Annotated in this window: 53 protein-coding genes (2 of these 53 cut by a window edge); 35 read left to right on the top strand and 18 right to left on the bottom strand. The window is 73.5% G+C overall.

All coding sequences use genetic code 11. The annotated features are described in order from the left end of the window. Both dapE and SNA_RS33250 read left to right on the top strand, forming a co-directional pair. On the top strand, positions 1-1,058 hold the 3' portion of the coding sequence (gene dapE / locus SNA_RS33255) for a succinyl-diaminopimelate desuccinylase (protein ID WP_030065917.1). 34 nt of this gene lie to the left of the window's left edge; only the last 1,058 of its 1,092 coding nucleotides appear in the window; the start codon falls outside the window, past its left edge; the stop codon is at positions 1,056-1,058. Positions 1,059-1,204: 146 nt separating this feature from the next. Further along, on the top strand, positions 1,205-1,954 hold the full coding sequence (locus tag SNA_RS33250; RefSeq protein ID WP_030065918.1) for an LOG family protein: 750 nt from the start codon (positions 1,205-1,207) through the stop codon (positions 1,952-1,954). A 46-nt stretch (positions 1,955-2,000) separates the two neighbouring features. Here SNA_RS33250 and folP read toward each other — a convergent pair whose 3' ends face one another. Continuing rightward, entirely contained in the window at positions 2,001-2,861 is an 861-nt protein-coding gene (gene folP / locus SNA_RS33245) for a dihydropteroate synthase (protein WP_030065919.1), read from the bottom strand. A 92-nt stretch (positions 2,862-2,953) separates the two neighbouring features. On the opposite strand from folP, the gene SNA_RS33240 reads away from it, so the two are divergent. Together SNA_RS33240 and SNA_RS33235 are read left to right on the top strand one after the other, a co-directional pair. Next, positions 2,954-3,454, top strand: a complete 501-nt coding sequence (locus tag SNA_RS33240; protein WP_078970366.1) for a DivIVA domain-containing protein — start codon at positions 2,954-2,956, stop codon at positions 3,452-3,454. After that, positions 3,451-4,059 carry a DNA-3-methyladenine glycosylase I gene (locus SNA_RS33235; RefSeq protein WP_030065920.1) on the top strand — a complete coding sequence of 203 codons (609 nt, stop codon included), beginning with the start codon at positions 3,451-3,453 and terminating at the stop codon, positions 4,057-4,059. Before SNA_RS33240 ends, SNA_RS33235 begins: the two co-directional genes overlap by 4 nt. A 78-nt stretch (positions 4,060-4,137) precedes the next feature. Here SNA_RS33235 and chcB read toward each other — a convergent pair whose 3' ends face one another. Continuing rightward, positions 4,138-4,938, bottom strand: coding sequence for a 2-cyclohexenylcarbonyl CoA isomerase (chcB, locus tag SNA_RS33230; protein WP_044368068.1), 801 nt, complete (start codon positions 4,936-4,938; stop codon positions 4,138-4,140). A 323-nt stretch (positions 4,939-5,261) separates the two neighbouring features. On the opposite strand from chcB, the gene SNA_RS40765 reads away from it, so the two are divergent. Then, positions 5,262-5,429: a DUF3117 domain-containing protein gene (locus tag SNA_RS40765; protein WP_003985072.1), complete on the top strand. Its 168-nt coding sequence runs from the start codon at positions 5,262-5,264 to the stop codon at positions 5,427-5,429. 197 nt (positions 5,430-5,626) lie between these two features. Here the strand turns inward: SNA_RS40765 and SNA_RS33225 are convergent, their stop codons facing one another. Beyond that, on the bottom strand, positions 5,627-6,310 hold the full coding sequence (locus SNA_RS33225; RefSeq protein WP_030065923.1) for an O-methyltransferase: 684 nt from the start codon (positions 6,308-6,310) through the stop codon (positions 5,627-5,629). A gap of 199 nt (positions 6,311-6,509) precedes the next feature. Between SNA_RS33225 and sigE the strand changes: the two genes are divergently transcribed. The 5 genes from sigE (at position 6,510) to SNA_RS33200 (ending at position 11,859) form a co-directional block, all read left to right on the top strand. Continuing rightward, complete coding sequence (gene sigE / locus SNA_RS33220; protein WP_078970364.1) at positions 6,510-7,280, top strand: RNA polymerase sigma factor SigE; 771 nt, start codon at positions 6,510-6,512, stop codon at positions 7,278-7,280. After that, positions 7,277-8,215, top strand: coding sequence for a zf-HC2 domain-containing protein (locus tag SNA_RS33215; RefSeq protein ID WP_030065926.1), 939 nt, complete (start codon positions 7,277-7,279; stop codon positions 8,213-8,215). The genes sigE and SNA_RS33215 overlap by 4 nt, the downstream gene beginning before the upstream one ends. Positions 8,216-8,337: 122 nt before the next feature. Then, on the top strand, positions 8,338-10,482 hold the full coding sequence (locus SNA_RS33210; RefSeq protein ID WP_044368064.1) for a S1C family serine protease: 2,145 nt from the start codon (positions 8,338-8,340) through the stop codon (positions 10,480-10,482). Positions 10,483-10,609: 127 nt separating this feature from the next. Then, on the top strand, positions 10,610-11,095 hold the full coding sequence (locus tag SNA_RS33205; RefSeq protein ID WP_030072147.1) for a sec-independent translocase: 486 nt from the start codon (positions 10,610-10,612) through the stop codon (positions 11,093-11,095). Between the two features lie 116 nt (positions 11,096-11,211). Then, a complete protein-coding gene (locus SNA_RS33200; protein WP_030072149.1) occupies positions 11,212-11,859 on the top strand; it encodes a hypothetical protein in 648 nt (215 codons plus the stop codon). A 103-nt stretch (positions 11,860-11,962) separates the two neighbouring features. Here SNA_RS33200 and SNA_RS33195 read toward each other — a convergent pair whose 3' ends face one another. Genes SNA_RS33195 through SNA_RS33185 form a run of 3 tightly spaced genes read right to left on the bottom strand, consistent with a single transcriptional unit; the run spans position 11,963 to position 15,035 of the window. After that, positions 11,963-13,117 (bottom strand): Mrp/NBP35 family ATP-binding protein, encoded by a 1,155-nt coding sequence (locus SNA_RS33195; protein ID WP_030072151.1) that lies wholly within the window; start codon positions 13,115-13,117, stop codon positions 11,963-11,965. Positions 13,118-13,159: 42 nt separating this feature from the next. Next, complete coding sequence (locus SNA_RS33190; protein ID WP_030072153.1) at positions 13,160-13,738, bottom strand: DUF1003 domain-containing protein; 579 nt, start codon at positions 13,736-13,738, stop codon at positions 13,160-13,162. Continuing rightward, positions 13,728-15,035 (bottom strand): magnesium transporter MgtE N-terminal domain-containing protein, encoded by a 1,308-nt coding sequence (locus tag SNA_RS33185; RefSeq protein WP_030072155.1) that lies wholly within the window; start codon positions 15,033-15,035, stop codon positions 13,728-13,730. Before SNA_RS33185 ends, SNA_RS33190 begins: the two co-directional genes overlap by 11 nt. Before the next feature lie 243 nt (positions 15,036-15,278). Between SNA_RS33185 and SNA_RS33180 the strand changes: the two genes are divergently transcribed. Next, positions 15,279-16,061 carry a hypothetical protein gene (locus SNA_RS33180; protein ID WP_030072157.1) on the top strand — a complete coding sequence of 261 codons (783 nt, stop codon included), beginning with the start codon at positions 15,279-15,281 and terminating at the stop codon, positions 16,059-16,061. A 41-nt stretch (positions 16,062-16,102) separates the two neighbouring features. Here SNA_RS33180 and SNA_RS33175 read toward each other — a convergent pair whose 3' ends face one another. Together SNA_RS33175 and SNA_RS33170 are read right to left on the bottom strand one after the other, a co-directional pair. Next, positions 16,103-16,645 (bottom strand): hypothetical protein, encoded by a 543-nt coding sequence (locus SNA_RS33175; RefSeq protein ID WP_044368061.1) that lies wholly within the window; start codon positions 16,643-16,645, stop codon positions 16,103-16,105. An 86-nt stretch (positions 16,646-16,731) separates the two neighbouring features. Beyond that, a complete protein-coding gene (locus SNA_RS33170) occupies positions 16,732-17,847 on the bottom strand; it encodes a magnesium and cobalt transport protein CorA (RefSeq protein ID WP_030072160.1) in 1,116 nt (371 codons plus the stop codon). Between the two features lie 509 nt (positions 17,848-18,356). Between SNA_RS33170 and SNA_RS33165 the strand changes: the two genes are divergently transcribed. The 4 genes from SNA_RS33165 to SNA_RS33150 all read left to right on the top strand — a co-directional run bounded on the left by SNA_RS33165 (position 18,357) and on the right by SNA_RS33150 (position 21,612). Beyond that, a complete protein-coding gene (locus tag SNA_RS33165) occupies positions 18,357-18,944 on the top strand; it encodes a suppressor of fused domain protein (protein ID WP_030072162.1) in 588 nt (195 codons plus the stop codon). Between the two features lie 299 nt (positions 18,945-19,243). Next, positions 19,244-19,882, top strand: coding sequence for a DUF6758 family protein (locus SNA_RS33160; protein ID WP_030072164.1), 639 nt, complete (start codon positions 19,244-19,246; stop codon positions 19,880-19,882). Between the two features lie 157 nt (positions 19,883-20,039). Beyond that, positions 20,040-20,894 carry a PHP domain-containing protein gene (locus SNA_RS33155; RefSeq protein WP_030072166.1) on the top strand — a complete coding sequence of 285 codons (855 nt, stop codon included), beginning with the start codon at positions 20,040-20,042 and terminating at the stop codon, positions 20,892-20,894. Between the two features lie 112 nt (positions 20,895-21,006). Then, the gene (locus tag SNA_RS33150) at positions 21,007-21,612 is read left to right on the top strand and encodes a MarC family protein (RefSeq protein ID WP_030072168.1); all 606 of its coding nucleotides are present in this window, start codon (positions 21,007-21,009) and stop codon (positions 21,610-21,612) included. Positions 21,613-21,683: 71 nt separating this feature from the next. Here SNA_RS33150 and SNA_RS43480 read toward each other — a convergent pair whose 3' ends face one another. Continuing rightward, positions 21,684-21,836, bottom strand: a complete 153-nt coding sequence (locus SNA_RS43480) for a hypothetical protein (RefSeq protein ID WP_198535172.1) — start codon at positions 21,834-21,836, stop codon at positions 21,684-21,686. Between the two features lie 204 nt (positions 21,837-22,040). On the opposite strand from SNA_RS43480, the gene SNA_RS33145 reads away from it, so the two are divergent. Further along, entirely contained in the window at positions 22,041-22,967 is a 927-nt protein-coding gene (locus SNA_RS33145) for an NYN domain-containing protein (RefSeq protein WP_030072170.1), read from the top strand. Positions 22,968-23,367: 400 nt separating this feature from the next. On the opposite strand, the gene SNA_RS33140 is transcribed toward SNA_RS33145, so the two are convergent. Continuing rightward, positions 23,368-24,210 (bottom strand): alpha/beta fold hydrolase, encoded by an 843-nt coding sequence (locus SNA_RS33140; RefSeq protein WP_044368058.1) that lies wholly within the window; start codon positions 24,208-24,210, stop codon positions 23,368-23,370. 104 nt (positions 24,211-24,314) lie between these two features. Beyond that, on the bottom strand, positions 24,315-26,966 hold the full coding sequence (locus SNA_RS33135; protein WP_044368056.1) for a DEAD/DEAH box helicase: 2,652 nt from the start codon (positions 26,964-26,966) through the stop codon (positions 24,315-24,317). 311 nt (positions 26,967-27,277) lie between these two features. Between SNA_RS33135 and SNA_RS33130 the strand changes: the two genes are divergently transcribed. Continuing rightward, positions 27,278-28,009, top strand: a complete 732-nt coding sequence (locus SNA_RS33130) for a ferritin-like fold-containing protein (RefSeq protein ID WP_030071935.1) — start codon at positions 27,278-27,280, stop codon at positions 28,007-28,009. A gap of 92 nt (positions 28,010-28,101) precedes the next feature. Here the strand turns inward: SNA_RS33130 and SNA_RS33125 are convergent, their stop codons facing one another. From SNA_RS33125 to SNA_RS33110, 4 genes are all read right to left on the bottom strand, one after another. Beyond that, the gene (locus SNA_RS33125; protein ID WP_030071937.1) at positions 28,102-28,398 is read right to left on the bottom strand and encodes a hypothetical protein; all 297 of its coding nucleotides are present in this window, start codon (positions 28,396-28,398) and stop codon (positions 28,102-28,104) included. Between the two features lie 231 nt (positions 28,399-28,629). Further along, on the bottom strand, positions 28,630-28,857 hold the full coding sequence (locus SNA_RS33120; RefSeq protein WP_030071939.1) for a DUF3107 domain-containing protein: 228 nt from the start codon (positions 28,855-28,857) through the stop codon (positions 28,630-28,632). A 162-nt stretch (positions 28,858-29,019) separates the two neighbouring features. Next, a complete protein-coding gene (locus SNA_RS33115) occupies positions 29,020-29,667 on the bottom strand; it encodes a TetR/AcrR family transcriptional regulator (RefSeq protein ID WP_030071941.1) in 648 nt (215 codons plus the stop codon). A 148-nt stretch (positions 29,668-29,815) separates the two neighbouring features. Then, on the bottom strand, positions 29,816-30,034 hold the full coding sequence (locus SNA_RS33110; RefSeq protein ID WP_030071943.1) for a hypothetical protein: 219 nt from the start codon (positions 30,032-30,034) through the stop codon (positions 29,816-29,818). A 136-nt stretch (positions 30,035-30,170) separates the two neighbouring features. On the opposite strand from SNA_RS33110, the gene SNA_RS33105 reads away from it, so the two are divergent. The 8 genes from SNA_RS33105 (at position 30,171) to moeZ (ending at position 39,028) form a co-directional block, all read left to right on the top strand. Further along, positions 30,171-31,169 carry an alpha/beta fold hydrolase gene (locus tag SNA_RS33105; protein ID WP_044368054.1) on the top strand — a complete coding sequence of 333 codons (999 nt, stop codon included), beginning with the start codon at positions 30,171-30,173 and terminating at the stop codon, positions 31,167-31,169. A gap of 8 nt (positions 31,170-31,177) precedes the next feature. After that, on the top strand, positions 31,178-32,545 hold the full coding sequence (locus SNA_RS33100; RefSeq protein WP_104532121.1) for a DUF3152 domain-containing protein: 1,368 nt from the start codon (positions 31,178-31,180) through the stop codon (positions 32,543-32,545). Beyond that, positions 32,542-32,739: a hypothetical protein gene (locus SNA_RS42915; protein ID WP_157880158.1), complete on the top strand. Its 198-nt coding sequence runs from the start codon at positions 32,542-32,544 to the stop codon at positions 32,737-32,739. Before SNA_RS33100 ends, SNA_RS42915 begins: the two co-directional genes overlap by 4 nt. Positions 32,740-32,886: 147 nt before the next feature. Next, positions 32,887-34,641, top strand: coding sequence for a DUF3492 domain-containing protein (locus tag SNA_RS33095; protein WP_030071949.1), 1,755 nt, complete (start codon positions 32,887-32,889; stop codon positions 34,639-34,641). Continuing rightward, on the top strand, positions 34,638-35,774 hold the full coding sequence (locus SNA_RS33090; protein WP_044368051.1) for a hypothetical protein: 1,137 nt from the start codon (positions 34,638-34,640) through the stop codon (positions 35,772-35,774). The genes SNA_RS33095 and SNA_RS33090 overlap by 4 nt, the downstream gene beginning before the upstream one ends. A 243-nt stretch (positions 35,775-36,017) precedes the next feature. Further along, entirely contained in the window at positions 36,018-36,980 is a 963-nt protein-coding gene (locus SNA_RS33085; protein ID WP_044368049.1) for an NAD-dependent epimerase/dehydratase family protein, read from the top strand. Further along, positions 36,968-37,756, top strand: coding sequence for a spherulation-specific family 4 protein (locus SNA_RS33080; RefSeq protein ID WP_030071955.1), 789 nt, complete (start codon positions 36,968-36,970; stop codon positions 37,754-37,756). The genes SNA_RS33085 and SNA_RS33080 overlap by 13 nt, the downstream gene beginning before the upstream one ends. 93 nt (positions 37,757-37,849) lie before the next feature. After that, positions 37,850-39,028: an adenylyltransferase/sulfurtransferase MoeZ gene (gene moeZ, locus SNA_RS33075; RefSeq protein WP_044368047.1), complete on the top strand. Its 1,179-nt coding sequence runs from the start codon at positions 37,850-37,852 to the stop codon at positions 39,026-39,028. A gap of 140 nt (positions 39,029-39,168) precedes the next feature. Here the strand turns inward: moeZ and SNA_RS33070 are convergent, their stop codons facing one another. Then, entirely contained in the window at positions 39,169-42,102 is a 2,934-nt protein-coding gene (locus SNA_RS33070) for a lysylphosphatidylglycerol synthase transmembrane domain-containing protein (protein ID WP_030071959.1), read from the bottom strand. 189 nt (positions 42,103-42,291) lie between these two features. On the opposite strand from SNA_RS33070, the gene SNA_RS33065 reads away from it, so the two are divergent. From SNA_RS33065 to nudC, 5 genes are all read left to right on the top strand, one after another. Next, entirely contained in the window at positions 42,292-42,678 is a 387-nt protein-coding gene (locus SNA_RS33065; RefSeq protein ID WP_241779931.1) for an MGMT family protein, read from the top strand. Positions 42,679-42,761: 83 nt separating this feature from the next. After that, positions 42,762-46,139, top strand: coding sequence for an ATP-dependent helicase (locus SNA_RS33060; protein ID WP_044368045.1), 3,378 nt, complete (start codon positions 42,762-42,764; stop codon positions 46,137-46,139). A gap of 102 nt (positions 46,140-46,241) precedes the next feature. Further along, on the top strand, positions 46,242-49,841 hold the full coding sequence (locus SNA_RS33055) for an ATP-dependent DNA helicase (RefSeq protein WP_241779930.1): 3,600 nt from the start codon (positions 46,242-46,244) through the stop codon (positions 49,839-49,841). A 10-nt stretch (positions 49,842-49,851) separates the two neighbouring features. Then, positions 49,852-51,264, top strand: a complete 1,413-nt coding sequence (locus SNA_RS33050; protein WP_044368041.1) for a dipeptidase — start codon at positions 49,852-49,854, stop codon at positions 51,262-51,264. Between the two features lie 93 nt (positions 51,265-51,357). Further along, positions 51,358-52,296 carry an NAD(+) diphosphatase gene (gene nudC / locus SNA_RS33045; protein ID WP_030071968.1) on the top strand — a complete coding sequence of 313 codons (939 nt, stop codon included), beginning with the start codon at positions 51,358-51,360 and terminating at the stop codon, positions 52,294-52,296. A 71-nt stretch (positions 52,297-52,367) separates the two neighbouring features. Here nudC and SNA_RS33040 read toward each other — a convergent pair whose 3' ends face one another. Next, positions 52,368-52,610, bottom strand: coding sequence for a mycoredoxin (locus tag SNA_RS33040; RefSeq protein ID WP_030071969.1), 243 nt, complete (start codon positions 52,608-52,610; stop codon positions 52,368-52,370). Positions 52,611-52,826: 216 nt separating this feature from the next. Here SNA_RS33040 and SNA_RS33035 point away from each other — a divergent pair, with 216 nt between their 5' ends. The 5 genes from SNA_RS33035 to SNA_RS33015 all read left to right on the top strand — a co-directional run bounded on the left by SNA_RS33035 (position 52,827) and on the right by SNA_RS33015 (position 56,641). Then, positions 52,827-55,052: an ATP-dependent DNA helicase UvrD2 gene (locus tag SNA_RS33035; RefSeq protein WP_044368039.1), complete on the top strand. Its 2,226-nt coding sequence runs from the start codon at positions 52,827-52,829 to the stop codon at positions 55,050-55,052. Positions 55,053-55,197: 145 nt separating this feature from the next. Beyond that, positions 55,198-55,527 carry a hypothetical protein gene (locus SNA_RS33030; RefSeq protein WP_030071975.1) on the top strand — a complete coding sequence of 110 codons (330 nt, stop codon included), beginning with the start codon at positions 55,198-55,200 and terminating at the stop codon, positions 55,525-55,527. Positions 55,528-55,644: 117 nt separating this feature from the next. Then, positions 55,645-55,998: a WhiB family transcriptional regulator gene (locus SNA_RS33025; protein ID WP_030071977.1), complete on the top strand. Its 354-nt coding sequence runs from the start codon at positions 55,645-55,647 to the stop codon at positions 55,996-55,998. Then, the gene (locus SNA_RS33020) at positions 55,995-56,312 is read left to right on the top strand and encodes a hypothetical protein (RefSeq protein ID WP_030071980.1); all 318 of its coding nucleotides are present in this window, start codon (positions 55,995-55,997) and stop codon (positions 56,310-56,312) included. Before SNA_RS33025 ends, SNA_RS33020 begins: the two co-directional genes overlap by 4 nt. A 113-nt stretch (positions 56,313-56,425) precedes the next feature. Continuing rightward, positions 56,426-56,641, top strand: a complete 216-nt coding sequence (locus tag SNA_RS33015; protein ID WP_037793827.1) for a hypothetical protein — start codon at positions 56,426-56,428, stop codon at positions 56,639-56,641. A 31-nt stretch (positions 56,642-56,672) separates the two neighbouring features. Here SNA_RS33015 and SNA_RS33010 read toward each other — a convergent pair whose 3' ends face one another. Next, positions 56,673-57,017: the end of an ABC1 kinase family protein gene (locus SNA_RS33010; RefSeq protein ID WP_030071982.1), read on the bottom strand. The gene runs 1,032 nt beyond the window's last position; only the last 345 of its 1,377 coding nucleotides appear in the window; its start codon lies beyond the right edge, outside the window — the gene reads right to left on this strand; its stop codon occupies positions 56,673-56,675.

The following is a 57,017-nucleotide window of genomic DNA, read 5'->3' as shown; positions in this document are numbered from 1 at the left end:
TGTCGCTCGACGCCGCGCAGCTCACCGCGCAGCTCGTCGACATGCCCTCCGTCAGCGGCACGGAGAAGGACCTGGCCGACGCCGTCGAGCACGCCCTGCGCGCGCTGCCGCACCTGACCGTCGACCGCTACGGCAACAACGTCGTCGCCCGTACGCACCTGGGCCGCGACGAGCGGGTGGTGCTCGCCGGACACCTCGACACCGTCCCCATCGCCGACAACGTCCCCTCCCGGCTGGACGAGGACGGCGTCCTGTGGGGCTGCGGCACCTGCGACATGAAGTCCGGCGTCGCCGTCCAGCTGCGGATGGCCGCCACCGTGCCGGCGCCCAACCGCGACCTGACCTTCGTCTTCTACGACCAGGAAGAGGTCGCCGCCCACCTCAACGGCCTCGGCCGGGTCGCCGAGGCCCACCCCGAATGGCTCGCGGGCGACTTCGCCGTCATCCTGGAGCCCTCCGACGGCCAGGTGGAGGGCGGCTGCCAGGGCACCCTGCGGGTCCTGCTGCGCACCACCGGGGAGCGCGCGCACTCCGCCCGCAGCTGGATGGGCGCCAACGCCATCCACGCCGCCGCCCCGATCCTGGCCAAGCTCGCCGCGTACGCACCGCGCCGCCCCGTCATCGACGGCCTCGAATACCGCGAGGGCCTCAACGCCGTGGCCATCGAGGGCGGCGTCGCCAACAACGTCATCCCCGACGCCTGCACGGTCACCGTCAACTTCCGCTATGCGCCCGACCGCAGCCCCGAGGAGGCGCTGGCGCACGTCAAGGAGGTGTTCGCGGACTGCCCGGTGGACGAGTTCGTCATCGACGACCACTCCCCGGGGGCGCTGCCGGGCCTGTCCCACCCGGCGGCCAAGGCGTTCATGGAGTCGGTCGGCGGCAGCGCGCTGCCCAAGTTCGGCTGGACCGACGTCTCCCGCTTCAGCGCGCTCGGCGTCCCGGCCGTCAACTACGGACCCGGCTACGCCCTGCTCGCGCACAAGAAGGACGAACGGGTCGAGGTCGACCGCATCCTGCACTGCGAGGAGCGGCTGCGCGCCTGGCTGACGAGCTGAGCCCCCTTCGCCGTACCGGTCCCGGGCCCGCCGCAGGGCCCCGGGACCGCCCACCGCCTGCACTTATACCGGCGGAATTCCCCTCCGCGTAACATCGGTGGATCTACGCTGAAGCGGCAACGATCGCCCAGCGGAGGGAGAACGTCATGGCCAACCCTGAGGGAGCACCGGCCCCCGAGGAGCAGCGGCTGGGTCCCGTACTGCGCCGTCACGACCAGGTGCAGCCCGGTACGACGGACCAGCGGCTGCTGGACTCCGAAGGCCCCTCCGAGTGGGTGCACACCGACCCCTGGCGGGTGATGCGCATCCAGTCGGAGTTCGTGGAGGGCTTCGGCGCGCTGGCCGAGCTCGGCCCGGCCGTCAGCGTCTTCGGCTCCGCCCGCACCCCCCGCGAGTCCACCGAGTACGACGCCGCCGTCCGCATCGGCGCGGCCCTGGTCAAGGCCGGTTTCGCGGTGATCACCGGTGGCGGGCCGGGCGCCATGGAGGCGGCCAACAAGGGCGCCGCCGAGGCGGGCGGGATCTCCGTGGGCCTGGGCATCGAGCTGCCCTTCGAGCAGGGCATGAACCCGTACGTGAACCTCGGCGTGGACTTCCGCTACTTCTTCGTCCGCAAGACCTGCTTCGTGAAGTACGCCCGCGGCTTCGTCGTCCTCCCCGGCGGGCTGGGCACCCTCGACGAGCTGTTCGAGGCGCTCACCCTCGTCCAGACCCGCAAGGTCACCCGCTTCCCCATCGTGCTGTTCGGCGCGGCCTACTGGAGCGGCCTGATCGACTGGCTGCGCGGCACCCTCATCGCCCAGGGCAAGGCATCCCCGCACGACCTCGAACTCTTCCACGTCTCCGACGACGTGGAAGAGGCCGTCGCGCTGGTCACCAAGGAGGCCGGGATCTGAGGCCCGTCCGGATGGGGGCGCGGTCCCGCGGGACCGCGCCGCCGTCCTACGCCAGTCCCCGGCGAGCCACCGCCGGTGGCCGGTGGCCGGCGATGGAGGCCACCATGTCCAGCACCTGACGGGTCTCGGCGACCTCGTGGACCCGGTAGACCTGCGCGCCCAGCCAGGCCGAAACGGCGGTGGTCGCCAGGGTGCCCAGCACCCGGTCCTTGACCGGCTTGTCGAGGGTCTCGCCGACGAAGTCCTTGTTGGACAGGGAGACCAGCACCGGCCAGCCCGTCGCGGTCATCTCGCCCAGCCGGCGGGTCGCCTCCAGGCTGTGCCGGGTGTTCTTGCCGAAGTCGTGCCCCGGGTCGATCAGGATCCCGTCGCGCCGTACGCCCAGCTCCACGGCCCGCTCCGCCAGCCCCAGGGTCACCCGCAGGATGTCGGCCATCACGTCCTCGTAGGTCACCCGGTGCGGACGGGTACGCGGTTCGACGCCACCCGCGTGCGTGCACACCAGGCCCACGCCGTGGCGCGCGGCCACCTCGGCGAGCCCCGGGTCCACCCCGCCCCAGGCGTCGTTGAGGAGATCCGCCCCGGCCTCGCAGACCGCCTCGGCGACGTCGTGCCGCCAGGTGTCGACGCTGATCACCACATCGGGGAACCGCCTGCGCACCTCGCCGACGAACCCGACCGTGCGGCGGGCCTCCTCCTCCGCCGTCACCTCCTCGCCGGGACCGGCTTTGACCCCGCCGATGTCGATGATCGCGGCGCCGTCGGCCACCGCCTGCGCCACCCGGGCGAGCGCGGGCTCGTCGTGGAAGGTGGCCCCCTGGTCGTAGAAGGAATCCGGGGTTCTGTTGACGATGGCCATGATCACCGGCTCATGCGCACCGAACTCGCGATTTCCCAGCCGCAGCATTCCCTGACTCCCTCTCCGTGGTCCGGGAGCGACACTAACTGTCAGACCCGCATGGCACGATCGGTGGCAGGCACAAGTCCGGGGAGTTGGTCGTGTTCTGGTTCTTGCTGATCGCGATGGTCGTGGTGGTGGCCGCGGTCGCCCTCGTCGTCGTGGGCGGGGGAGACGGCGTCGTGGGCGGTGGCCTGCGGGACGCCGAGCCGCAGCGGCTGCACGACCCGCTGCCCGCCGACCGTCCGCTCGCCCGCGCGGACGTGGACGCCGTCCGCTTCGCGGTGACCGTCCGCGGCTACCGGATGGACGACGTCGACGACGCCCTGGACCGCCTCGGCGCCGAGCTCGCCGAGCGCGACGCCCGGATCGCCGAGCTGGAAGCGGCGCTGGCCGGGGCGCATGCCGCCGCGATGGGCGGCCAGGAGCTGATACGGGGGACGGGCGCGGGCGCGGGCGCGCGGTCCGCCGCAGCGTCCGCCGGTGCCGATGGCGCGGAGACGGGGCCTGCCGGTGCCGGCGGCGGGGACATCGGGCCCGCCGGTGGCGAGGGCGACGAAGGCGACGACAAGGGCGACGAGAAGAACGGGGGCCGGGCATGAGTGGTGTGGTGACGGCTCCGGACGGGATTCCGCGCTGTCCGTGGGGGATGGAGTCGGAGCAGATGGCCGACTACCGCGCCTACCACGACACCGAATGGGGCCTGCCGGTCCACGGCGACGACGCGCTCTTCGAGCGGATGAGCCTGGAGGCGTTCCAGTCCGGGCTCTCCTGGATCACGATCCTGCGCCGCCGCCCCGGGTTCCGGGCCGCCTTCGCCGGTTTCGAGATCGCCGCGGTGGCGCGGTTCACCGACGAGGACGCCGCGCGGCTGCTCACCGACCCCGGCATCATCCGCAACCGCCTCAAGATCGCCGCGACGATCCACAACGCCAAGCTCGCCGCCGCACTGGCCCCCGGCGAGCTGGACGCCCTGATCTGGTCCTACGCCCCCGACCGGGCCGGCCGCCCCGTGCCGCACACCGTCGGCGATGTGCAGCCGGTGACCCCGGAGTCGACGGCGCTCGCCAAAGACCTCAAAAAGCGCGGCTTCCGCTTCGTCGGACCGACCACCGCCTACGCGATGATGCAGGCATGCGGCCTGGTCAACGACCATCTGGCGGACTGTCATGCACGGGCGACGGCGGAGGCGGCGGCGACCGGCTGAGCCGGGCCGGCGGCAGCGGGACCGGTGGCAGACGGACCGGCGGCCGGGGGACCGATGGCCGAGGGGCCGGGTGCCGGGTCAGCGGCCCAGGAAGACCGGCTTCTCCTTCTTCACGAATGCCTCCACCGCGATGTGGTGGTCCTCCGACGCCCCGGCCCGGACCTGGAGTTCGTCCTCCTTGCCGAGGGTCTCGGCGAGCGAGTGCCCGGCCCCGTAGGCCAGCGATTCCTTGATCGCGGCGTAGGCGGCGGTCGGGCCCTCGGCCAGCCGGCGGGCGACGGCCGCGGCCTCGGCCGCCAGCTCCTCCGCCGGGACGACCTTGTTGGCGATGCCCAGCTCATACGCCTCCTGGGCGCCGATGCTGCGCGGGAAGAGCAGCAGATCGGCGGCCCGGCCGTGGCCGATCAGCCGGGGCAGCGTCCAGGACACCCCGGAGTCGGCGGTCAGCGCCACGCCCGCGAACGAGGTGTTGAACGACGCGGTCTCGGCGACGACCCGGTAGTCGGCGGCCAGTGCAAAGCCCGCCCCCGCGCCCGCCGCGACGCCGTTGACGCCCGCGACCACCGGCTTGGGCATCCCGGCCAGCGCCGTCACGATGGGGTTGTAGTGCTCGCGCACGGTGTGCATGGTGCCGCCCGACCCCGTCGCCCGGTCCTCGGCCAGCAGCCCGATGTGCTCCTTGAGGTCCTGGCCCACGCAGAAGGCGCGCCCGGTGGCGGTCAGCAGTACCGCCCGTACGGCAGTGTCGGCGGCGGCCTCCCGGAGGGTGTCGCGCAGCGCGACCTTCGCCTCGATGTTCATCGCGTTCATCGCGTCGGGGCGGTTGAGCGTGATCGTCGCGAGTCCGTCGGTCACGTCATAGAGCACGGTGTCGGCCATGGTGGGGTCCCCTCCGTCGCGGTTCGCACTGCCCGGCAGTGGCAGCCAGCGCTCAGGATGCCGGAGATCATCGGCGGCCGGCATGTGACGTACGTCAAACAACCGGGGCGCGTCGGATGGCTGCGAGTGGCGAAGTATCGCAGCCCCCTCCCCGAATTGGGTGGTTTTGGCCGAGCGCGTTGCACAAGCGATGCTCCCCGATGTTGGTCATCGGGTCGTTCGATGCGGGATAATGGCCTGGAAGCAATGTGTTCGATGCCGGTGACACGCGCCTATCGAGGCCGTCGGCTGACGATGAGCTGGTTTCAGGAAGGGGAACGAGCATGGCGGCCATGAAGCCGCGGACGGGCGACGGCCCGCTCGAGGTGACCAAGGAGGGGCGGGGCATCGTCATGCGCGTTCCGCTCGAAGGCGGCGGGCGGCTCGTCGTCGAGCTGACCCCGGACGAGGCCAAGGCGCTTGGCGAGGCCCTGGAGAAGGTCACCGTCTGACGAGGGCGGAACCGCTGCGGTGTCCTGGGCCCCGGCCCCGGTACCGTCGGCCCACTACCCCGGCCCCGGCAGGCGGCGCGCTGATGCGGCGCGCCGCCTGCCGGGGCCGTTTTGGTTGCCTTCGGCCGGCCGCGGCCGCACTCCTGTCCCACTGACCGGGCCCGGCTTCTGTTCCCTGCCCGGCCCCGTCGTCCGCCTCAGGCGCGCTTGACCGCGCAGAGCAGCCCGTCGCCCACCGGCAGCAGGGCCGGCGCCAGCGCACTGCTCTCCCGTATGGCCCGCAGCAGTTCCCGCAGCCGCAGGACCTCCGCGGGCTGCACCCCGGAGTCGACGGTGCGGCCGTCCGCGAAGACGCCCGCGAAACACACCAGGCCGCCGGGCCGTAGCAGGCGCAACGATTCAGCGAGATATTCCAGGCACTCCATCAGGTCCCCGTCGCAGAAGACGAGGTCGTATCCGCCGTCCGCGAGCCGGGGCAGCACATCCAGCGCCCGGCCGGGGATGAACCGGGCGCGGTTGCCGGCGAAGCCCGCCTCGCGGAACGCCTGCTTGGCGAAGGTCTGCCGCTCCGGTTCCAGGTCGACGGTGGTCAGCACGCCGTCCGGCCGCATGCCGTGCAGGAGGTAGATGCCCGAAACGCCGGTGCCGGTGCCGATCTCGGCGACCGCCTTGGCGTCGGCGGTGGCGGCGAGCATCCGCAGCGCCGCACCGGTGCCGGTGGTCACCGTACGGATGCCGGTCTGGCGCGCCCGCTCCCGGCACCAGCCGAGGGCGGCCTCGGTCGTCTCGTCGAGGGTCCCGGCGCCGTACGCCTCGGCGAATGCCAAGTTCGTCTGCCGGTTGCCGGTAATGGCCCTCTCCTGTCCCCGTAGTTGACGCAACCGTGACTGTATCCGCTGTGTGCGGGAACCCGCAGATGGGACCGGGCGTTAATAAAGGGCAGGGAGGAAAGCGGCGGAAAAGCGGGGGGATGCGCCGGTGAGGACCACACGGGATGTGCCACAGGACGGCAGGCAAGGGCGGAAGCAGGACCAAATGCAGGTCAAAACTGCTTATCCGGAGCTAACGGGCGAGGTGGATATGGTAGGGGCCCTACTGGACACCACCAGAGCCACCAGGGGAGGTGCGGCTGCGACAGGTGACCGAAAGGTGCGAAGGCGCTGGAAGAGGTCGTCTGCCGAGCCGAAATCCGTGACACACACCGCTGCAGGTCTCCGTACCGCCGATTCCGCACCCACCGCGACTTTCGCCCAGGACAGGGATGCGCAGGCGTGGGCCCCGCCCACCTGGGAGGAGATCGTCAGCACCCACAGCGCACGGGTCTATCGCCTCGCCTACCGCCTCTCGGGCAACCAGCACGACGCCGAGGACATCACCCAGGAGGTGTTCGTCCGCGTCTTCCGCTCGCTGTCGTCGTACACCCCCGGCACCTTCGAGGGCTGGCTGCACCGCATCACCACCAACCTCTTCCTCGACATGGTCCGCCGCCGGCAGCGCATCCGCTTCGACTCGCTCGGCGACGACGCCGACGAGCGGCTGCCGAGCAACGAGCCCGCGCCGCAGCAGCACTTCGACGACACCCACTTCGACGCCGACGTCCAGCACGCGCTGGACACCCTCGCGCCCGAGTTCCGCGCCGCCGTCGTTCTGTGCGACATCGAGGGCCTCTCCTACGAGGAGATCGCCGCGACCCTGGGCGTCAAGCTCGGCACGGTCCGCAGCCGGATCCACCGCGGCCGGTCGCATCTGCGCAAGGCGCTGTCGCACCGCTCCCCGGCGGCGCGTGCCGAAGAGCGCCGGCGGCAGCTGGCGCCGGCCGGGGTCTCCACCGAGGAGGTCGGGATCGCGTGAGCCTCAGTGGCGGTCCGTCCCCCGCCGAGCAGCATCTCGGCGACCGCCTCGCGGCCCTGGTCGACGGCGAGTTGGGGCACGATGCGCGCGAGCGGGTGCTCGCGCATCTTGCGACGTGCGCACAGTGCAAGGCCGAGGCCGACGCCCAGCGCCGGCTGAAGAACGTTTTCGCCCAAGCGGCGCTCCCCGGCCCCTCCGAGGGGCTGCTGGCGCGCCTCCAGGGCTTGCCGGGCGGCGATCATCCGGGCGGCCCCGGAAGCCGGCTCGGCAGCGGGGGCCTCGGGCGCGGTGACGTCGTCCGCGGCGGCGGTTCCTTCGGCTATGTCCCCGCCTCCGGACACGGCCGGGGGGCCGACCGGGCGCTGGCCGGTATCTCCGGGCAGTCGCGGCAGCGCGGCTTCCGGGTCCATGAGCCGGAGCGGCCCGCGCCGCAGCGCCGCCGGTTCGCCTTCGCGGCGGCCGGTGCGGTCTCGCTGGCGGCGTTGGCGCTCGGCGGTGTCCTCCCGCTGGAGGCGGCCGTCGACCTCCCCGGCACCCGCACCGACGGCGGCGGTACGGCCGTCACCCCGTTCAGCGCGACCCCGGTGGCGGGCAGCGGCGATCTGGCGCACAACGGCGCCTTCCTCGCGACGGGGGATTCCGGCGACGGCACCGCCCGGTCCGGCGGCCCCACCGTGGCCCCGGCCCCCAGCGCGATGCGCCTGTACACCCCCGGCACGGCCTTCGCGCATGCCGCGCTCCCGGGCCCTACGGGCGGCTTCGACCCCTCGCCGCTGGTCACCGCGACCGGCCCGGCCGACCCGTACCACCTCGCCCCGGTGGCCTACGGACCCGGCCCGGTGCCCGCCCGCGCCTACCCCCCGCTCACGCCCCTGGAGCCCCGGCACAGCCTGGCCGGCTCCGCCGCTCCCGCGACAACTCCCGACCGGCACTGACCGCACCCTGCGCAGCCTTGCGCGGAACTGGTTGAATCCCTGTTGGCCGGCGCACCCCTGCACGGGGCGCGGGCCGCGAGTGGCGGTGGTCCGCACGCAGGCGGGCGAAAAATGGGGAGAACATGGACGACGGTAAGGCCGCCGGGTCGAAGCTGAAGTGGTGGAGCCGCCCGGGACGCCCGGTCCCGCCGGCATCCGCCCAGGCCGGACCGCAGGCACCGGCCCCCTCCGCCGACCGCACGGCGAAGGCGGCCGGTGACGCCGCGGCGGCCGCGGGGGACGAGGAGTGGACGCTCCCGGCACCGGACCGGGCGCCGGCAGCGCCTGCGGACTCCGGCGCTGCCACGGCCGAGGCGCCGGGCGTCCCCGGACCGGCCGCTACGACGGAAGCGAAAAGCGAAGCCGCAGCGGACGACGCGGCCGCAGCCGCAACGGAAGCCGAAGCCGCGGCCGTAGCGAATGCCGGAGCCGCAGCGAAGGCCGAAGCCGAAACCGCAGCGGCAGCCCCGGCCGAAGCCCCCGCCCCCGAGCCCGCCGCCACCCCCGATGCCGGCACACCCGACACCGCGGCGCCCGGCCGGGAGCGATCCGGGGCCTCGACCGTGACGCTCGGCCGGGTGAGCGCCGACGGGCGGGACGAGACGGCGGCCGCCGCGACGGCCGCGCCGCAGGGTGCGCCGGAGCGCCCGCGCCCGCTGCACGCCGAGGACCCGTACGGCACGCCCCCGTACGGCGGGCCCGGCCCCTGGGCGCCCGCGCCGCCGGTCCAGCGCCCGATGGCGACCCCGCCGCAGGGCACCCCGCTTCCCGCGTACGCGACCGCCGCCCAGACCCCGGCTCCCGGCGCGGCCTACCCCGGCCCGCAGCCACAGCCGCCCGTCCCCCCGGGCCCCGACGGCCCCTCGCTGACGAAGCCCGCGCCCGCCGGCCAGGAGCCCGCGGCGCCCGACGCCGCCGAGACCACCGCCTTCGTCCCGCACCCCGGCGACGGCGGGCCCCGCTCCGCCGCGAGCCGCGCGGCCCTGGCCACCGGCCCCGTCCCGGCCCCCGTTCCCGCGCCCGCCCCGGCCCCCACCGGCGCCTGGCAGCAGTACGACCCCTGGAGCGCGCCCCACCACGGCGGCCCGGCCGCACCGGTGCCGCCCGCCGGCCGCCGCGGCCGCCGGGCGCCGCTGGTGATCGGCGCGGTGGCGCTGGCGCTGCTCGCGGGCGGTGTCGGCGGCGGCGTCGGCGCCTATGTCGAGCGCTACGGCGGCATCAACGACATCAAGCTCCCGCAGGCCGCGGACGACAGCGGCAGCCGTAACCCCGACAGCGTCGCGGGAATCGCCCAGCGGGCGCTGCCCGGGGTCGTCACCCTCCACGTACGGGGCGACGTCGAACAGGGCACCGGCACCGGCTTCGTCCTCGACCACGAGGGCCACATCCTGACCAACAACCACGTCGTCGAGCCGGCCGGGAGCCACGGCGAGATATCGGTGACCTTCAGCGGCGGCCAGACCGCCCGGGCGAAGGTCGTCGGGCAGGACGGCGGCTACGACCTCGCGGTGGTGCAGGTCGAGGGCGTCACGGGACTGCGGCCGCTCACCCTCGGCGACTCCGACTCGGTGCGGGTCGGCGACCCGGTCGTCGCCATCGGTGCCCCGTACGACCTGGCCAACACCGTGACCTCCGGCATCATCAGCGCCAAACAGCGCCCGATCACCGCGGGCGGCCAGAAGGGCGACGGCAGCGATGTCTCCTACGTCGACGCGCTCCAGACCGACGCCCCCATCAACCCCGGCAACTCCGGCGGCCCCCTGGTGGACGCCGAGGCGCACGTCATCGGGATCAACAGCGCCATCCGGGCGGCCGACACCACCGGCGGCCCGGACGCCGGAGCCCAGGGCGGCAGCATCGGGCTGGGCTTCGCCATACCGATCAACCAGGCCAAGCGGGTCGCCGAGGAGCTGATCAACACCGGCCGGGCGACACACCCGGTGATCGGCGTGACGCTGGAGATGGAGTACGCCGGGGACGGCGCGCGGGTCAGCGACCGCAGCAAGGACGGCCGGGCGCCGGTCGTCGCGGGCGGCCCCGGCGCCAAGGCCGGCATCCGGGCGGGCGATGTGATCACCCAGGTGGACGGCATCCCGGTGCACAGCGGCCAGGAGCTGATCGTCAAGGTCCGCAGCCACCGGCCGGGCGACACGCTGACGCTGAGCGTCCAAAGGGGCGGAAAGCAGCGGACCGTTCGGCTGACGCTGGGCTCCTCCAGCGGCAGCTGATCGTTTGCACCGTGTTGGCGCGGGCGACTCCCGTCCGACGCGGCGGGCCAGGTACCGTGATAGTCGGCCCGGCCCCTGTCCGGCCCCGGGCCATCGAAGGCCGCGGATTGACCCAAGGAGCTGCAAGGTGTTCTTCGACATAGGACCCCTCGAGCTGGTGGCGCTCGTGATCCTTGCGGTGCTGATCTTCGGGCCGGACAAGCTGCCCAAGGTCATCCAGGACGTCATGGGGTTCATCCGCAAGGTGCGGGCGTTCTCCGACAGCGCCAAGGAGGACATCCGCAGCGAGCTCGGCCCGGAGTTCAAGGACTTCGAGTTCGAGGACCTCAAGCCGAAGAACTTCGTGCGCAAACACGTCCTGGAGAAGGACGAATACGGGCTGAAGGAGTTGCAGGAGATCCGCAACGGCTTCGACTTCCGGTCGGAGATGGCCGACCTCGGCGACGTCGTGAACGCCCGCGACAGCGCCCCGGATGCCCCGACGCGCCCCTCGAACGGCGCACCCGCCGACCTCACGAAGAAACCGGCCGCCGCCGCCCGTCCCGACCTGGTCAAGAGGACCGGAGCGGCCCCGGCGCAGGAGCGTCCGCCTTTCGACGCCGACGCCACCTAGTATGCCCGTATGCCCGGCTGTGTTGACGCCTATGGCTATGCTCCCGGTGTCCGGGGTGAGGTCGCCTGAGGGGGGCGGGCCGCCCACGACGCAGGGCAACAAGGAGGCGCCGCGCAGTGGAGACGACGAGTCCGACACCGACCGATGAGGTGTCCGCCGACGTCGGCCGGAAGGTCGACGGCTATCTGCTGGCCGCGTTCCCGTGGTACGGCCTCGACGAGGCGTTCACCGGGCCACGCTGGCTGATGCAGGTCGGCGCGGCAGCGGACGGCACCGTCGAGCACGGGGCCACCGGGCACGGCCACGAGCCGACCATAAGGGCGGAGATCGGCAAGGACGAGGACCGGTTCGCGGTCGTCGTGACCGTCGCCAGCCGCCCCGTACGCCGCAGCGCCGACGGCACCGGCACCCTGGAGGCCACCTCGGTCTCCACGGCCGCCTGGCTCGCCGGCTCGGGGCTGCTCGCCCGCACCTGGCCCTCCCAGATGGACCGCGCGCTGCGCCAGGACTGGCTCGACCAGCAGACCATGCTCGCCTGGGAACTGGCCGACGACCTCGACGGCGAGAGCTGGAGCGAACTGACGCTGCCGGTCGACGGCGTGCCGATGCCGTTCCGCTACCGCGAGTCCGAGTACGGCTGGGTCCTGGCCGGCTCCTCGGGCGACGGCCCCGCCGGGGTGCACATCGGCGCGTACGGGCGCGGGATGAGCGCCTACGGCCTGGGCTTCTCCGTCGTCAAGGACATCACGGAGTACGACAGCTGACGGGCGCCGCCGGCCGACCGGGCGGGCGCGCGCCGAAGCGCAAAGGGGCGGACCCGTACAGGCCCGCCCCTTCGGCATCGGGCGGGAAGCCTCCCGCCCGGCCTCAGAACTTGTTGCGCGGGGTGATCCCCAGCGACATCCCCGACAGACCGCGCTGACGGCCGCCCAGCTTGCCCGCGATGGCGCGGATGGCGGAGCCGGCGGGGGAGTCGGGATCGGTCAGCACGACCGGCTTGCCCTCGTCGCCGCCCTCGCGCAGCCGCACGTCGATGGGGATGGCGCCGAGCACCGGCACCTGCGCACCGGTCGTCCGCGTCAGCCCCTCGGCGACCCGCTCGCCGCCGCCGGTGCCGAACACATCGACCATCTCGTCGCAGTGCGGGCAGGGCAGCCCGGACATGTTCTCCACCACGCCGACGATCTTCTGGTGCGTCTGCACCGCGATCGAACCGGCCCGCTCGGCGACCTCGGCGGCGGCCTGCTGCGGGGTGGTGACCACCAGGATCTCGGCGTTCGGTACGAGCTGCGCCACCGAGATGGCGATATCGCCGGTGCCCGGGGGAAGGTCCAGCAGCAGCACGTCCAGATCGCCCCAGTAGACATCGGCGAGGAACTGCTGGAGGGCGCGGTGCAGCATCGGGCCGCGCCAGACCACCGGGGCGTTGCCCGGGGTGAACATGCCGATGGAGATGACCTTCACGCCGTTCGCCGACGGCGGCATGATCATGTTCTCGACCTGGGTGGGCTTGCCGTCGGCGCCCAGCATCCGGGGCACGGAGTGGCCGTAGATGTCGGCGTCCACGACACCGACCTTCAGTCCGTCCGCCGCCATCGCCGCGGCGAGGTTGACCGTCACCGACGACTTGCCGACGCCGCCCTTTCCGGAGGCGACCGCATAGACCCGGGTCAGCGACCCGGGCTGGGCGAACGGCACCTCGCGCTCGGCCGTACCGCCGCGCAGCGACGCAGCCAGCTCCTTGCGCTGCTCGTCGCTCATCACCTCGAGCTCGACACTGACGCCGGTGACGCCCTCGACCCCGGCGACGGCGTCGCGCACGTTGTTGGTGATCGTCTCGCGCATCGGGCAGCCGGAGACGGTGAGGTAGACCACGACGGCCACCGCGCCGTCGGCCGCGATCTCCACCGATTTGACCATCCCCAGGTCGGTGATGGGTCGGTGGATCTCGGGGTCGTTCACCGTCGCGAGCGCGTCGCGGATCGCGTCCTCGCTCGGTGCGCCTGTGGTCTCGGTAGCCATGCCCCGATGGTACGGCGCAGGAGCTCGCCTCCGGTAAGGCCGTCAGCGGTCGCGTTCGTCACTCTCCGCCTCGACCATCTGCCGCAGCTCCAGGTCCCGCAGCAGGTCCTGGAGCTCGTCGCGGATCCAGTCGCGGGTGGCCACCTCGCCCAGGCCCAGCCGCAGCGCCGCGATCTCCCGGGTCAGATATTCCGTGTCGGCGATGGAGCGCTCGTTCTGCTTGCGGTCCTGCTCCTGGGTGATCCGGTCCCGGTCGGCCTGGCGGTTCTGCGCCAGCAGGATCAGCGGCGCCGCGTACGAGGCCTGGAGCGACAGCGCCAGGGTCAGGAAGATGAACGGGTAGTCGTCGAAGCGCAGCTTGCCGGGCACGGCGATGTTCCAGGTGATCCACACGATGATGGCGACGGTCATCCAGACGATGAACCGGCCGGTCCCCAGGAAGCGGGCGATCTTCTCCGACAGCCGCCCGAACGCCTCCGGGTCGTACTCCGGAAGGAACGTCCGGCGCGGTGCGCGCGGCACGTCCAGGCGCACCCGGGAGCGCTCGGCGGTGCCCCGCCGCACCGCCGAGGCGCCGTTCGCCCGCGTACGGTCCCTGGACTCCCGCTCCTCAGCGCCCATCGGCCGCCTTCCCCAGGTGCCCGGCGCCGGTCAGCCCGGCCGGGCCCGAGCCGTGCAGGCCGTCCTCGCGCCAGTCCTCCGGCAGCAGATGGTCCAGCACGTCGTCGACCGTGACCGCGCCCAGCAGGGCGCCGCTCTCGTCCACGACCGGCGCGGCCACCATGTTGTACGCGGCCAGATAGCTGGTCACCTGCGGCAGCGGGGTGTCCGGCGGCAGAGGCGGCAGATCGGTGTCGGCGATCGAGCTGACGAGGGTGAACGGCGGGTCGCGCAGCAGCCGTTGGAAGTGGACCAGGCCCAGGTACTTGCCGGTGGGCGTCTCGTCCGGCGGCCGGCACACATAGACCTGGGCGGCCAGCGCGGGGGAGAGATCCGGGTCGCGCACCCGGGCCAGCGCCTCGGCGACGGTCGAGGCCGGCCGCAGCACGATCGGATCGGTGGTCATCAGCCCGCCCGCGGTGCGCTCCTCGTACGACATCAGCCGCCGCACATCCGCGGCCTCCTCCGGCCGCATCAGGCCCAGCAGCCGCTCCTTCTCCTCCTCCGGCAGCTCGGAGAGCAGATCGGCGGCGTCGTCCGGGTCCATCGCCTCCAGGACGTCGGCGGCGCGCTCCTCCTTCAGCTTGCCGAGGATCTCGACCTGGTCGTCCTCCGGCAGCTCCTCCAGGACGTCGGCGAGCCGGTCGTCGTCGAGCGCCGCGGCGACCTCGGAGCGGCGTTTGGGGGAGAGGTGGTGCAGTACGCCCGCGAGGTCGGCCGGGCGCAGCTGCTCGAAGGTCGCCAGCAGGCTCTCCGCGCCCTGCCCGTGCTCCTCCCGCGAGAAGCCGGTCACCGCCGACCACTCGACGGTCAGCGCCTCCCCCTTGCGGCGCAGCGCCCCGCCCTTCCCCTTGCGGACGAAGATCTTCTCGATCTCCCAGTCGCGGCGGGCCGGCAGCCGGGTGATGCCGATGTCCAGGACGGTGACGTCCTCGCCGGTCTCCACCAGCCGCACCCGTCGGTCCAGCAGTTCACCGAGCACCAGCGTCTCCGATGTGCGCTGTTCGAAGCGCCGCATGTTGATCACGCCGGTGATGACGATCTGGCCGGACTCCACACCCGTCACCCGCGTCATGGGGACGAAGATCCGGCGCCGGCTGATCACCTCGACGACCAGCCCGAGCAGCCGCGGCGGGCGCGCGCCGATGCGAAGCAGCGCGACGAGGTCCCGCAGTCGGCCGACGGGGTCGCCGTTGGGGTCGAAGACGGCGATGCCGGAGAGATGGGAGACAAAGACCCGGGGAGTGACCACCGCCATGCGCAGCGCCTCCCTTGCTCCCGTTTTCTCCCGTTACGTCACCTCGCGGAGGCTTCAGGCTAACGCGCCCGGATCGTCGGTGCCCCGCGGAGAACGGCCGGATGGCGGCCGCTCACCGCGACCGCGCACACCGCCCGCACGGCCGTACGGGTGTGCGGTGCGCACCCCGCCGAAATCCGCGCACGGCCCAGGTACGCTGCCGTTCTGCTGTCGAGGTCACCCGTATCAGGAGGCAGAGCCGACGTGACTGCAACCGCCCCGGGCCCGCGCCCCCGATCGCTGACTGGCCGCCGTCGCACGGGACGGGCGGCGCTCGTCGGCGCGGCGTGCGCGGCACTGGCCGCGGCGCTCGCGGGCTGCGGCGGCGAGGACCCGGATGCCGGCACCAACGGCGTCGGCAAGCTGCCCGCCGCCACGATCCAGGCCAAGGCGCGGGCGGCCGCCGGCCGGGCCGATACGGTCCATCTCTCCGGCACCGTCGGCTCCCAGGGCCGCACCTACACGCTCGATATGCGGCTCGCCTCCAACGGCGCGAAGGGCGAGCTGGGGACCAAGGGGGCGTCCTTCTCGCTGCTTCGGGTCGGCAATGCGCTCTACCTCAAGGCGGACTCCGCCTTCTGGGCCGGCGAGAAGAACGGCAAGTCCGCCTCGGGCGGCGCGTCCGCGGCGGCGAAACTCGGCGGCAAGTACGTCAAGGTGCCCGCCGCCGACCCGGTCTACAAGCGCTTCAGCGGCTTCACCGACAAGGACACCCTGCTGGCCGGCCTGCTCGGGCTGCACGGCAAGCTCGCCACCGGGGACCACGGCGACGTCGACGGCGTCCGCACCGTACGCCTGACCGCGGCCGCGGGCTCCGGCGGCACCCTGGACGTCTCCCTGGAAGGGACGCCGTATCCCCTGCGCATGCGCCGCGCGGGTGGCGCGGGCGTGCTCCGCCTGTCCGACTGGGGCAAGAAGGTCGACCTCGCCCTGCCGCCCAAGGACCAGGTCGTCGACTACGGTTCGCGGATCTCGGGCCGCGGCTGAGCGCCCCGGTCCCCGTCCACCGCCGACGTCCCGTCCACCGTCTACCCCTTACGCCCCCGCCGCAGCAGCTTGGGCAGGGCCGCCGGGACGGGGCGGCGGGTGAGAGCGGGAGAGGCCAGCGGGCGCGCGGCGTGCGACTCCTCGGGCATGCGGCCGGGGCGCTGGAGGGCCTCCCCCTCGGCGGGCTCCAGGCGCAGCACCCGGCATTCGCGGGCCCAGCGTTCGGTGATCGTGTCCGCGTCGGGGGCGTTGAGCCGCTTGCCCTTGAGCTCCTCGACCACGGCCCGCCAGGGCTCGCTGTCCGGGGCGAGCTCCACGACCCGCGCCTGCCAGGCGATCAGCCTGCCGCCCTTGTCCTTGCTGCGTACGGTGACCGTGGCCGGGCCGCCGTCGGCCAGACCGAGGTCCGCCAGCGGCTGCTCGCCGGGGCCGTCCCCCACCAGGCAGGCGGCGCCGTCGTGCCACAGATGCCACAGCGCCCGCGCCGGGCCGGTCGTGCCGCGCACCCAGAGCAGGCCGGACTTCTTGGTGGCCTCTTCGATGAGCGCCCGATCCTGGAGGGCCTGCGACACGGTCTGAGTCATACGGCTCAGCCTAATGGGCGGCCCCGGCGCCGTCCGGGCCCGCCCAGGCGCTGAGACGCACCGCCCGGCCCGCGCGGGCGCGCCCCTCAGAGCCAGCCGTTGCGCTTGAAGCCCCGGTGGATGCCGAAGCAGAGGGCCACCGTCACCAGCATCATCGCCGGGTAGCCGTACTTCCAGTGGAGCTCGGGCATGTAGTCGAAGTTCATGCCGTAGATCCCGGCGATCATCGTCGGTACGGCGAAGATCGCCGCCCAGGCCGTGATCTTGCGCATGTCCTCGTTCTGCGCGACGGCCGCCTGCGCGAGATTGGCCTGGAGGATGGAGTTGAGCAGGTCGTCGAAGGACAGCACCTGCTCGTTGACGCGGGCCAGGTGGTCGGCCACATCGCGGAAGTACTTCTGGATGTCCGCGTCGACCAGCCGCATCGGCCGCTCGCTCAGCAGCTGCATCGGGCGCAGCAGCGGCGATACGGCGCGCTTGAACTCCAGTACCTCACGCTTGAGTTGGTAGATCCGCCCGGCGTCGCCGCCCTTGGCGGTCGAGCCCTTGCCGTTGGTGCCCGAGCTGAAGACGTCGATCTCCACCTCGTCGATGTCGTCCTGCACCGCCCCCGCGACCGCCATGTAGCCGTCGACCACCTGGTCGGCGATGGCGTGCAGGACCGCCGACGGCCCCTTGGCCAGCAGCTCCGGGTCGTCCTGGAGCCGGTGGCGCAGCGCGCGCAGCGAGCCCTGCCCGCCGTGCCGGACGGTCACGATGAAGTCCCGCCCGGTGAAGCACATCACCTCGCCGGTCTCCACGACCTCGCTGGTCGCGGTCAGTTCGGCGTGCTCCACGTAGTGGACCGTCTTGAAGACGGTGAACAGGGTGTCGTCGTAGCGCTCCAGCTTGGGCCGCTGGTGGGCGTGGACGGCGTCCTCGACGGCCAGGGGGTGCAGCCCGAACTCCTGGGCGATATCGGCGAATTCGGCCTCGGTGGGCTCGTGCAGCCCGATCCAGGCGAAGCCGCCGCCGTCGCGCACCGACGCCATGGCCTGGGCGGGGGTGACGGGCTCGCTCACCCGGCGGCCCTCGCGGTAGACGCCGCAGTCGACGACGGCGCTGTTGGGGCAGGCCGGGGCGGCGGTCTCGTAGCGGTAGGGGGTCTCGTCGCGGCGCCGGGTGGGACGGACGGCGGCACGCAGGTCACGGATCATCGACATGGCAGGCTCCTTCACGGGCCGGCCGCCAGAGAGGGGCGCGGGGCGCAACGCTGCCCGGAACGTGGACGTACGAGGCATCTTCGGCTGTACGTCCGCAAAGCGGGCGGCGCTCCGTGCGGTGACACTGACGGCAGTTCGCAGAACACGGAAATGAAGAGTCGGAGGCGCTCTTCCGTCATGTACATCCGGCGCGAAGGAAAATCCGTGTTTCACCGCTGAGCGGGTGGGTACGGAAGCTCTCGGATCAGGAGATTCGCTGCGCGAGCGGGACGACGGGAGAACTATCGGTACTGCACGGTCGACTCGGATCCACCGCAGCCCCACCTCCTCCGGCCGGTCCCCGTTGGGGGACGACGTCATTCCCTGACCAGACGGCAAGGCTATCAGCCGTCTGAAGCGTTACGGCGCCGCTTTGCCTCTTCCATACGAAGAACGGACGAGCCGCAGTGACGCCTGCGCACACGGAGTCCGGGGCGCTCCGTGCGGGAGCCCCGACCTATGCTCGCCGCATGTCTGACGTTCTTGAGCTGGTCGAGGCCCGGTTGCGCACGGCCCTGGGTGCACCGGACGCGCGTGCCGCCGTCACCTTCCTCGGCACCGACCGTATCGAGGTGCTCCGCTTCGTGGACGACGGGGTGGTGCGCTACGCCACGCTCGGCATGTCCGCGCAGCCCATGTCCGACCCCACCGACGTGGTCGCCGACCCGCTGCGCGGCCCCCGCGCCGAGCTCGTCCTGACCGTACGCGGCGGCCGCGCCGACACCGACAAGGTCCTCCGCCCGCTCGCCGTGCTCGCCGCGTCCCCGCAGGTCGAAGGGGTGATCGTGGCGCCGGGCGCGTCGCTGGACGTGGGGGATCCGCTGTGGCCCGGCGCGCCCTTCACCTCGGTCCTGGTCGCCGAGCCCGGAGGGCTGGTCGAGGACCTGGAGCTGGACGAGCCGCTCGACCCGGTGCGGTTCCTGCCCCTGCTGCCGATGACACCGAACGAGGCCGCCTGGAAGCGGGTGCACGGCGCCGACGCCCTCCAGGAGCGCTGGCTGCGGCACGGCACGGACCTGCGCGACCCGCTGCGCAGCGGCGTACCGCTGGACGACTGAGCAGGGCGGAACCGGCGGCGGGCCGGGCGGGGGCCGTTCGGCCGTACGGATCTGACGCCCGGTCGGAATCCGACGGGGCGTCCGGGACGTACGGCAGCCCCGGTGGACCGAAGCGGCGCCGGAGCCACGCCGGAGCCGCGGCGCGGCCGGTGCGTGACGCAGGCGGATGCGCCGCCCTCGCCGGACGCCGGGCCCCGGCGCGGCGGCGGCCGGAACGGTCCCTGGGCAGGTGATGGCGGGCACACCGGACGGGTGATCGTCCTTGACGCGGACGCGGCCCTGGAGGACCGTTGGTCCTTATGAGGGGCGAACCCAGTTGCCCGAAGTGCGGAGGCCGGGTGCGGGCGCCCGGTCTTTTCTCCGACTCCTGGCAGTGCGGCGTGCACGGCATCGTGCATCCGCTCCAGCCGGTCGTTCCGCCCAGCGTCGAGGCGCTCGGCGTCGTCGTGCACCGCGCACAGGTACCCGTCTGGATGCCCTGGCCCCTCCCCGTGGGCTGGCTGTTCACGGGCGTCGCCTGCGCCGGGGACGACCGCAGCGGCGGCCGGGCGACCGCGGTGGCCTGCTCGGGGCCCGGACCGCTGGGCGGCCCCGGTGAACTCCTGCTGATCGCCGAGGAGCTCGGCGTCGGCCTCGGCGCCCGCTACGCCGGGATAGACGGCCCTGACCCCGGCCTCCGTCTGGCCGTCGACAAACCCCCCAACGCCAAGGTGCTGGCCGCCGGCCGCCCGACCCCGATGTGGCAGGTCGACGGCTCGCCCGACGACCGCGCGGTCTTCGCCGGCGAGGCGCGCGGGCTGTGGCTGTGGGCCATCGCCTGGCCCGAGAGCTCGGGCCTGCTGATGTACGACGAACTGGTGCTGACCGATCTGCGCGAGGCGGGCGCCGAGGTGGACCTGCTGCCGTGCGGCGCGCTCTCGCCGCGCATCCTGAGCTGACCGCGCCCCGGGCCGGCCGGGCCGGTCCGTATCCCGCCCGACAGGGACATGTCCGGGCGGCCGGTATCCTTCTGGGGGCACCGCCCTGCGCTCTCGCCGAGCCACCGAGCCGCCCCGTGATCCCCGTCCGTCCCGCAAGCAGTCTGGAGTCCGCGTCGTGCGCATCGATCTGCACACCCACTCCACCGCCTCCGACGGTACGGACACCCCCGCCCAGCTGGTGCGCGAGGCCGCGGCGGCCGGGCTCGACGTCGTCGCGCTGACCGATCACGACACCGTCGCCGGCCATGCCGAGGCGCGCGCCGCGCTGCCCGAGGGGCTGACGCTGGTCACCGGGGCCGAGCTCTCCTGCCGGATCGACGGGGTGAGCCTGCACATGCTCGCCTACCTCTTCGACCCCGAGGAGCCCGAGCTGGCCCGCGAGCGGGAGCTCGTCCGCGACGACCGCGTACCGCGGGCCCGCGCCATGGTCGGCAAGCTGCGCGAGCTCGGCGTGCCCGTCACCTGGGAGCGGGTGGCGGAGATAGCCGGTGACGGCGCGGTCGGGCGGCCGCATCTCGCCACCGCGCTGATGGAACTGGGCCTGATCGACACCGTCTCCGACGCCTTCACCTCCGAGTGGCTCGGAAGCGACGGCCGGGCCTATGTCGAGAAGCACGAGCTGGATCCGTTCGAGGCGATCCGGCTGGTCAAGGCCGCCGGCGGCGTCACCGTCTTCGCGCACCCGCTGGCCGTCAAGCGCGGCAGCTGCGTACCGGAGCAGGTGATCGGCGAACTGGCCGCGGCCGGTCTCGACGGCATCGAGGTCGACCACATGGACCACGACGCGCCCACCCGTGCCCGGCTGCGCGGCCTGGCTGCCGAGCTGGGACTGCTGCCCACCGGCTCCAGCGACTACCACGGCAGCCGCAAGACCTGCCGCCTCGGTGACCACACCACCGACCCCGAGATCTACGGCGAGATCGTGCGCCGTGCGACCGGCGCCTTCCCGGTGCCCGGCGCGGGCGGCTGAGCCCCCGAGCCCACCGCCGTACCCCCCCGACACCCCGCACGGGCCCGTCGCGCGCCGCGTCCGCCCGTGATCCGCTCGTAGCACCACCCCCTTACCCCGCAAGGCCATCACCGTGTTCGACGTCGCCGTCTTCAGTACGCTCTTTGTCACCCTGTTCGTCATCATGGATCCCCCTGGGATCACCCCGATCTTTCTGGCCCTGACCTCCGGGCGCCCGGCCAAGGTGCAGCGCCGGATGGCCTGGCAGGCGGCCGCCGTCGCCTTCTGCGTCATCGCCGTCTTCGGCCTCTTCGGCCGGCAGATCCTGGGCCGGCTGCACATCTCCACCCCCGCGCTGATGATCGCGGGCGGCCTGCTGCTCCTGCTGGTCGCGCTGGACCTGCTCACCGGCAAGTCCGAGGAGCCGACCCAGACCAAGGACGTCAATGTGGCGCTGGTGCCGCTGGGCATGCCGCTGCTGGCCGGGCCCGGTGCGATCGTGTCGGTGATCCTGGCCGTACAGCATGCGCACGGCCTCGCGGCGCAGGTGTCGGTCTGGGCGGCGATCGCCGCGATCCATGTGGTGCTCTACCTGGTCATGCGGTTCTCGCTGGTGATCATCCGGGTGATCAAGGACGGCGGTGTGGTCCTGGTGACGCGGCTGGCGGGCATGATGCTCTCCGCGCTGGCCGTGCAGCAGATCATCAACGGCGTGACCCAGGTGATCCAGGCGTCCTGATCCCCGCAGGGACCGCAGACGCACGACGCCCCCGTACGGACCGTCCGTACGGGGGCGCAACAGCTACGGCGTCACCGGGCGGCGGTGTCGGCCGGGCGGATGTAAATGCGCTGGCCGATTGCGGCGGCCTGCTGCACGATCCGGTTGACGGAGGCGGCGTCCACGACGGTGCTGTCCACGGCGGAGCCGTCCGCATCGTCCAGGCGCATGATCTCGAAGCGCATCAAGGCTTCTCCCTTCGTCTGATCCTCCTGCGGAGAACGTGAGTGGTGCGGATTGCGCGGCTTCGTTGCCAGGCGCTCCGTACGGGTACAACGACCCGCACCCTGCAATCATTCCCTACGCTAAAGAAAATTTTCGAGGAACTAAGTACCTGCTCGGGGGAGCGGTTGTGCCCATCGAGTGACGGCCCGGACAATGAGTCCGGTATGAACGACATACGGCCCCCGGCCCCCGCCGACCTCGCCGCGCTCGCCTCCGGTATCGAGCGCACCAACGAGCTGCTCACCCGGGTGCTCGCCAAGGTCTCCACGACCCCGTCCACCCATGGGGTCTTCGTGGACGCGGGCTATGTCTACGCCGCCGCGGGGCGGCTGGTCGCCCAAACGGAGGATCGCCGGGCCATCGAACTCGACGCCGAAGGGATCATCGAAGCCTTCATCGACAAGGCGCGGACGATCTTCCCGGACAGCCGGCTGCTGCGCGTCTACTGGTACGACGGCGCCCGTAGGCGGATACACACCCAGGAGCAGCAGCACATCGCCGAGCTGCCCGACGTCAAGGTCCGGCTGGGCAACCTCAACGCCAACAACCAGCAAAAGGGCGTCGACTCCCTGATCCGCACCGATCTGGAGTCGCTGGCCCGGCACCGCGCCATCAGCGATGCAGTGCTCATAGGGGGCGACGAGGACCTGGTCTCGGCGGTGGAGGCGGCGCAGGGATACGGCGCGCGGGTGCACCTGTGGGGCATCGAGGCCGCGGGCGGCCGCAACCAGGCCGAGCCGCTGCTGTGGGAGGTCGACAGCCAGCGCACCTTCGACCTGGACTTCTGCAAGCCGTACGTGACCCGCCGGGCCGGGGTGGAGGGCGACGGCCCGGCACTGTGCGAGACGCCGGTGCCGGCCCGCGAGGACGTCCGCTTCGTCGGGGCACGGGTGGCCGCCCAGTGGCTCTCCGAGCGCGGCCGCGACTGGGTGGCGACGCTGCTGCCCGGCCATCCGTATCTGCCCGGCGCCGTCGACCAGGAACTCCTGACGACCGCGGAGGCCCTCTTGCGGCACTCGCTGCGCGGCCATGCCGACCTGCGGCGGGTCTTGCGGGAGGGCTTCTGGGACCACGTGCAGGGGCAGTACTAGCCGCTGCGCTTTGGCTGGGCCCCACGTTGTCGGCTTTCCCGCCGTAGGGGTTCGCCGCCGTTTCGCCTGAGGCCCGTTCGCTGCGTTTTGCCTGGGCCGACGTTTAGGCTTTCCCGCCGTTTCGCCTGCGGCGGGCGGTGCCGCTGGCGCGGGGCTGTTCGGCAGCGGCACCGGCCCTACACGGCTCCGCCGCTACGGACCGGCACCTCCCCGTTGGGGGTGGAAAAAGACGGTGGGAGTGGACCCCCGGCCTCTTTCCCCCCCACTCCCGGGAGGGGCCGCGCCGCAGGACGAAGTCCGGAGGCGTGGCACCGCACCCGTACAACCCACGCCCGCCGCAGGCGCAACGGCGACAAACCCCCACGGCGGGACGGCCGACAACGTGGGGAGAAAACCCCGACTACGTGGGGAGCCAAAAACGGGTCAGCTCGGCTGCCGTAGCAGCCGAGCGTTCCGCATTGGGGGAGTGGCCGGCGCCCTCGATGACCGTGCGACGGGCGGAGAGGCGACGGGCCATATCGTCCATCAGCGGCACCGGCCAGGCGTCGTCGGTGGTCCCCGAGACCACGTGCTTGGGCAGCGGTATCGCCGCCAGTTCCGCCACCCGGTCGGGTTCCGACAGCATCTGACGGCCCGTCACCATCAGCTGCTCGGGGACGGTATTGAGCCAACGACGGCGCAGGAATGCGTCGATCTCAGGGGGGTTGGGCGCCTCCGGCGCATCCGCCGCGCGCATCGCCTCCCAGATGTCCGCCATCTCCATCGTGCCGAGCGCCTCGATCAGCATCCGTACGCGCGTCTGCTGGGCCTCGGTGATGGCGGCCGGGCCCGAGCTGAGGAGGGTGAACGAGCGGAACGGGGACGGGTCGAGGAGGATCGCCGCGCGGGTGATCAGGCCGCCGAGGGAATGACCCAGCAGATGGGCCGGGCCGCCGAGGGCCCGGGCCTGGGCGAGGACGTCGAGGGCCAACTCGCGCTGGGCGTAAGGGGATTCCTCGCGCGGTCCGGGGGACTCGTGCTGCCCCCGGCCGTCCACCGCGACCACCCGGAAGCCGGCCGCCGCCAGCGGTTCGAGCAGCGCGATGAAGTCCTCTTTGCTCCCGGTGAACCCCGGCACGAGCAGGGCGGTCCCGGCCGGGGCGGCCTCGGGCCGGGCGTCGTGGACGGCGAAGACCCCGCGCTCGGTGTCGAGCCGGAGTGCGCGGGCGCACGGGGGGAGCTTCAGGAGGGGCGGCGTGCTCATGGCGCGAGGCTAACGGACGGGCCGGTCCGGGCGACACGGCGGCCCGGGACGCACCACGGCCCGGCTCCCGCGGGGTGCGGGGCCGGGCCGTGGTGGCGGATGCGTCAGCTCTCCGGGGTGGCCGCGGCGGCCTTGCGGGTCCGCTTCGGCTTCGCCTCGGCCCCGGCGTCGGCCGTCTTGGCGGCGGCGGTCTTCCGGGTCCGCTTCGGCTTGGCCTCCGCGCCGTCGGCGGCGTCCGCGGCCGGCTTCGCCGCGGCGGCCTTGCGGGTCCGCTTCGGCTTCGCCTCCGCCTCGGATTCGGCCGTCTTGGCGGCGGCGGTCTTGCGGGTCCGCTTGGGCTTGGCCGGTGCGGCGTCGGTGCCTTCGGCGGTGTCGACGGCGGCCTCGGCGGCTGCGTCCGTGGCGGCCTTGGTGGCGCTGCGGGTGCGGCGGCGCGGCGTGGCCTCGGCGGGCGCCTCCGCGGCGGCCGCGCCCTCGGCCGCGTCCACGGCCTTGGTGGCGGCGGTCTTGCGGGTCCGCTTGGGCTTGGCCGGTGCGGCGTCGGTGCCTTCGGCGGTGTCGACGGCGGCCTCGGCGGCTGCGTCCGTGGCGGCCTTGGCGGCGCTGCGGGTGCGGCGGCGCGGCGTGGCCTCGGCGGGCGCCTCCGCGGCGGCCGCGCCCTCGGCCGCGTCCACGGCCTTGGTGGCGGCGGTCTTGCGGGTCCGCTTGGGCTTGGCCGGTGCGGCGTCGGTGCCTTCGGCGGTGTCGACGGCGGCCTCGGCGGCTGCGTCCGTGGCGGCCTTGGCGGCGCTGCGGGTGCGGCGGCGCGGCGTGGCCGGGGCGGCCTCCGCGCCTTCGGAGGTGTCGGCGACGACGTCCGCGGCAACCTCGGCGGGCGCCTCCGCGGCGGCCTTCGCCGCGCCACGGGTGCGCCTGCGCGGCGCGGCCGGTGCGACGGCCTCGGCCGCGGCGGTCCCCTCGGCCGTCTCCACGGCTTCGGCGGCCGCCTGTGCCGCCGGGCGGGCGGCCCGGGTGCGGCGGCGGCGCGGCTTGGCGGGGGCCTCGGCCGGAGCCTCGGCGACCGAGGTGGCCACCGCGGCCTCGGCGACGGCCTCGGCGGCCTCGGGGGCCGTCACGGCCGCGGGCTGCGCGGCGCCGACGCGGGTCCGGCGGCGGCGCCGCGGCTGCCGCCGCTCGCCGCCCTCGGCCGCCTGCTCGCCGTCGGTGGGCTCACCGGCGGACGTCGGCGCGCCGGAGGGGTCCAGCGTGGCCCCGCCACGAGTGCGGCGGCGCTGCCTCGGCGTCCGCGTGCGCTGCGGCTGCTCCTCTTCCACGGCGGGGCGGCGGCCGCCCCGGCCCCGGCCGCCGGTCTCGCCGAGGTCCTCGACCTCTTCGGCGGCGAGCCCGGCGCGGGTGCGCTCGGCGCGCGGGAGGATGCCCTTGGTGCCCGCGGGGATGTTCAGCTGCTCGTAGAGGTGCGGCGAGGTGGAGTAGGTCTCCTCCGGCTCGTCGAACGCCAGGTCCAGCGCCTTGTTGATCAGCTTCCAGCGCGGGATGTCGTCCCAGTCGACGAGGGTGACCGCGGTGCCCTTGTTGCCCGCGCGGCCGGTGCGGCCGATGCGGTGCAGATAGGTCTTCTCGTCCTCGGGGGACTGGTAGTTGATGACATGCGTCACACCCTCGACGTCGATGCCGCGGGCGGCGACGTCGGTGCAGACCAGGACGTCGACCTTGCCGTTGCGGAAGGCGCGCAGCGCCTGCTCGCGGGCGCCCTGGCCGAGGTCGCCGTGCACCGCGCCGGACGCGAAGCCGCGCCGGGCGAGCTGGTCGGCGATGTCGGCGGCGGTCCGCTTCGTACGGCAGAACACCATCGCCAGGCCCCGGCCCTCGGCCTGGAGGATGCGCGCGACCATCTCCGGCTTGTCCATGGAGTGCGCGCGGAAGACGTGCTGGGTGGTGTTGGCGACGGTCTGGCCCTCGTCGTCCGGCGCGGTGGCGCGGATGTGCGTGGGCTGCGACATGTAGCGGCGGGCCAGGGAGATGACCTGGCCGGGCATGGTCGCGGAGAACAGCATCGTCTGCCGCTTGGCCGGCAGCAGCTGGATGATCTTCTCGACGTCGGGCAGGAAGCCCAGGTCGAGCATCTCGTCGGCCTCGTCCAGCACCAGGCTCTTGACCCGCGAGAGGTCGAGCTTCTTCTGGCCGGCGAGGTCCAGCAGACGCCCGGGGGTGCCGACGACGACGTCGACGCCCTTCTTCAGCGCCTCGACCTGCGGCTCGTAGGCCCGGCCGCCGTAGATCGCCAGGACCCGTACGTTACGGACCTTGCCCGCGGTGAGCAGGTCGTTGGTGACCTGGGTGCACAGCTCGCGGGTGGGGACCACGACCAGGGCCTGCGGGGCCTCGGTCAGCTGCTCCGGCCGGGAGCGTCCGGCCTCGACGTCGGCGGGGACGGTCACGCGCTCCAGGAGCGGCAGACCGAAGCCGAGCGTCTTGCCGGTGCCGGTCTTGGCCTGGCCGATGACGTCGCTGCCGGAGAGGGCGACGGGGAGGGTGAGCTCCTGGATGGGAAAGGGGGAAACGATGCCGACGGCTTCAAGGGCCTCAGCGGTCTCGGGGAAAATCCCGAGCTCTCGGAACGTAGACAGAATCTTGCCTCTTCTGTGAGACGCGGCATGAGGCGGCGAAGGGGGTCGTACCGTGCCGTCGTACCTGTTCGTACGGGGGCCGACCTGAGAGAGCCGGATGGCGCGGGACCACTGCCAACGCTCAGGCATTCGTGCCGCGAGCGGGTGTGCCTCCTGCTGTGCGTACCTCTCGTACGCGCCGCGGGGGAGGGCGGTCGGTTGGAGCCGATCGGGCCACCGACCGGGCATCCGCTTTCGTGGAGAGACCCACCGACTCCTCGGCAGGTCCTTTATCACTCTACCCCGGATATCGCTCCGGATCCGAAGGCTTGTATGAGTGAGAAATAGGTCACCCGCCGGCGCACCCCGGCGCGCGGGCCGTGCGGCCCGCTCGTACGCGCCTGCACTCGGTGGCTGACCAGGGCCTTACCGGAGCCGCCGGGCGGGCTATTGTGCCGGTCATGGAGACGCCTGACACCGCCGACGCGCACGCACTCACCGGGATCGCCGCCCAGGACTGGGAGCAGGCATCCGCCGACCCGCAGTACCGGGCCGCCGTGATCGATCTGCTCGGCGCGCTCGCTTACGGCGAGCTGTCCGCCTTCGAGCGCCTGGCCGAGGACGCCAAGCTCGCCCCGACGATGGACGACAAGGCCGAACTGGCCAAGATGGCCTCGGCCGAATTCCACCATTTCGAGCGGTTGCGGGACCGCCTCGCGCAGATCGAGGCGGAGCCGAACGAAGCCATGGAGCCGTTCGCCGCGGCGCTGGACGAGTTCCACCGCCAGACCGCGCCGTCGGACTGGCTGGAGGGCCTGGTCAAGGCGTACGTCGGCGATTCGATCGCCAGTGACTTCTACCGCGAGGTCGCCGCCCGCCTGGACACCGACACCCGCGATCTGGTGCTGGCCGTGCTCGACGACACCGGGCACGCCACCTTCGCCGTGGAGAAGGTGCGCGCGGCGATCGAGGCCGATCCGCGGGTCGGCGGGCGGCTGGCGCTGTGGGCGCGGCGGCTGATGGGCGAGGCCCTCTCGCAGGCGCAGCGGGTCGTCGCGGACCGCGATGCGCTCTCGACGATGCTGGTCGGGGGCGTGGCCGACGGATTCGACCTGGCCGAGGTGGGCCGGATGTTCTCCCGGATCACCGAGGCGCACACCAAGCGGATGTCGGCACTGGGCCTCGCGGCGTAGCGAACGGCCCTGGGGAATGCGCCCCGCGGGTACGTGCCATCCGGTCACCGCCGGCCCGCGGGATCCGGTCACCACCGGCCTCCGGGGCCGCGTCAGGCCGTCCGGTGCCCCTTGAGGGGCGCGGCCGGCCGGCTCACCCGGCGGCGCGGCGGGCGCGGGCGCAGCAGCAGCGAGAGCAGCGCCGCGCCCATGGCCAGCGCGGCGAGAAACACCAGGACGGGATACCCCGGGCCCAGGATGGCGCGGGTCAGCAGCGCGCCGAGCAGCGCGGCGACCGGGCCCGTGGCCAGCGTCAGGGTGCGTGAGGGGAACCGGTCGGCGAGCCAGTGTGTGGCGGCCAGAGCGATGACGAGTCCGATGAGGACGGCGCCGAGCGCTTCCCAGATCATGGAGTCCCCTCCCGCGTGACAAGCCCGACAAGCGTGATGTCGCCGACCGGACGAACAATCCGGACGAACACGTCGGTTGTCAACCGTCGTACCCATCGGGCGGAACCGGCAACCCTCCCGCGCGGCCATGCGCGCGGGCCGGAAGAACGGCGAAGGGCGGCGCCCGGAGAGAAAGATCTCCGGGCGCCGCCCTCGTGCGTCCGTCGGCGCCGCAGCGCGGCGCCCGCAGGCTCAGAGCTGGCCGAAACCGACCTTACGGGCGGTCGGCTCGCCGATCTCCACGTATGCCAGCCGCTCCGACGGGACCAGAACCTTGCGGCCGTGGTCGTCCACCAGGCTCAGCAGCGTCGCCTTGCCGCTGAGCGCATCGGCCACCGCGTTCTCGACCTCTTCGGCGGACTGCCCGCTCTCCAGAACGATCTCGCGGGGTGCGTGCTGCACGCCGATCTTGACCTCCACGGCTTATGTCCCTCCGACGGTCTGGGGGTCCCCCCGGCCTCGGAGGGACATGGTGCGCGGCCGTCCGCGCGGTACGCAGCACACATTAGCCCGGTCCGGGGACGTTCAGGACGCCGTGGAACACGCCCGCAGCGAACATCATCGCCGCGTGGCGCCCGCCGGTCAGTGCGACGGCGCCTCCATGCCGTGCAGCGGGAAACCGGCGATGCCCTTCCAGGCGAGCGAGGTCAGCAGCTGCACCGCGGTCTCGCGCGGCACCGTGCTCGCCGATGACAGCCAGTAGCGCGCCACCACCTGGGAGACCCCGCCCAGGCCCACCGCCAGCAGCATCGCCTCGTTGCGCGCCAGACCCGTGTCCTCCGCGATCACCGCGCTTATCGCCTCGGCGCACTCCAGCGAGACCTTGTCCACCCGCTCGCGCACGGCCGGCTCATTGGTCAGGTCCGACTCGAAGACCAGCCGGAAGGCGCCGCCCGGGTCCTCGACGTAGGCGAAGTACGCGTCCATCGTGGCCGCGACCCGCTGCTTGTTGTCGGTCGTCGACGCCAGCGCGGTGCGCACCCCGTGGAGCAGCGCCTCGCAGTGCTGGTCCAGCAGGGCGAGGTACAGGTCCAGCTTGCCCGGGAAGTGCTGGTAGAGCACCGGCTTGCTGACGCCCGCCCGCTCGGCGATGTCGTCCATGGCGGCCGCGTGGTAGCCCTGCGCGACGAACACCTCCTGGGCGGCGCCCAGAAGCTGATTGCGCCGGGCACGGCGTGGCAGGCGTGTGCCCCGCGGTCGCGCCGCCTCGGTCTGCTCGATGGCGCTCACGCTGCCTCCCAGAAGTTGTTCCGTACGCGGCCGGCACAAGAGGGTGCACCGCGCCCGCCATCGTACTTTTGGGTAACGCGGCTGTGCGTGGTCCCAGGCCAGAATTTCTGCACCGGACCGCCGGCCGAAGCCGACATAACGGCCCAGGTCATCGGTATTCGTCTTCGTTGAATTCCACCACACGAGCCTGTTCGGCGAGATCTGCCTCATTGGCGGCGGCACGGTCGGCGCCGGTCAGGGGTTCGTCGTGCTGCGGTGCGAGCTCGGCGTGCTGTTCGGCGGCGTCGTTCTCGGGCGCTTCCACGTCGAATTCCGTCATGTCGCTGTCGTCCTCAAACGTGTCCGGTTCGGTCGGATCCGCGGGCATGGTGGCTCCCTTTCTCCCACAGGGGCCGGGGCGGCTGCCCTTGATACGAGCCTAGGAGAGGGGCGCCGGCAGCGCGATGCGGTGTGTGACCGCGAACACACAATCGGGGGCGTGATCGTCTCGTAACATCGACTGCATGTCTTCGACCGACTCGCCGGACACCCGTGCCGCCGCTCCTACGGTGCCCCCGGCCGGGCCCGGGTCCCGGGCGGGCGCGGCGGAGACGGTGCGCTGCGTGACCCTGTCGGGGCTCTCCCTGTCCGTGCGCGCGCCCGCTCCCGACGGCGAGGCGGCACCCGACGGGCGCGAGCCCGCCCTCTACGTCCACGGGCTCGGCGGGTCCTCGCAGAACTGGTCCGCGCTGATGCCGCTGCTCGCCGACCGGCTCGACGGCGAGGCGCTCGATCTGCCCGGCTTCGGCCACTCGCCGCCCCCGGACGACGGCAACTACTCCGTCCCGGCGCAGGCCCGGGCGGTCGTCCGCTATCTGGACGCCACCGGCCGCGGCCCGGTCCACCTCATCGGCAATTCCATGGGTGGCGCCGCCACGGCCCGGGTGGCCGCCGCCCGCCCGGACCTGGTGCGCACCCTCACCCTGATCTCACCGGCGCTGCCCGAGCTGCGGCCGCAGCTGACGGCGGTGCCCACCGCGCTGCTCGCGGTGCCCGGCGTGGCCCGGCTCTTCTCCCGCCTCACCCGCGACTGGAGCCCCGAGCGCCGCACCCGCGAGGTGCTGGCCCTGTGCTACGGCGACCCGGCGCGGGTCACCCCCGAGGGGCTGCGCAACGCCGTCGACGAATATGCGCGGCGGCTCCAACTCCCGTATTTCTGGGAGGTGATGGAGCGCTCCGCCCGCGGGCTGGTCAACTCCTACACCCTCGGCGGGCAGCACAATCCATGGCGTCAGGCCGAACGGGTACTGGCCCCGACGCTTCTCGTCTACGGTGGGCGCGACCGCCTGGTCGCGCCCCGGATGGCGCGGCGGGCGGCCGCCGCGTTCCGCGGTTCGCGGCTGCTGACACTGCCGGAGGCGGGGCACGTGGCGATGATGGAGTACCCGGAAGCGGTGGCGCGGGCGGTGCGCGAACTGCTCGATGCCCACCCCGACGAGACCGCCGATGCGGGCAGGAGCTGACACGCGCCGTGGGACGCCATAGCCGCCGGGGCCGGCCGGAGGCCGCAGACGACTTTCCGGGGACGTCCGGCCCCCCGGGCCCGCCGCACGGCACGGCCCCCGCGCCGGGCTCCGGACCCGGCCGCCGTCGCCGCCAGGAGCTCGCCGGCGACCCGGCCGCCGAGGTCCGCAGCGGCCACCCCGAACAGCGCGAGCCCGGCGGCGGCTGGGGCGATGTCCCGGCGCCGGACGCACCGCGTATCCCCCGCCCGCGGACGGCCCGGGCGCCGGGCGCTCCGATGGGCGGCCGCGCCGCGCCGGGCGCCGTCCAGGGCGTGGTCGGCGGGCCGTACGGCGCACCGGGGCCGCGGCCGGAGTACCTCGACGCCTTCGACGACGACGTCTTCCGGGCCGGCGCCCCCGCCCCCGCGGCGGGCGCACCGGCCGACGGGATACCCCCCGGCGGCCGTTTCACCGGACGGTCGGTGGTCTTCGACCGCGACGAGATCGATGTGCTGGACGCGGAGCCCGGCGCCGAAGGGGACGAGGCGGACGATCCGGCGGACCCCGGGGCGCCGGACCGCGCCCGTCCGGGCACCAAGGGCCGCACCGTCACCGGCGCGGCCGCCGCGGCGGTGACGACCGTGCTCGCCGTGGTCATCGCGGGCCAGGTCGCCGACCGGCACAAGGACGAGGGAACGCCGCAGCATCCGGTCGGCACGGACCACGGCGACGGGGCCGACGGCGAGGCCTCCCGTTCGCACGACCGGCCCGCCCAGGACGCCAAGGCCGCCTCGTACGCGACGCAGATGACGCAGCGCTTCCCGCTGGATGCCCGGCTGACGGCCAGTGGGAAGTTCAAGCCGGTGGGCGGGGACGCCAAGGCGCCCGGCCGTGGCAAGGTGCTGCGCTACCGCGTCGATATGGAGGAGGGGATGCCGCTGGACGGCGACCTCTTCGCCGAGGCGGTGCACAAGACCCTCAACGACGACCGCAGTTGGGCACACGGCGGGGTGCGGACCTTCCAGCGGGTGGCCTCCGGCCCCGCCGACTTCGTGATCACGCTGGCCAGCCCCGGGACGACGGCCAAGTGGTGCGCCAAATCAGGTCTGGACACCGCCGAGGAGAACGTCTCCTGCGATTCGGCGGCCACCAACCGGGTCATGATCAACGCCTACCGGTGGGCACAGGGCGCCCAGACCTACGGCCCCGACAAGATGCTCGCCTACCGTCAGATGCTCATCAACCACGAGGTCGGCCACCGCCTCGGGCACAACCACGAGGCGTGCCGCAAACAGGGCGCGCTCGCGCCGGTGATGATGCAGCAGACGAAGTTCCTGACGACCGACGGGGTGACCTGCCGGCCCAACTCCTGGCCGTATCCGGTCGCCAGGTGAGCCCCGGCGCGGCGATGCACGCCGGGTGCCGGGTGCAGCAGACCCCGGTCGACACCGTGTACGAGCGTCCCGAACACCCCTGCACCCAGGGGTCGTCGGCGGCCGTGCCGGTGCTCGATGCCCGCCTCGCCGCAGATCGGCGCGCACTGCGGGCCGCCGCCCGACAGGCACATAGCGCGGCGAAACGCCCCTAGGGGTGGAAAGTCACGCGCGTTCACCCCTTCCGGTGGCGCGATGGACAACCGTCCATCACGCCACCGGGCCGGTTGCATAGCTTCTTCCTGCAGGTGACGGCCATGCCGTCGGCCCAGTGACACCGACAGGAAGGGCGGGGTGCACTCGTGCGCATCGCACTGCTCACCGAGGGTGGCTACCCGTATGCGACCGGTGCGCCGCACGCGTGGTGCGACCGGCTCGTGCGCGGGCTCACCGGCCATGACTTCGCGGTGTACGCCCTGACCACCCACCCCCGCCAGGAGACCGGACACCCGCCCGCGCTGCCCGCCCACGCGCGCCTGGCGCACACCGCGCCGCTGTGGGGTGCCTTCCCCGAGGCGCACCGCCGCGCCGCCGAGGAACGCCGCGGCCGCCTCTGCAAACGCCGCGAACGGCGGCTGTTTGCCGAGCACTTCGGCGCCCTCGCCGCGGCGCTGACCTGGGACCGTCCGCCCGGAACCGGCCCCGGAGACGGTCCCATGATCGACAAGGCGGACCGTTTCGCCGCCGGCCTCTACGGCCTCGCCGACCTCGCCCGCAGCCACGGCCGGCTGCCCCGCCTGCTGCGCTCCGAGGACGCCGTACGCATCCTGCAGGCCGCCTGCCGCGGCCCCCGCGCCCTGCCCGCCGCCCACGGCGCCCCGCTGCGCGATCTGCTCACCGTCACCGAACACCTCGAACGCGCCCTGCGCCCGCTCTCCCTGGACTGGTACGGACCGGCCCCCGGCGGCCTGGACGGCGCCGACCTGTGCCACGCCGCCTCCGGCGGAGCGGCCGCCCTCCCCGGACTGCTGGCCAAACGCTTCTTCGGCACCCCGCTGCTGGTCACCGAATACGGCGTACGGCTGCGCGAGCACTACCTCGCACGCGCCACAGCCCCCCTGACCGCGCCGGTGCGCGCCCTGCTCGCCGCCTTCCAACGGGCGCTGGCCGCCGAGATCTACGCCCAGGCGGCGCTGATCACCCCCGGCAACACCCACGCCCGCCGCTGGCAGCTGCGCTGCGGCGCCGACCCCGCCCGGCTGCGCACCGTCTACGACGGCATGGACGCCACCGCCTTCGCCGCCGTCGGGGACACCGCGGACCGCGACTCCAAGACCCTGGTGTGGGTCGGCGCCCTCACCCCCGACAAGGACATCGTCGGCCTGCTGCACGCCTTCGCCGACATCCGCCGGGCCGAGCCGGAGGCCGCCTTGCGCATCATCGGCACCACCGGCGGCCCCCGCTCGCCCGGCTACCGCGCCCAGTGCCAGGCGCTGGCCGCCCAGCTCTTCCCCGACGAGGCCGCCGACGACCGCACCGCCGGCGAGAACCCGGTCAGCTTCGAGGAGATCGGCGAGCCCGACGTGCCCACCCTGGCGGACGCCTACGCCGCCGGTGCCGTCCTGGTGCTCTCCAGCGTCGTCGAGGGCTTCCCGCGCTCCCTGGTGGAGGCGATGCTCTCCGGCCGCGCCACGGTCTCCACCGACGCCGGCGCGGTCTGCGAGGTGATCGGCGGCACCGGCCTGGTGGTCCCGCCGCGCAATCCGCGCGCCCTGGCCGAAGCCTGCCGCGCCCTGCTCGCCGACCCCGGCAGACGCGCCCGGCTGGGCGCGGCGGCGCGTGCGCGGGCGCTCGAACTGTTCACCGTGGAGCAGAACATCGCGGCATTTCGTGGCATCTACCTGGAGCTGATCTCCCACGCCCCGGGCCGCCCGGCCGCCGCCGAAGGCGCGCCGCGGCCGTTCGACAGCCCCGCCGAATCCCATGTCCCCGGCCGCTGGGCCGCGGCCACCGTGGGACACACGCCCAGCTGGGCGGCGGGGGAGGAACGGACCGACGACGAGGCGATGGCCGGGGCGGCCGCCGCTCCGGCCGCAGGGAGAGGAGAGGGATCATGACCGTGCCCACCCGCAAGGAGGCCGTCGCGCGCCCCGGGCGCCGGGGCCCCGCCGACCCCGTACGGGCCCTGATGCACCGCCACCGGGAGCTGTGCGAACACGCCGTGGACCCGCTGGAGATCGCCGCCGCCCTGGAGGCCAGCGGCGTCACCGACCGCTCCGCCGCCCGCTTCCGCCACCGCGACGTCTTCTCCCTTGCCGAGGAGCTCTACGCCCGCGTACCGCGCGTCGAGACCGGCCCGTGCCCGGCCGCCGCCGGACCCGTTCCCGTACCGCGCTCCCGGGGCGTGCGCACCGCGCTCCAGCTGCTGCCCGGCGCGGTGTGCGCCGCGGCCCTCGCCGCGTTCGGCGCCGCCGCCCCCACAACTCCCCTGGTCCGCCCGGCCGTCGAGGCGGCCGGTGTGCTGCTCGTCGCCCTCGCCCTGCGGCTGGCCCTGCGCACCGGCCCGCTGCGGGTGCGCGACAAGGGCCTGCCGGCGCTGCTGGTCTGCTGGACCACCGGCCAGGCGGTCTACGGCCATTGGCTGCTGACCGAACTGCTCGGCGGCGGCCCTGACCTGCCGCTGCACCCCCGGGCCGCCGCCGCGAGCGTCCTGGGCCTGGTCTGCGCCGTCGTGCCCGCCACCGGGTGCGCCCGCTGGTTCGCGGTGCGCGGCCGGCGCGGCCTGGCCGCCAGCCGCGACCTGGCCGAACTCGCCTCCCGGGTACGTCCGTTGCTCCTCGGCGCCACCGCCGCCTTCCTGGTCGCCCAAGTGGCGCTGCTGGCCGCCGCCCGAGCCGTCCTCGGCGGTACGGGAGCGACGGATCTGGCCGCGGCCGCCGCCCTGGGAACGCTGCTGTTCCTCGCCCGGCTGCTGGCCGTCCACGGCTTCCCCCGCGCCGCCGCGACGGGCCTGGCCACCGCCGCCGTCCTGGAGGCGCTCGCCTGCGCCCTGGTGCTGCTGGCCCGGCTCCCCCGTCTGAGCCCGGCCGGCTCCCCGGTGGAGACGCTGATCCGCCACGCCGGACCCGCCGCCGTCCCCGCCCTCGCCTGCACCGCCGCGGCCGCCGGCCTGCTCGTGTACGGCCTGCGCGCACTGACCGGAGCCTGGGCGCACTCGCCCGCCGCAGCCGCCGAGGCGGACCGGCCGTGACCCTCCCGACGCCCCCCGGCCCGCACCTCCAAGCCCCCTCGCCCCACGCACCACGCCCGGAGCGGCACCCCGACACGGCCGCCCGGTCCTCTTCGCCGCACACCCCCACCCCCACGTGGCCCCCGCCCGGCGGGCGGACGCCGACCCCGCGGCCGAAGCCGGTTCACTTCCCTCGATCCGCCTTAGGAGCACGACCATGAACCTCCAGCCCACCGCACACCACGGGCACCGGGGGGCCGCACGATGAGGGTGCTGCTCATCGGCGCCAACGGCTACCTCGGCCGTTTCGTCGCCGACCGTCTGCTCGCCGACCCCGCCGTCCAGCTCACCGCGCTGGGCCGCGGCGACGACGCCGACGTCCGCTTCGACCTGGCCACCGGCAGCCCCGGGGCGCTCACCCGCTTCCTCGACGCGGTCCACCCCGGCGTGATCGTCAACTGCGCGGGCGCCACCCGCGGCGGCGCCCGCGAACTGACCCGGCACAACACCGTCGCGGTCGCCACCATCTGCGAATCCCTGCGCCGCAGCGGCTGCGGCGCCCGCCTGGTCCAGCTGGGCTGCGCCTCCGAGTACGGGCCCTCCCAGCCCGGCTCCTCCACCGCCGAGGACGCGGTGCCGCGCCCCGGAGGCCCCTACGGCGTGAGCAAACTGGCCGCCACCGAACTGGTCCTGGGCTCCGGCCTGGACGCCGTCGTCCTGCGGATCTTCTCGCCGGTCGGCCCCGGCACCCCGGCCGGCTCCCCGCTCGGCCGGCTCGCCGAGGCGATGCGCCGCGCCATGCAGGCCGGCGACAGCGAGCTCAAACTGGGCGGACTCGGCGTCCAGCGGGACTTCGTCGACGTCCGCGACATCGCCCGCGCCGTGCACGCCGCCTCGCTGTCCGCCGCCCAGGGCGTGGTCAACATCGGCACCGGCCGCGCCGTACGGCTGCGCGAGGCCGCCTCCGTCCTGGCCCGGGTCGCCGGCTTCGGCGGCGCCCTGCACGAACTGGACTCCCCGCCCGCGCGCCTGGTCATCCCCGGCCCCCAGGGCGGCGCCGACCACCCGATGGAGCGGCCGCCGGCCACCTACCCCTACCCCGACGGCTGCGGCACCTGGCAGCAGGCCGATGTGCGCACCGCCCGCGACCGGCTCGGCTGGCGCCCGCGGATCGGGCTGGAGGAGTCCCTCGCCGACATCTGGATGGAGGCCGCATGTCGTATCTGACCACCCCCACCGGCCTCACCCGCGCCCCCACCGGGCCCGCCCCGCTCGGCGTCGGCGTCCCCGGCTTCGCCCATCCGCTGCTCGCGCCCACCGAATGGGCCGAGCTGCTGCGCTGCTGCCGGGGCGCCGGGACCCGGGGCGTCGCGCCCGTCCACTGGGCGGTGCTCGATGTCGCCAACGGCCCCGGGGCCCGGCCCGACCCGCACTGCATGCCCGCCGTCGCGCGCCTGCGGGAAACCGGCGTCCGGGTGCTCGGCCATCTGGACACCGGGCGCGGCGCCCGGCCCTTCAGTGAGCTGATCTCCGATGCGCACCGCTTCCTGGAGTGGTACCGGGTCGACGGCTTCTGGCTGGACCGCTGTCCCACGGACCGGACACTGCTGCCCGCCGTCCGGAAGGCCGCCACCTGTCTGCGGACCCTGCGCGAGGACACCTACCTGGTCTTCGCCCACGGCAGCCACCCCTGCCCCGGCTACGCCGAGTCCGCCGACCAGCTCGTCACCTTCGCCGGCGGCTGGTCGGACTACCGCTTTTCGCAGGTCGCCGAGTGGACCGCCGACTATCCGCCCGAGCGGTTCTGCCACCTGGTGCACGGGGTACCCCGTAGCCATCTGGACGAGGCGCTGCGCATCGCCCGCTGGCAGGGCGCGGGCACCGTGTACCTCACCGACCGCCGGGCCGCCGTGGCCACGGGCACCGCCGGGGACGCCTGGGAGTCACTGCCCGGCCACTGGGACGCATTTGTCTCGCGCATCGGAACAGGTGTCTCGGAATGAAGAAGCGCGTGGCAGTGTTACAGGGATGCTCCCCGCATCGGCGGGGACGGTCCCCGTACCGAAATACCGACCAACCCCTTTGATGAGGTCTCCGTGTCGCTGCCACCCCTGGTCGAGCCCGCAGCCGAGCTCACCGTAGACGAGGTCCGCAGGTACTCCCGCCACCTGATCATCCCCGACGTGGGGATGGCCGGGCAGAAGCGGCTGAAGAACGCCAAGGTGCTGTGTGTCGGCGCCGGCGGCCTGGGCTCGCCGGCGCTGATGTACCTCGCCGCGGCCGGCGTGGGCACCCTGGGCATCGTGGAGTTCGACGAGGTCGACGAGTCGAACCTCCAGCGCCAGATCATCCACAGCCAGGCGGACATCGGCCGCTCCAAGGCCGCGTCCGCCAAGGACACCGTCCTGGGCATCAACCCGTACGTCACGGTCAACCTGCACGAAGAGCGCCTGGACTCCACCAATGTCATGGAGCTCTTCGCCCAGTACGACCTGATCGTCGACGGCACGGACAACTTCGCCACCCGCTACCTGGTCAACGACGCCTGCGTGCTGCTGAACAAGCCGTACGTCTGGGGTTCGATCTACCGCTTCGACGGCCAGGCCTCGGTCTTCTGGTCCGAGCACGGTCCCTGCTACCGCTGCCTGTACCCCGAGCCCCCGCCGCCGGGCATGGTCCCCTCCTGCGCCGAGGGCGGCGTCCTGGGCGTGCTGTGCGCCTCCATCGGCTCCATCCAGGTCAACGAGGCCATCAAGCTGCTGGCCGGGATCGGCGACCCGCTGGTCGGCCGCCTGATGATCTACGACGCGCTGGAGATGACCTACCGCCAGGTCAAGGTCCGCAAGGACCCGAACTGCGCGGTGTGCGGGGAGAACCCCACCGTCACCGAGCTGATCGACTACGAGGCCTTCTGCGGCGTCGTCTCCGAGGAGGCCCAGCAGGCGGCGGCCGGCTCCACGATCACTCCGGCGCAGCTCAAGGAGTGGATCGACGCCGACGAGAAGATCGACATCATCGACGTCCGCGAGCCGAACGAGTACGAGATCGTCTCCATCCCCGGCGCCCGGCTGATCCCGAAGAACGAGTTCCTGATGGGCACCGCCCTCCAGGACCTGCCGCAGGACAAGAAGATCGTCCTGCACTGCAAGACGGGCGTCCGTTCGGCGGAGGTGCTGGCGGTCCTGAAGTCCGCGGGCTTCGCCGACGCCGTCCACGTCGGCGGCGGCGTCATCGGCTGGGTCAACACCGTCGAGCCGGAGAAGCCGGTCTACTAGGCGACGGTGCGGCGTACGACGCGGTGGCGCGTGCACCGCGGTGATGCGTAAGGCGCCGGTCCTGTGCGGACCGGCGCCTTTGCGTATCCGGATGTCGGCGGGCCGGGCGGGTGGGGCGGTCCGGGCGGGGCACCCCCGGCTCAGATCTCGCCCTTGTGCGTCAGGTAGTTGAACGCCAGCCAGCCCGGCAGCACCGGCAGCCAGAAGGTCATCAGGCGGAACAGCAGGACGGCGGGCAGTGCCGTGTCGGCGGCCAGCCCCGAGAACGTCAGCGCACCCCACAGCGCACCCTCGACGGCGCCCACACCGCCCGGCGTCGGAGCGGCCGAGCCCAGCGCGTTACCGGCGAGGAAGGCCACCGCGACGCTCGCATAGCTGAGCTTGTCGCCGCCGCCGAACGCCCGGATCGAGGCGTCCAGGCACATCACGTTCGCCGCCGTCAGCAGCAGCATCCCGCCGATACCCATGATCAGCTTCCGCGGCCGCTGGAGAATGTCCAGCATCCGCGGCACCACGCCCGCGAACAGCGACCGCAGCCGGGTGGAGACGAATTTGCGCAGCGCCGGGACGGCCGTCACCACCAGCACCAGCACGGCCACCGTCAGCAGCCCCGCGATGACCGTTCGCGACGGCGAGATCTGCGGCGCGTGCTCGGTGCCGGTCAGATAGCCGAAGGCCAGCAGCAGCAGGATGTGGCTGCCCAGCCCGAACAGCTGGGAGGCGCCGACGCTGGCCACCGCCAGGCCCGACCGCACCCCGGCACGCTGGAGGAAGCGGGTGTTGAGCGCCACCCCGCCGATCGCCGCGGGCGCCACCAGCTTCACGAAGTTGCCCGCGATCTGCGCGATGACCGTCCTGACGAACGAGACCTTCTCCGTGACGAAGCCCAGCAGACTCATCGCCGCCGCGATATAGGTCAGCGCGGAGAAGAACACCGCCACCAGGACCCACATCCACTGGGCCCGGCTGATCACATCGCCGAGGTTGAAGTTGGTCAGCTGCGACAGCAGCAGATAGACCGCGAACGCCCCGGCGATCCAGCTGATCAGGATGCGCGGGCTCAGCCGCTCCAGCTTCGCCGGTTCGATCACCGCCGTCGGCCGCATCAGCAGCACCTGGCGGCGGATCTGGGCCAGCAGATCCTCCTCGCGGGCCTCCTCCGACGCCTCTTCCAGGGCGCGTTTCTCGGCGTTCTTCGCGGCGTGCCGCTCGGCCCGCAGCGTCCTGCGGTCCCGGGGGCCCGCCGTCTCCCGGGCCTCGCGGGCCTCCTTGGCGGCCTGCGAGGCGGCCAGGACGGCCTCCCGCTCCCGCTTGGCGCGCTCGCGGGCCCGCTGGCGCAGGGTCGCGCGGGTGGTGCGGCTGAGCGCGATCGGCTGGAGCAGCGGGAGGCTGTCGGCGACCGCGTCCGGGCCGAGGACCTCCACGGCCGCCGCGACCGCCCGCTCGGCGCCCACCCGCAGTCCGCAGGTGGCCAGCAGCTGGGCGATGTCCATCCGCAGCACGAGATCACCGGCGGCGATCTCCCCGCCGCGCAGCTCGGTCAGAACGATATTGCCGGAACGATCCACCAGCAGCGCATCGCCCACCAGCCGCCGGTGCGCGATCCGCCGCGACTGGAGCGCCTTGACCTGCCGCCAGGCGCTGTGCATCAGCGCGTCGGTGATCTCCTCGTCGGCCAGCTGGTCGAAGCTGCGGCCGCCGATGTGCTCGTAGACCAGCATCACCGCGTCCGGGCCGAGCTCGGAGGTGGCGATCAGCTTGGGTGCGGCCGCGCCCGCCGCGATCGCCGCATACGCCAGCAGCGCCTCCTGTTCGAGGGCCTGGCGCAGCGACTGGAGGCTGCGGCGCTGGTTGATGCCGCGCAGCGACAGCCGCCGCCACACCCGGTAGAAGAAGCCGTGGGCCTGCTGCTCGCGGTCGACGACGGTGACGTCGATGGGCGGGCCGTCCTCCAGCGCGACCAGATAGCGGCGGCCGCGGTCGGGCTGCTCGGGGGTGGCCATGTCCTCGGCCCGCATCGCGCTGACCGGGTGGAAGCCGACCCGGCGCAGCCCCGCCAGCAGGTTCTGGCCGGTGGGGCGGACATTGGGGGAGCCGACGGCGTAGAGGGTGCCGTAGGCGACGGTCCAGCCGATCAGGACGGTGGTGGCGATGGCGAACGGCGTGGTGTAGCGCCCGACCAGCACCGCGAAGGCGTCCAGCAGCAGAACGGCCCACATCGCCACCCGCCAGCGCGGCCGACGCGACATGCCCACGGCCGTCATATAGGCGATCACGGGCGCCAGATAGCTGTGCACCGGCGCCGACAGGGAGCCGTTCTCCAGCGGCTGGGTGAGCGCGGCCCGGATGGACGGCGGCGCCGCCTCGGCCACCCACAGGTCGGTGCCCAGCGATACGCCGTGCGCCAGGACGGCCGCCAGCACACCGTCCGCGATCCGCAGCCCGTCCCGTTTGATCAGCCGCTCCACGGCGAACGCCACCGGGACGATCAGCACCGCGACGCCGGCCGTCAGCCCCGCCAGGTTGATCAGCAGCTCCGGGGCGGCCCCGAAGCCCTTGCCGATGTCGTTCTTCAGACCCTGGGTGGTGCCGTGGGCGAAGGTGGCCAGGCCCAGGACCAGCGCGATCCCGACGATGCCCAGCAGCAGCCGCAGCAGGTCGGGGGGGCGGTGCACCCGCGCGGGCAGCAGCGGCTCGTCACCGAAGACCTGGTCGGCGTGGAACTCGCCGTGTTCGTCGGGGTGCACCTCGGCGCGGTGCGAGCCGGTACGGGGAGCGCCTGTACGGGGCGCGCCGCCGGGCTGCTTCGTGTCGTCGGTGCGCTTGTCGTCCGTGCGCGCGTCGTGCCTGGGCTCCTCGTCCCCGGTCCGCGGCTCCTCCTCGTGCCGCGTGCGGGGCTCGGGGTCCGCGGCCGCCGCGGGTCTCTCGGACACCTGGGGTGGTTCGGCCTTCTTGATCGTGCTCGCCTTTTCCGTCGGCTGTGGGGCGCCGGCAGCCAGCGCGTCAGGGGCGCCCGCCTCCCGCGGAGGCGCCGCACCCTGCTGCTCGGCCGTCTCTTCTTGATCTCGTATCACCAGTCACCGTCCGGAAGATGGTGGCACGACCGACCGCCGGCGGAGGGCATCAGGGTGCATTCCGGGGGTGCGGAAAGCGGAACCTTCTCCCTCACACCGCGTCGGCACCGCCGTGGCCGGGGGCCTCCACGGCGGTCCGGGACCATGCGTCCGCTCCCATTGTCGGTGCCGTGCGGCAGTATGGACCGAATGAGTGGGACGGCAGACACGGGGGCGGACGAAACCGGCATCCCGGCGGCCGCCGAGCCGCCCGAGGCGGCCGCGCTTCCCGCGTACGCGGAGCGGGTGCTCGACGTCGCCGAGCTGATTCCCCCCGGGCGGGTGATGACGTACGGGGATGTGGCCGAGTGGCTGGAAGAGGGAGGCCCCAGGCAGGTGGGGCGGGTGATGGCCCTCTACGGCGGGGTGGTGCCCTGGTGGCGGGTGGTGCGGGCGGACGGCGCCCTGCTGCCCGGCAGCGAGCTGCGGGCGCTGGCGCACTACCGCGAGGAGGGCACACCGCTGCGGGAGGCGTCGCGCGCGGGCGGGCACATACCCCGCATCGATATGCGACGGGCCCGCTGGGACGGCTCGTGAGCCGCCTGGCGTAGCGTCGCCTGGCACTGCCCGCATCCCCCACCCCACCCCGATCAGCAACCCCACCAGGACCGGCGATCCACGTGAGCTCCTCCTCCTCGGCCGTCCCCGCGACGCCGCCGCACCGTGCGGCGCGGCGGGCGGCCCCCGGCGCGTACCGGCTGGTGCGTACACCGCCGGTGCCGGTGGACCCTCCTGCCTTGGACGCCGCCCAGCGCGCCGTGGTTGACCACCGCCACGGCCCGCTCCTGGTGCTCGCCGGACCCGGCACCGGCAAGACCACGACCCTGGTGGAGTCGGTCGCCCGCCGGGTGGACGACGGCACCGACCCCGAGCGGATCCTCGTCCTCACCTTCAGCCGCAAGGCCGCCGTGGACCTGCGCGACCGCCTCGCCGCCCGCACGGGCAATCCAGAGGGGCAGCCCGAAGGGCTTCCGGCGAAGGGTGGTGGTGGGCGACGGGTGGGCACGCCGCAGGCCACGACCTTCCACTCCTTCGCCTACGCCCTGGTGCGCGCCCACCAGGACGCCGAGCTCTTCGCCGACCCGCTGCGGCTGCTGTCCGGCCCCGAACAGGACCTCGTCGTGCGCGAGCTCCTTCAGGGCCAGGCCGAACTGGCCGGCGCCGGCCGCGCCCGGGCCGGCTGGCCCGACGAACTGCGCGCCTGCCTGACCACCCGCGGCTTCGCCGACGAGGTCCGCGCCGTGCTCGCCCGCAGCCGCGAACTGGGCCTGGGCCCCGACGCCCTGGGCGCCTTCGCCCGGCGCACCGGCCGCCCCGACTGGAGCGCCGCCGCCGCCTTCCTGGCCGAATACCTCGACGTCCTGGACGCCCAGGGCGTGCTGGACTACGCCGAACTGATGCACCGCGCCGTCCTGCTCGCCGAGGAACCTCCCGTCGCCGCCCGGCTGGCCGCCGCCTACGACGCCGTCTACGTCGACGAGTACCAGGACACCGACGTCGCCCAGATACGGCTGCTGCGCGCGCTCGCCGGCCATCGGGGCGCGCCCGGCGCCCCGGGCACCCCGGGCCGTACGCTCCTGGCCTTCGGCGACCCCGACCAGTCGATCTACGCCTTCCGCGGCGCCGACGTGAACGGCATCCTCGGCTTCCCCGAGGACTTCCGGCGCGCCGACGGCACCCCCGCCCCGGTGGAGGTCCTGCGCACCTCCCGGCGCTCGGGCGCCGCCCTGCTGGCCGCCACCCGGCTGCTCACCCACCGCATGCCGCTCACCCGCCTCCCGGCCGCGAAGGTACGGGCCCACCGCGAGCTGACCGCGTCGCGCGAGGGCGGCCGCGTCGAGGTGTACACCTACCCGACCCCCGGCACCGAACTGGACAACATCGCCGACATCCTGCGCCGCGCCCACCTGGAGGACGGCGTGCCCTGGCGCGAGATGGCCGTCCTCGTACGCGCCGGAGGGCGCTCGATCCCCGCCGTGCGCCGCGCCCTCACCTCCGCCGGTGTGCCCCTCGACATCGACGGCGACGACCTCCCGCTGCGCCATGAACCGGCCGTGGCCCCGCTGCTGACCGCGCTGCGGGTGGCGGCCCGCGGGGTGCTGGAGGCGGATGCGGCCGCCGCCCTCGACACCGAGACCGCCCTCGATCTGCTGACCTCCCCCCTGGGCGGGATGGACGCCACCGACCTGCGCCGTCTGGGCCGCGCCCTGCGTGACGAGGAACGGGCCGCCGGCGAGGCCGTACCCCGCCCCTCCGACGAGCTGATCGCCCGCGCCCTGGCCGAACCGGAGCGCCTCGTCGCGCACGATCCGGCGTACGCCCGCGGCGCCCAGCGGCTCGGCCGGCTGCTCCGTACGGCCCGCGAACTGCTCGCCGGCGGCGGCACCGCCGAAGAGGCCCTGTGGCAGCTGTGGGACCACACCCCCTGGCCCGGCCGCCTGGAGCGCGCCGCCCGCCGCGGCGGTCCGGCCGGCCGCAACGCCGACCGCGACCTGGACGCCGTCGTCGCCCTCTTCGAGACCGCCGCCCGCGCCGAGGAGCGCACCGGCGGCCGCGGCGCCCTGAACTTCCTGGAGGAGCTGGCCGCCCAGGACATCGCCGCCGACACCCTCACCCGCCGCACCGTCCGCCCCGACGCCGTACGCCTGATGACCGCCCACCGCGCCAAGGGCCTGGAATGGCGCCTCGTGGTCGTCGCCGGCGTCCAGGAGGGCCTGTGGCCCGATCTGCGCCGCCGCGGCTCCCTCCTGGAGGCCGACCGCATCGGCCGCGACGGCCTGGCCGAACCGCTCACCCCGGGCGCGCTCCTCGCCGAGGAACGCCGGCTGTTCTACGTGGCCGCCACCCGCGCCCGCGAGCGCCTCGTGGTCACCGCCGTCAAGGCCGCCGCCGACGACGGCGAGACGCCCTCCCGCTTCCTGACCGAACTCGGCGTCACCCCCCAGGACGTCACCGGCCGCCCCCGCCGCCCGCTGTCCGTCGCCGCCCTGGTCGCCGAACTGCGCGCCACCACCGTCGACCCGGCCGCCGGCGAGGCGCTGCGCGACGCCGCCGCCCGCCGCCTGGCCAAGCTCGCCGCGCTGACCGACGACGACGGCCACCCGCTGGTCCCCGCCGCCGACCCCGACACCTGGTGGGGCCTGGCCGAACCGACCCACAACACCGTCCCGCTGCGTGACCGCGACCGGCCCGTGGTGCTCTCCGGCAGCGCCCTCGACCAGCTCGCCAACACCTGCTCCCTCCAGTGGTTCCTGGGCCGCGAGGTCAAGGCCGAGCCGCCCGCCACCGCCGCCCAGGGCTTCGGCAACGTCGTCCACGTCCTCGCCGACGAGGTCGCCTCCGGGCGCAGCCCCGCCGATCTCGGCGTCCTGATGGAGCGCCTGGACTCCGTCTGGGACGCCCTCGCCTTCGACGCCCCCTGGAAGTCCCGCCAGGAAAAGGACACCGCCCGCGCCGCCCTGGAACGCTTTCTGCGCTGGCACGTCATGGAACGCGACACCCTCGGCCGCGCCCCCGTCGCCAGCGAGCACGGCTTCGACGTCACCCTCGCCGCCGGCGCCTACGAGGTCCGCATCCGCGGCACCATGGACCGCGTCGAGCGCGACGCCCACGGCCGCGCCTACGTCGTCGACTTCAAGACCGGCAAGCAGAAGCCCACCGGCCCCGAGGTCGCCCGCCACCCCCAGCTCGCCGTCTACCAGCTCGCGGTGCGCGAGGGCGCCGTCGACGACGCCTTCGACGGGCAGACGCCCGATCCCGGCGGCGCCGAACTGGTCCACCTGCGTCTCGGCGCGCCCCAGAAGGAGGGCGGCGACGCCCTGCCCGCCGTCCAGACCCAGCCGCCGCCCGACGGGGAATGGATCGGCGAACTGCTCGCCACCGCCGCCGGCCGCGTCCTGGAGGAGCGCTTCACCCCCACCTCCGGCACGCACTGCACCCACTGCGCCTTCCGCGCCGCGTGCAGCGCCCAGCCGGAGGGGCGGCACCTCGTGGAATGAGCCCGGCCCGCGGCGCCCGTCCGCCGGGCCGCCGCCCGGCGCGGGCCGGGGGAGGGACCCGGCCCGCCGCGATTGTCAGTGCCGCCGGTTACGGTTTTCGACGTGCCCCACCTCAGCGACCCCGAGCAGCTCAAGGAGCTCCTCGGCATCCCGTTCACGCCGGAGCAGACGGAGTGCATCACCGCCCCGCCCGCCCCGCAGGTCATCGTGGCCGGAGCCGGCTCCGGCAAGACGACGGTGATGGCCGCCCGCGTGGTGTGGCTGGTGGGCACGGGGCAGGTCGCCCCGGAACAGGTCCTCGGGCTGACCTTCACCAACAAGGCCGCCGGCGAGCTCGCCGAGCGCGTCCGCGCCGCCCTGCTCAAGGCCGGCGTCACCGACCCCGACCCGCTCCCGCCCGGCGCCCCCGGGGCCGACGGGCCCCCCGGCGAGCCCCGCATCGCCACCTACCACGCCTTCGCCGGGCAGCTCCTCAAGGACCACGGCCTGCGCATCGGCCTCGAACCGAGCGCCCGCCTGCTCGCCGACGCCACCCGCTTCCAGCTCGCCGCCCGCGTCCTGCGCGCCGCCCCCGGCCCCTATCCGGCGCTCACCAAATCCCTGCCGTCCCTGGTCGAAGACCTCCTCGCGCTCGACGCCGAGCTCGCCGAACACCTCGTGGACCCCGCCCGCCTGCACACCCACGACGGCGACCTCCTCGCCGCCCTCGACGGCATCCGGCTCACCAACGCCGACCTGCGCAAGGTCCCCGAAACCGCCCGCGCCCGCCGCGAACTCCTCGGCCTCGTCGGCGCCTACCGCGACGAAAAACGCCGCCGCGACCTCCTCGACTTCGGCGACCAGATCGCCGCGTCCGCCACCCTCGCCACCACCCGCCCCGAGGTCGGCACGGCCCTGCGCGAGGAGTTCCGCGTCGTCCTCCTCGACGAATACCAGGACACCTCCGTCGCCCAACGCCTGCTGCTCTCCGGCCTGTTCGGCCAGGGCGCCGGCCACGCCGTCACCGCCGTCGGCGACCCCTGCCAGGCCATCTACGGCTGGCGCGGCGCCTCCGTCGCCAACCTCGACGACTTCCCCCACCACTTCCCCTTCCGCGACGGCACCCCCGCCCGCCGCTTCGCCCTCAGCGAGAACCGCCGCAGCGGCGGCCGCCTCCTGGACCTCGCCAACACCCTCGCCGCCCCCCTGCGCGCCCGCCACCACGGCGTCGAGGCCCTGCGCCCCGCCCCCGGAGCCGCACACGACGGCATCGTCCGCTGCGCCCTGCTGCCCACCCACGCCGAGGAGCTGACCTGGCTCGCCGACTCCCTGGCCCATCTCGTCCGTACGGGCACCCCGCCCGGCGAGATCGCCGTCCTGTGCCGCACCGCGGGCGATTTCGCACGCATCCAGGGCGAGCTCGTCGCCCGTGACATCCCGGTCGAGGTCGTGGGCCTGTCCGGGCTGCTCCACCTCCCCGAGATCGCCGACCTGGTCGCCGTCTGCGAGGTCCTCCAGGACCCCACCGCCAATGCCTGCCTCGTCCGCCTGCTGACCGGCCCCCGCTGGCGCATCGGCCCCCGCGACCTCGCCCTCCTGGGCCGCCGCGCCCGCACCCTCGTCCACCACACCGGCGCCCCGGGCGACCCGGCCGACGACCCCGACCGTCGCCTCGCCCAGGCCGTCGAGGGCACCGACCCGGCCGAAACCATCTCCCTGGCCGACGCCCTCGACACCTTCCTGGAGCCCGACGGCCCCGACGACGGCCTGCCCTTCTCCACCGAGGCCCGCATCCGCTTCGCCCGCCTCGCCACCGAGCTGCGCGATCTGCGCCGCGGCCTCGGCGACCCGCTGATGGACGTCCTGCACCGCGTCCTCGCCGCCACCGGCCTGGAAGTCGAACTCTCCGCGTCCCCCCATGCCCTCGCCGCCCGCCGCCGCGAAACCCTCGGCACCTTCCTCGACATCGCGGCCGGTTTCGCCGCCAAACAGGGCGGCGAAGCCCTCGACGGCGACGCCTCGCTCCTCGCCTTCCTCGGCTTCCTGCGCACCGCCGTCCAGTACGAAAAGGGCCTCGACAGCTCCCTGCCCGGAGGAGACAACACCGTCAAGGTCCTCACCGCCCACAAGTCCAAGGGCCTGGAATGGGACGTCGTCGCCGTCCCCGGCCTGGTCACCAAGCAGTTCCCCAGCCAGCAGGCCCGCGAGTCCTGGATCACCCAGCCCAAGGTCCTCCCGCACGCCCTGCGCGGCGACGCCGCCACCCTCCCCGACGTCGGGGAATGGGACGCCCGCGGCCTGAAAACGTTCAAGGAGGCGATGAAGGACCACCAGGAGACCGAGGAACTCCGCCTGGGCTACGTCACGTTCACCCGCCCCCGCTCCCTCCTGCTGGGTTCCGGCCACTGGTGGGGCCCTCACCAGAAGCGCCCCCGCGGCCCGTCCGCCTTCCTCACCGCCCTGCGCGCGCACTGTGAGGCCGGGCACGGCGAGATCGAAGCCTGGGCCGACGCCCCCGAGAAGGACGCCGAGAACCCCGCCCTCGCCGAATCCGCCACCGAACTGGCCTGGCCGCTCCCCCTTGACCCCGAGGCCACCGCCCGCCGCCGCGCTGCCGCGGCCAGGGTCCGGGGGCATCTGGCGCGGCCCACGGACCCGGCCTCGACTCCGGCCGCCGCTGCGGAGTGGCCGCCGCCCCCGGAGGACGAGACGGCGGGGGAGCCGTATGACGAGCCCGTTGCGTACGGCCCGTACGCCGAGCCCGATCCGTATGACGAGCCCGAACCGTACGGACCGTTCGACGAACCCGATCCGTTCGACGGCGCCTATGAGGGCCCGTACGAGGACCCGTACGAAGCCCCCTTCGAGGGCCCCCGTGACGCCCCGCCGCCCCCGCCGCCCGCCTCCCGCATCATCGCCCAGCGCGCCGCCCCGCCCGCCGCCCTGGAGGAGGCCCCGCGCGGCCTCCTCCCAGAGGAGCGCCGCGCCGTGGCCTCCTGGGACCGCGATCTCGACGCCCTCGCCGACGAACTGCGCCGCGCCCGCCGGACGGTCCGTGACGTCCCGCTCCCGCCCTCCCTCAGCGCCACCCAGCTGCTCCACCTCGCCGCCGACCCCGACGGCTTCGCCCGCGAGCTGGCCCGCCCCATGCCCCGCCCGCCGCAGCCCGCGGCCCGCCGCGGCACCCGCTTCCACGCCTGGGTCGAATCCCGCTTCGAGGAGCTGACCCTGCCGCTGCTCGGCCCCGACGAACTCCCCGGCGCCGAACCGGACGAGACGGACATCGCCGATGAACGCGACCTGGAGGACCTCAAGGCGGCCTTCGCCCGCACCCCGTACGCCCACCGCACCCCCCACCGGGTCGAGGCCCCCTTCCAGCTCACCCTCGCCGGACGGGTGATCCGCGGCCGTATCGACGCCGTCTACAAGGAACGCGGCCCCCAGGGCGACCGCTTCGAGATCGTCGACTGGAAGACCACCCGCGCCCTGGCCCGCGGCCCGGGCGGCACCCTGCGCATCCCCGACGCGAACCCCCTCCAGCTGGCCGTCTACCGCCTCGCCTGGGCCGAGCGCCACGGTCTGCGCCCGTCCGCCGTGGGCGCCGCCTTCGTCCACATCCGCAGCGGCGAGATCATCCGCCCCCGCCGGCTGCCCGGCCGCGCCGGGCTCGAACGCATCCTGCTCGGTGAGACCGCCGACCGGCACCACCCGGAGGGCCGATAGGCTCGGCCATATGAGCACCACCCCGGACAACGCCGTCCGCGCCTATGTCGCAGATCACCGCGGGACGTTCCTCGACGACCTCGCCGACTGGCTGCGCATTCCCTCCGTGTCCGCCGACCCGGAGCGCGCAGGCGACGTCCGCCGCAGCGCCGAATGGCTCGCCGCCAAGCTCACCGACACCGGCTTCCCCACCGCCGAGATCTGGGAGACCGAGGGCGACGGCCTGCCCGCCGTCTTCGCCGAGTGGCCCTCCGGTGATCCCGCCGCGCCGACCGTGCTCGTCTACGGCCACCACGACGTCCAGCCCGCCGCCCGCGAGGACGGCTGGCACACCGACCCGTTCGAGCCGCAGACCGTCGACGGCAGGCTCTACGCCCGCGGCGCCGCCGACGACAAGGGCCAGGTGTTCTTCCACACCCTCGGCGTCCGCGCCCACCTGGCCGCCACCGGGCGCACCGCCCCCGCCGTCAACCTCAAGCTCCTGATCGAGGGCGAGGAGGAGTCCGGCTCCCCGAACTTCCCGGCCCTGGTCCGCACCCGCGCCGACCGCCTGGCCTGCGACGCCGTCATCGTCTCCGACACCGGCATGTGGGCCGCGGACACTCCCACCGTCTGTACCGGCATGCGCGGACTGACGGATTGTCAGGTCGATCTCTTCGGCCCCGACCAGGACATCCACTCCGGCTCCTTCGGCGGTGCGGTCCCCAACCCCGCCACCGAGGCCGCCCGGCTCGCCGCCGCCCTGCACGACGACGACCGCCGCGTGGCGATCCCCGGCTTCTACGACGGCGTCATCGAGCTGACCGACCGCGAACGTGAGCTCTTCGCCGAGCTGCCCTTCGACGAGGCCGCCTGGCTGCGCACCGCCCACTCCCACGCCGCCCTCGGCGAGGCCGGCAGCACCACCCTCGAACGCATCTGGGCCCGCCCCACCGCCGAGGTCAACGGCATCTCCGGCGGCTATCAGGGCCCCGGCGGCAAGACCATCGTCCCGGCCGCCGCGCAGCTCAAGCTCTCCTTCCGCCTCGTCGCCGGCCAGGACGCGGCCGCCGTCCAGAAGTCCGTACGCGAGTGGGTCGCCGCCCGCCTGCCGGCCGGCATCCGCCACGAGATCACCTTCTGGGGCGCCACCCGACCCTGTCTGACCCCGCTCGACCACCCCGCGCTGCGGTCCGTCGTCCGTGCCATGGAACGGGCCTTCGGCAAGACGATCCGCTTCACCCGGGAAGGCGGCTCCGGCCCCGCCGCGGACCTCCAGGACATCCTCGACGTCCCCGTCCTCTTCCTCGGCATCTCCGTCCCCTCCGACGGCTGGCACGCACCGAACGAAAAGGTCGAGCTCGACCTGCTGATGAAGGGCGTCGAAACCGCCGCCCACCTGTGGGGCGACCTGGCGGAGAACTGGCGGCCCGGCACGGCCTGACCCCACGGGCCCCGCCCGTCCCGCGCGACCGCCGCCCCGGTCCGCGCCCGTACGCAGCAATCACCCACGCCACAGGGGGAGTTGGAAACAGCAGTGACCACCTGGACCAACCACCACACCGCCGACCGGCCCATCACCTTCAGCGCGCCGAGCGGAATCGACCGCTCCGCCCACCACCGCCTCGACGAGGCATGGCTCGCGGCCGCCTGGAGCCATCCGACGACGCGCGTCTTCGTGGTGTCCGGCGGCCAGGCACTGATCGACGACACCCCCGACGGCCGCACCGAACTGATCATGACGCCGTCCTTCGAGGCGCCGCTGACCGAGGCCCACCGCTACTACCTCGGCACCGACGACGAGGGCGTCAGCTATTTCGCGCTCCAGAAGGACGCCCTCCCCGGCCGCATGGACCAGTCCGCCCGCCCCGCCGGGCTGCGCGAGGCCGGCCTGCTCCTCTCGCCCCGGGACGCCGGACTCCTCGTCCACGCCGTCGCCCTCGAAAACTGGCAGCGCCTGCACCGCTTCTGCTCCCGCTGCGGCGAACGCACCGTCATCGCGGCCGCCGGCCACATCCGCCGCTGCCCCGCCTGCGGCGCCGAGCACTACCCCCGCACCGACCCGGCCGTCATCATGCTCGTCACCGACGAGGAGGACCGCGCCCTGCTCGGCCGCCAGGTCCACTGGCCCGAAGGCCGCTTCTCCACCCTCGCCGGTTTCGTCGAGCCCGGCGAGTCCATCGAGCAGTCGGTCGCCCGTGAGGTCTTCGAGGAGGCCGGCGTCGTCGTCGGTGACGTGGAGTACATCGCCAGCCAGCCCTGGCCCTTCCCCTCCAGCCTGATGCTCGGCTTCATGGCGCGCGCCACGTCCTCCGAGATCCAGGTGGACGGCGAGGAGATCGAGGAGGCCCGCTGGTTCTCCCGCGAGGACCTGCGCGCCGCCTTCGAAGCCGGCGAGGTCCTCCCGCCCTACGGCATCTCCATCGCCGCGCGCCTCATCGAGCTCTGGTACGGCAAGCCGCTTCCCAAGCCCTGACCCCACGGCGTCGAAGGCCGGGCCCCGTCACCGGGCCCGGCCCCCGACCGCATGCGGCGACGTGAGTCGTCTCACAGCCCGATCTTCTGCTTGACCTGCGCCAGGGACGGATTGGTCAGCGTGGATCCGTCCGGGAAGCGCACGGTCGGCACCGTCTGGTTGCCCCCGTTGGCCTGCTCCACGAACGCCGCCGACTCCGGGTCCTGCTCGATGTTGATCTCGGTGTACGCGATCCCCTCGCGGTCCATCTGCCCCTTCAGCCGACGGCAGTACCCGCACCAGGTCGTGCTGTACATCGTCACAGTTCCCGCCATGCGCCCCGCGCTCCTTACGTCTCGATGTCCCGGTGTCCCGGGGTCCTGGTTTCCCAACCGTCCCGGCACCGTGTGCGCCGGGACGACCAGTGGGTGAACGCACCGGCCCCCCGGACCATTCCCGCCTCCTCCACAGCATCGCCCCGCGGTGGGACCGGCCGCGGCGCCTGTGGACAACTTTCCCGGGCGTCTCCGCGGACCTGGCAGCATGGCGGGGTGACAGCAGCAACGCACTCCCCTCTCTTCCCGCGGGTCCCCGAGTCGGCCGATGCGGTGCTCGACGGGCTCGACCCCGAGCAGCGCGAGGTCGCGACGGCCCTGCACGGCCCGGTGTGTGTGCTGGCCGGCGCCGGGACGGGGAAGACCCGCGCGATCACGCACCGGATCGCGTACGGCGTGCGGGCCGGGATCCTTCAGCCGGCCAGTGTGCTCGCCGTCACCTTCACCGCGCGGGCGGCCGGCGAGATGCGGGGCCGGCTGCGGCAGCTCGGCGCGGGAGGCGTCCAGGCCAGGACGTTCCACTCCGCGGCCCTGCGGCAGCTCCAGTTCTTCTGGCCGAAGGCGGTCGGCGGCGAGCTGCCGCGGCTGCTGGAGCGCAAGGTCCAGTTCGTCTCCGAGGCCGCCGCCCGCTGCCGTATCCGGCTCGACCGCAACGAGCTGCGGGACGTCACGGGCGAGATCGAATGGTCCAAGGTCACCCAGACCGTCCCGGCCGACTACCCGGCCGCCCTGGTCAAGGCCGGGCGCCAGCCACCGCGCGACCCGGCCGAGACCGGCCAGATCTACGCGATGTACGAGCAGCTCAAACGCGACCGGGGCGCCATCGACTTCGAGGATGTGCTGCTCCTCACGGTCGGTGTGCTCCAGGACCGCCACGACATCGCCGACCAGGTCCGGGCGCAGTACCAGCACTTCGTGGTGGACGAGTACCAGGACGTCAGCCCGCTTCAGCAGCGGCTGCTGGAGCTGTGGCTGGGGGACCGCGACAGTCTGTGCGTGGTCGGCGACGCCAGCCAGACGATCTACAGCTTCACCGGCGCCACCCCCGACCATCTGCTCACCTTCCGTACCCGCCATCCGCAGGCCACCGTCGTCCGGCTGGTGCGCGACTACCGCTCCACCCCGCAGGTCGTCCACCTCGCCAACGGGCTGCTCACCCAGGCCCGGGGCCGCGCCGCCGAGCACCGCCTGGAGCTGGTCTCGCAGCGCGAGCCCGGCCCCGAGCCCGGCTATGCGGAGTACGCCGACGAGCCGGCCGAGGCGGAGGGCACGGCCCGGCGGATCCGGGAGCTGATCGCCTCCGGGGTGCCCGCCAGTGAGATCGCGGTCCTCTTCCGTATCAACGCCCAGTCCGAGGTCTACGAGCAGGCGCTGGCCGATGCCGGGGTGCCCTACCAGCTGCGCGGGGCCGAGCGGTTCTTCGAACGGCCCGAGGTCCGCGAGGCCGGCGTCAAGCTGCGCGGGGCCGCCCGCTTCGGCGGCAACGACGCCCTGCTCGACGACGCGGTCGGCCTGCCGTCCGAGGTGCGGGCGGTGCTCAGCGACATGGGCTGGAGCAGCGAGCCGCCGGCCGGCTCCGGCGCGGTGCGCGACCGCTGGGAATCCCTGGCGGCGCTGGTGCGGCTGGCCGAGGAGTTCGCCGCGGCCCGCCCCGGCGCCACCCTCGCCGACCTGGTCGCCGAACTGGACGAACGGGCCGGCGCCCAGCACGCCCCCACGGTCGACGGCGTCACCCTCGCCTCGTTGCACGCCGCCAAGGGCCTGGAGTGGGACGCCGTGTTCCTCGTCGGGCTCACCGAGGGCATGATGCCGATCACCCATGCCAGGACCGACGAGGAGATAGAGGAGGAGCGCCGGCTGCTGTACGTGGGGGTGACGCGTGCCCGGCGCCATCTGGGGCTGTCGTGGTCGCTGGCCCGCTCGCCCGGCGGCCGCCCCTCCCGGCGCCCCAGCCGCTTCCTCAACGGGCTGCGGCCCGGGTCCGGGGCGGCCGCCGGGCGCCCCGCGGCCGGTGCGGCCACGGGCGGTGTCGAGCGCGGTGGCGCGGCGCCCGGGGCGAGCCGGCGCCGGGACCGCCGCCCGGCCCGCTGCCGGGTCTGCAACAAGACCCTGACGGACGCGGGCGAGATGAAGCTGATGCGCTGTGAGGACTGCCCCTCGGATATGAACGAGGCGCTCTACGAGCGGCTGCGGGACTGGCGCGCCGGCGAGGCCGCGCGCACCCGCCAGCCGGCCTACTGCGTTTTCACCGACAAGACGTTGATGGCGATTGCCGAGGCGGTTCCGGGAACCGAACCGGACCTCGCGCGCATCTCAGGAGTGGGACGGCGAAAGCTGGACCGCTACGGGGCGGATGTACTGGCACTCTGCGCCGGTGAGGACCCCGCGGAGGGGCCGGAGGAGGCATCCGAAGGCGCCGCGGAAAACTCGTCGGAAAAATAGTTTGCGTGTGTGGAGCACAGCCCCATAGCCTTCACAAGCAACGGAGACAACGGAATCTTCCGGAATCCGATGGATCCGTGCTGTACTTGAACACCCTGGAACGGGATTTCCCGGTCCACCGAGACGCCGAGAGGAGGCGAGCCCAGTGATCAGCTTCATCGAGACCAACAAAATGACCGATCTCTCGGTCGTCGCCACCTGCACCCTCGGCTCCTCGCTCCTGGGCACCGGTCTGTCCGGCTTCGGCCGCCTCTCCGGTTCCCCGGCCGCGCGCCCCGAGTCCCTCGCTGTGCTGACGCGCAGTGAGCGCACCGCGCGACCGACCGAGGCACCCGAGGTAGCGGCAACGGGGGCAGTGGCGAATGCCTTTGCCTGCGCGGCGGCGGCCAACGGTGCCGAATCCCGGAAGCAGTACCAGTCGCAGCATGACATGTGGGCCTACCGCGGCCTCGAACCCTGGAGAGATCCAGCCTGATCGGCAGATCAGGTCGGCACCTTCCAGGGCCGCGGAACCCACACCGGGATCCGCGGCCCTTTTGTTTGCCCCACAGGCCCGCCACCAGCGGGCCGAAACAGACGAGGAACACACACCGTGCAACTGCAGACGCACACCCCGTCCGTAGCCACCGACCTGATCCCTCCGCCCGACCCCCAGGAGAACGCCTTGCTGCCCCTCACCGAGCTCGACGACGAGATCGACCGTCTCGGCGCCGCCGTTCCGTGCCGCACCTACGACCCGGAGGTCTTCTTCGCCGAGTCCCCGGCCGACGTCGAGTACGCCAAGACGCTGTGCCAGAGCTGTCCGGTCCGTGAGGCCTGCCTCGCCGGCGCCAAGGACCGCCGTGAGCCGTGGGGCGTGTGGGGCGGAGAGCTCTTCGTCCAGGGCGTTGTCGTGCCCCGCAAGCGTCCGCGTGGCCGTCCGCGCAAGAACCCGGTCTCGGCATGACCACCACCGGCACAGGAACGATCGACCGTCCCGGTACCCGGGATCCCAAGAAGCAGGACCCCACGATGAATCCCACCCTCACCGACACCCCCGTCCCCGTGAACGCCGATGCGATCGAGTCGCGTCAGAACAGGAACCACGCCATGCAACTCATTCCAGAAGCCCTGGCGCGTGCGCATATGCATGAACGCCTGCGGGAGGCCGAGTCCGAACGCAGGGCGCACCGGCTCGCCACCGCGCGGCGTATGCAGCGGCGCGCCGAGCGTGCATCGCTGCGGGCCCGCCGCGCGCTGGCCATGGCCGTGATGCAGTAACGGTCTGATGCAGAACGGGGGTCTGCATCGCGTGCACGGGGGTCCGTCCGACAAGGGCGGGCCCCCGTGCGGCGTTGTGTCCCGGTTGATGCCGTCCACGGGGATATCGTCGGATGGTGGAACAGCAGACGCATGGACAGCACACCGAGCACCAGGCGGAGTTGAACGGCGACCACACCGTATGTGCCGGCTGTGGCGCAATCGCCCAGGGCCCGCCGCCGACCTGGACCTGCTCCGTCGAGAACGGCGAGCGCCGCTACTTCTGCGAGACCTGCGCGCGGGAGAACATCCGGGCCATCGAGGGACGCCTGGACTCCAGCTGGTGGTGAGCGCCGGTGCCGCCCGCCGGCCGGGCGGCGCTCAGGCCGGGCTTTCCTCGGCGGCCTCCTCGGTGTCCTCCTCCGCCACGAACCCGGGCAGCCATGCCTCCAGCTCGTCCCGCAGCCGCACCGTCGCTCCCAGCTGGCACAGCACCCCGATCGTGCTCAAGCTCACACGGTGGATCAGCAGATAGGACGGCGGCAGATTGAGCCGCTTGCCCAACTGGTGGGCGGGGGAGCGGGGGTCGCCGATCCTGGTCGCCTGATGGCGCATCCAGTCGCGGGTGAAGGTGAATTCCTCGGCCTGCGCCGGTTCGATGATCGGCACCAGATAGTCCAGCACCGCGTCCGGGTCCAGCTCGATGGTCTCCTTGACGAAGCCCTC

It is taken from the genome of Streptomyces natalensis ATCC 27448 (genome assembly GCF_000935125.1).
GTDB lineage: Bacteria > Actinomycetota > Actinomycetes > Streptomycetales > Streptomycetaceae > Streptomyces > Streptomyces natalensis.
The sequence above is the reverse complement of the archived record's forward strand: the minus strand, read 5'-3'. Positions and strand labels throughout refer to the sequence as shown.

Bases quoted from the DNA above. Each gene is read 5' to 3' on its own strand.
- SNA_RS33190 (WP_030072153.1), bottom strand. From the start codon at position 13,738: ATGGGCGCTGAGGAGCGGGAGTCCAGGGACCGTACGCGGGCGAACGGC.
- SNA_RS33080 (WP_030071955.1), top strand. From the start codon at position 36,968: ATGTCGTATCTGACCACCCCCACCGGCCTCACCCGCGCCCCCACCGGG.
- SNA_RS33210 (WP_044368064.1), top strand. From the start codon at position 8,338: ATGGACGACGGTAAGGCCGCCGGGTCGAAGCTGAAGTGGTGGAGCCGC.
- SNA_RS33090 (WP_044368051.1), top strand. From the start codon at position 34,638: ATGACCGTGCCCACCCGCAAGGAGGCCGTCGCGCGCCCCGGGCGCCGG.
- SNA_RS40765 (WP_003985072.1), top strand. From the start codon at position 5,262: ATGGCGGCCATGAAGCCGCGGACGGGCGACGGCCCGCTCGAGGTGACC.
- SNA_RS33235 (WP_030065920.1), top strand. From the start codon at position 3,451: ATGAGTGGTGTGGTGACGGCTCCGGACGGGATTCCGCGCTGTCCGTGG.
- SNA_RS33175 (WP_044368061.1), bottom strand. From the start codon at position 16,645: ATGACTCAGACCGTGTCGCAGGCCCTCCAGGATCGGGCGCTCATCGAA.
- SNA_RS33125 (WP_030071937.1), bottom strand. From the start codon at position 28,398: ATGATCTGGGAAGCGCTCGGCGCCGTCCTCATCGGACTCGTCATCGCT.
- SNA_RS33065 (WP_241779931.1), top strand. From the start codon at position 42,292: ATGAGTGGGACGGCAGACACGGGGGCGGACGAAACCGGCATCCCGGCG.
- SNA_RS33185 (WP_030072155.1), bottom strand. From the start codon at position 15,035: ATGGCGGTGGTCACTCCCCGGGTCTTTGTCTCCCATCTCTCCGGCATC.
- SNA_RS33050 (WP_044368041.1), top strand. From the start codon at position 49,852: ATGAGCACCACCCCGGACAACGCCGTCCGCGCCTATGTCGCAGATCAC.
- SNA_RS33105 (WP_044368054.1), top strand. From the start codon at position 30,171: ATGTCTTCGACCGACTCGCCGGACACCCGTGCCGCCGCTCCTACGGTG.
- SNA_RS33040 (WP_030071969.1), bottom strand. From the start codon at position 52,610: ATGGCGGGAACTGTGACGATGTACAGCACGACCTGGTGCGGGTACTGC.
- SNA_RS33085 (WP_044368049.1), top strand. From the start codon at position 36,018: ATGAGGGTGCTGCTCATCGGCGCCAACGGCTACCTCGGCCGTTTCGTC.
- sigE (WP_078970364.1), top strand. From the start codon at position 6,510: ATGGTAGGGGCCCTACTGGACACCACCAGAGCCACCAGGGGAGGTGCG.
- SNA_RS33130 (WP_030071935.1), top strand. From the start codon at position 27,278: ATGGAGACGCCTGACACCGCCGACGCGCACGCACTCACCGGGATCGCC.
- SNA_RS33140 (WP_044368058.1), bottom strand. From the start codon at position 24,210: ATGAGCACGCCGCCCCTCCTGAAGCTCCCCCCGTGCGCCCGCGCACTC.
- SNA_RS43480 (WP_198535172.1), bottom strand. From the start codon at position 21,836: ATGCGCTTCGAGATCATGCGCCTGGACGATGCGGACGGCTCCGCCGTG.
- folP (WP_030065919.1), bottom strand. From the start codon at position 2,861: ATGCTGCGGCTGGGAAATCGCGAGTTCGGTGCGCATGAGCCGGTGATC.
- SNA_RS33250 (WP_030065918.1), top strand. From the start codon at position 1,205: ATGGCCAACCCTGAGGGAGCACCGGCCCCCGAGGAGCAGCGGCTGGGT.
- SNA_RS33135 (WP_044368056.1), bottom strand. From the start codon at position 26,966: ATGCCTGAGCGTTGGCAGTGGTCCCGCGCCATCCGGCTCTCTCAGGTC.
- SNA_RS33195 (WP_030072151.1), bottom strand. From the start codon at position 13,117: ATGGCTACCGAGACCACAGGCGCACCGAGCGAGGACGCGATCCGCGAC.
- SNA_RS33170 (WP_030072160.1), bottom strand. From the start codon at position 17,847: ATGTCGATGATCCGTGACCTGCGTGCCGCCGTCCGTCCCACCCGGCGC.
- SNA_RS33145 (WP_030072170.1), top strand. From the start codon at position 22,041: ATGAACGACATACGGCCCCCGGCCCCCGCCGACCTCGCCGCGCTCGCC.
- SNA_RS33015 (WP_037793827.1), top strand. From the start codon at position 56,426: ATGGTGGAACAGCAGACGCATGGACAGCACACCGAGCACCAGGCGGAG.
- SNA_RS33020 (WP_030071980.1), top strand. From the start codon at position 55,995: ATGACCACCACCGGCACAGGAACGATCGACCGTCCCGGTACCCGGGAT.
- SNA_RS33160 (WP_030072164.1), top strand. From the start codon at position 19,244: ATGAGGGGCGAACCCAGTTGCCCGAAGTGCGGAGGCCGGGTGCGGGCG.
- SNA_RS33110 (WP_030071943.1), bottom strand. From the start codon at position 30,034: ATGCCCGCGGATCCGACCGAACCGGACACGTTTGAGGACGACAGCGAC.
- SNA_RS33165 (WP_030072162.1), top strand. From the start codon at position 18,357: ATGTCTGACGTTCTTGAGCTGGTCGAGGCCCGGTTGCGCACGGCCCTG.
- chcB (WP_044368068.1), bottom strand. From the start codon at position 4,938: ATGGCCGACACCGTGCTCTATGACGTGACCGACGGACTCGCGACGATC.